The organism is Brachymonas denitrificans (assembly GCF_907163135.1).
GTDB lineage: Bacteria > Pseudomonadota > Gammaproteobacteria > Burkholderiales > Burkholderiaceae_C > Brachymonas > Brachymonas denitrificans_A.
The window spans coordinates 1-43,296 of sequence record NZ_CAJQUA010000002.1 but is presented as its reverse complement, the minus strand read 5'-3'; the positions used below and the strand labels follow the sequence as shown (position 1 = coordinate 43,296).

The following is a 43,296-nucleotide window of genomic DNA, read 5'->3' as shown; positions in this document are numbered from 1 at the left end:
GGAGATCGAGCGCATCAAGCCCATGAAGTCGCGGGCGACTACGCACGAGTCCCAGCGCGACACCTTGCGTCAGGAACGGCGCAACCTGTTGGCCGAGCTGTCTGATTTGCGTGCGCAACGCATACAGGCGTTGCAGAAGGCCGCGAAGAAGCTGAACAGGCGACTTGAGGGCAAGCTCAAGGTGGAGATCGTGCCGGAGGCTGACCGCACGCCCTTGATGACCTTCCTGCTGGGTTGCAAGCTGGACGGCGTTGGCGAAAAGCGGCTTGCGTTCATTGAGGAAGCTGAGACGATCAGCCCACTGTCGCTGGCCCAGTCGATTCAGAAAGGGTCTGCCGACGTACAACTCGATTGGGGCGTCACGCAGATGGTGGCCGACGCACTCACCAAGCTCCAGTCGTCTCAGCTCATGGAGTTGGAGGCCTTGGAGCTGGAGCATCGCGTGGACATCTTCTTGAATGTCGCGCACGGCCAAGCCGATGCGGTATTCCGGCCGCTCAACAAGCTCTCTACGGGCCAGCAGTGCACGGCAATCCTGCACATGCTGCTGCTTGAGAACGTTGATCCCCTTCTGATGGATCAGCCGGAGGACAACCTTGACAACGCCTTCATCGCAGATCGGATCGTCGCCGAATTGAGGGAGGCAAAGACCAGTCGGCAGTTCTTGTTCGCGACACACAACGCGAACATCCCGGTGTTCGGTGATGCCGAGTGGATTGGCGTGTTCACGGCCGCTGAGAACCAAGGGTGTCTCGGGCTGGAAGCACAAGGCTCGATTGACGTTCCCGTGATTCGGGATCAGGTGGCCAGCATTCTGGAAGGCGGGCGCGATGCCTTTATCCAGCGCAAAGAGAAGTACGAGTTCTGATGCCCTGCCCTACGCGCTGATAATCAAGGAGACTGCCTTGTAGCGGCGTTTTCCTCCCTGACAGCCCGCAGTCTTTCACCGCCTCGCCATGCGAGGCGGCTTTCTTGGTGCCTACGCTCCGTGACCGATGCGCTCCCACGCTTCCTTGAACGTCTCGTGCTCGTAGTCGGTCGGCTGTAGCCAGTAGGACACCCTGCCCTCTTTCTCGCCACGGTGTGCGCGCTCTGTCACCTCGGACGGCAGCATGATGTAGGCCGAGGGCGCGGTGGCCACCTTGTTCACGATGATCCAGAAGTCGCCCATCACCTTGTCGAGCGACGTGCCCAGCGGCACCGGGTTGCGCTTGCTCAGGGCCTTCACCTGCACACCCACGAACCGGGAGGCATCCCGGCTGTAGGCAATGATGTCTACCCCTCGCGCGTTGCGCGCCGTGGGCATGACGTTCCAGCCCATCAGCGAGAGCCGGTAGCAGCAGTAGTACAGACCGACGTTGCCGGTCAGTTGAGGGTCGAGGGTTGGATGCAGGCTCACGAGAACAGCTCGGAATGCGTCCCGCTGCGCACGAAAACGACCAAGCCGCTCTTGCCCGAGTCGTCGAGCGTGTAGATCAGGAGGAAGTCGCCGCCGACGTGGCACTCACGATGGCCTGCCCAGTCGCCCGTCAGGGCGTGATCGAGCCATTCAGGCGGCAGCGGCCCGTCGTTGGCGATCAGCAGCGTCATGGCCTCTTTCAGCCGGTTCATGTCGTACCGGCCGGAATGAGACAGGCGCTGCCAGTCCTTGAGGAAGTCCTTGGTGTAGTCCGACGCTCGGGGCAGGTTTGCCCGCTTACTTGCGGCTGGCTTCTTCGAGGTCATTCAGCAAGGCGTCGGCAGTTGCGAAGCGAGCGCGACGGCTCTTGATGATCTCGTTGGCCTCGGCGATGGCGACGCGGCTGGTGGCGTTCGGTGCCTTGAGCGCGAACGGCAGTTCCTTGTCGGCGACAACACGGGTCAGGAACACGCGGATCGCATCGGAGACGGTCAGGCCCATCGAGGCCAGCGTTTCCGCAGCCTGCGCCTTGACGTTTTCGTCCACGCGAACGTGAACCATAGTGGTGGTAGCAGCCATGACGGCCTCCTATTGCGACTGATTGAGATACATTGTATCGCACGCCGCCCACAATCGCAAGGTGACACCCCCCCCGGCGTCCCGTCTCTATGTATGTATATAGGTATATACATACCTATATAGACCGCGGCAGCAGCTTGGCGATGTTGCGCGCGTCGTCAAGGCCTCGGTGGTGCGCGCCATCGAGCGGCAGGCCCACCATCTGCAAGGCGCGGGCCATTCCCACTTCCTTGATCTTTCGGGCTTTTGCGAATCGGCGCTTGAGGTTGATATGCTCGAACGCTGCGAGCGGGCTGTCGATGCCGTGTCGCTCGCAGTCACGCGCAAGCTGCTTGGCGTCGAACTGGCCCCAACTGCCCCAAGTTGCGCCCGGAGCCTGATGGCGTTGCGCGAAGCTGGCCAGCCGTGCCGCGACCACTGGGAACAACTCGGCACCGTCCACGTCGGCTTGCTGGATGTTGGTGAGCTGCCGACAAAACGGAGTGAGCTGAGGGCGTACCACGGGGCGCACCAGCGCCTGAAACGTGTCGAGCACGGTGCCCTCAGCCGTGGCCCACACCGCGCCGATCTCGATGATCTCCATGTCAATTGCAGGGAGGCCATCGCCTTCGTCGCAGGTGGCCTCAAGGTCGATGACCAACACGGGCACGTTGGCCAGCAGCTCGGCGGCCGTCATGGCTGACCTCGCAGCAGCTCGGCCAAGCGCGACATCGCGGCCGGGTCAGAAAGGCCGCTGTCGGCCCGCGTGTGAACCAAGCGCGTGCGGTCAGCATCGTCCCAGCCGTCCGCGTCGTCGTCGATAGCTGCCCAGCGGCGCAGCCGGTGCAGCGTGACCCAGCGGCGCACCTGTTGGTAGCGGGTTGCGTCCTGCCAATACGAATACGGGAGTCCGTGCGAGAAAACGGGATCGGTCTGGATGCTGTGCCACGTCGAACCCACGACACGGCGGCGCAGCGACACAGGCAGAAAGTCGCGCACCTGCTCAAAGGGCAGGTGACGCGCCCAGCTCGTAGAAAGCACGATCTGGACGTGCGGGCGCTCGGCCAGCAGCTCGGCCAGTGGTTCGGCCCACATGAAGAGCGAACCGTCCCCGGCCAGCTCCGGGCCATGCTGTCCCATAACGGCCCGCGCCGGGTGCAACACGCCGTCGAAGTCCACGAAGAGAATCACGGCTTCACCTCGATCCCCAGCGAGTGCATGAAGGCCCGTTCGCTCGCCGACACGGCTTGCCAGTCAATCCGGGGCAGTGCCGCCTCGTAGATGTACCGGCAAGCTCTGCCGTCCAGCTTGCTTGCCTTGGTGCCACCTTGAGCCAACGAGGCCAGCACGGGGTAATCGGCCAGCCGGTAGAGGGTGTGCATAGTGGCGGGGTCGTTCATGGTTGCAAGCCCTCAGCGCGGCCGTCGCGGTGCCAACTCCCCATGACCCACTGTTGCCAGTCCCATGCCCACGCACACGGGCCTACATCGGGCATGGCCGGGGCGGCGCTACCACGTAGCGCCTGCTCGAACTGGTCGCGCCACGGCGCAGGGATGTCGGCTAGGGCAACAAAGGGGCCATCGGCCGCACTGCGGCGAACAGGAACGGCTGCAATCAGCTCGTCGCGGGTCATGGTGTGCCCCCGTGCATTCGCTTCAAGACCGGGGCGTAGATGTAGAGCGCCCGGTTGATGATGTCGCGATTGCTTGGCGTCAGCGCCCGGCGCTCACCAAGAACAATGTCCAACTCGCGCTCAAGCGCAGTGACGCGCTCAGGGTTCGGCCCCACCTTTTCCTGCTCGGCGTCGATCTCACAGTTCAAGTACCCGATGTACTCAGCCAGCGTTTCTGTGGCGGCTTCAAGGCGTGCCGTTTCGGCGACGGGAGACAAGGTGCTCATGGTGCGATCCCCGGCACTTTTCGCTGGGCAATGAATGCCTCCAGCGTGATCGCACCCGCTGGTGCGTGCTCCGCGCACCGGGTCATGTGCCAGAACTCATGCACCAGCGTCTGACCCGGCTTGCCGCACTGGTCACAGATGCGGGCAGACATGGCCTCTGCCATGTAGATCATTCCCCGCTGCGTTGGGTTAGCTTCACGCGGATAGAAGCACAGCGTGCCGAATTTCTCCTTGACTTGTTGGGCGACCACCTGCGGCGCTTTGTTGCGATCCGTCCAGAATTGCAGACGCTCGCAGAGGGTGTCGATCAGGTCAAACCAGCCATCACCACAAGCGATCCCCCAGCACATGCAGGTTTGCATCTGCGAAAGATGGCGCTCGGCAAAGATCAGCGGGTAGCGCTGGCACAGCAGCTCATCGAGTTCTTTTCTCATAACACTCCCTTGAGGGCATCGACTAGCGACTGCCCTCCCCTGCGATCCAGCCAGCGTGCCTGCATCCCGAAGGCCTGCGGCCCATCGAAGTCGCACCGCTTGCTGTCCCCCACGAAAACCGTCTCGGCCGGTGCGCAGCCCAACTCGGCGCACGCAAGGCGGTACATCGTCGGGTGCGGCTTGGCCACGCCCACCTCGTAGGACAGGACGTAGGCGTCCAGCTCGGGCACGAGGCCGCGCACGGCCGGGCCGTACTCGTAGGCGAGGTTCGAGCAGACGGCCAGTCGCAGGCCTGCGGCCCGCGCCTTGGTGAGCACTTCCGGCACCTCGGGAAACAGACGCAGACCGGACAGCTCTTCGGCTAAGTCGGGCAGGAGCACATCGAGCTTGTCCCCCGCGCCAATCTCGGTGGCGAGGGTCGCCAGCGGCACATTGCGGGTCAGGCAGGCGAGCCGATCCACCGGCCGCCCGTCCGCATCCACGAGGCCGCCATAGGGGGCCGTGCGCGTTGTGTAGCGGATCAGTGTGCCGAAGGCGTCGAAGATGATGGCTTTGGTTGTTCTCATATATGTATATACCTACCTATATACCTACTCGAACAACTCGCGCTCGAACTCGACGCCCGCCACCACCAGCGGCTCACCGCTGGGCCAGCGCTTGGGCGGCTGGTGATCGCTGATGACCTGCACGTCGGTGTCGTCGTTGACCACGGCCACGTCGGCGGCGTGCAAAGCGGCTTGCTTGCTCGCGCGCTCGAAGCGGCAGGTGTTGGGGTCGAATGTCCAATAGCGCATGTCAGCCTCCGTCGTTGGTCTGTGCTTTCTTTCTCTCGTGCTCGTCGAGCAGCCGTTGGTAGGACTCATAGGCGGGCGTGCCGGGTGGTGCGAAGTTCGGGAGCAAGGTGATCTCGCTTTCCTCTTCGATGACCGGCCGCCCTCTCACCGGCTCCGGCATCAGGCCCAGCTCGCTGGCAACCCGTATCAGCGCCCGGATTTCCTTGCGGATGGCGGCGACGTTTTCGGTGGTGGTGGTGGCGTAGCCCTTGGCCAGCCCAACCCGAGCCACCCGCGTGCTTTCGGCCAGCGTGTCCAGCTCGAACTGCGCCGCTGCCTTCAATTCCTCTTCGTCTTGACGGACACGCCACTCCCGCCACTCTTCGACTTCGGCCGGGGTGAGGATGGCCAGCGCATCGGCAGGCAGCTCGCGCGCTTCCCGGTCGAACTTCGCCACCACGCGCTGCACGTTCTTCCCCTCGGGAAAATCCGGCGTTACTTCGCGCACCCGGCGCAGGCACTGGACTCTGTGCCCCTCTCGGTAAGTGCCGTCCTTGTCGCGGTGCCGGATGATCTTGAACTGCATGGGTGCGTTCTCTTCTGCTTGTTGTTGCGTACAACTAAAACTATACGCGATGGCGCAAAAGTCTGCTACTATTCGCTTGTGGTCGGTAGGTATATACATACCTACTAGCCGGATGAAGGGCAGACCTTCGCGGGCGATGGCGAGCAGCTATGCTGCTGTAATCGGTAGGTATATACATAGATAGGAGCACCCATGATCTTCGCTTGTGTGAACACCAAGGGCGGCGTCGGCAAGACCACGACCGCCGTGCATCTGGCAGTGATGCTGGCCCGTCAGGGCAAGACGCTGCTCATCGACGGCGACCCGCAGGCCTCGGCCGCGAGTTGGGCCGCATGGCGTCGTGAGACGCAATACGACCCGTCGCCTACCACCACCTGCCTCGCTGGCAAGGCGATCCTCGCCGAAGGCAAGCAACTGGCCACCGGCTTTGAGCACGTTGTCGTCGATGCAGGCGGCCGTGATTCCGTGGGCCTGCGCTCCGCGCTGCTGCTGGCCCAGCGTGCCGTGATCCCGGTCGGTGCGTCCAATCTGGACGCAGCGGCCATGACTGACCTGCTCGAAGTCGTCGAGCTAGCCCGTGACTACAACCCTGACTTGGATGTGCGCGTGCTGCTGACCCGTGTCGATCCGCGCACCAAGGATGCGGCCGAGATGCTGGAATTCTTGGCCGAGCAGAAGCTGACTGTGCTGCCCACCAAGGTCTGCGAGCGCGTGGCCTTCCGTCGCGCCATCGGCGAGGGCGCGACCGTTCAGGAGCTGGGCCGCGATCAAGCCGCGATCAGCGAGATGGAAGCGTTCTTCCGTGAGGTGATGGCATGAAGGCAAAACCGGACATCGGCTTTGCCCAGCGCAAAGACCTGAACGAGTTTTTGGAGAGTGGCGCGGCTGACCGCGCTGAAAAGCCAGCGGCACCCGCCGCGCCTGCACCGGCAGCAACGCCGCCCGTGGTCGAGGAAGGCCCGCGCTACGGGCGTGCTCGGGTGCAAAAAATCTTCAACTTCCCAGAAGAGCTGGCTGATCGGCTGCGCGAAGAAGCCAGTGCGCGCTCCAAGCAGACCGGCCGCCGTGTCACCGAGAAGGACATCGTGGTCGAGGCGCTGGAAGCCTTCCTCAAGCGCTGATAGGTATGTATATACCTATCTATGTATATACATAACGATTTCGAGTATGGACTATAGTCCATACAAGTGACGACACCAACACCATGCAGCGACAAGCGCAACGAATTCTGATATTGTTGCGATTGGGCGCGGAATAGGGTATAAACGATGCTGACGACAACTGCTAGTGTGGTCGCGCCGAAGGTTTTGAAGGAACTCATCGCCGCTGGGTCGGTTTCCGCCGCCCGCGTGGAACCCGGTGACAAGGGCCTTCTGATTGTGGTGCGGGCCGGAATGAATGAGCGAGTGCTGGGTGCTGCCCGTGGCGGCCTCCGGTACTTCCAGAGTCTCGATGGCGCTGCAAGCGTTTTGCAGGGCTACGGGATCATGAAGTTTGATGTGAACACGGAGCACTGGGTGCCCAAGACGATGGTGCGCGGCTACAAGAGCGCGCCTGCGTCGGTGGATGCCGACGAGTGATCCGTGGTGACTACGAAGGAGAGAGCTGACCAGACAGCAAGAAACTGGACGATCAGAAACGACAAAGCCCGCTTTGGCGAGCGGGCTTTGACAGAGAAACCGGGCAGGGTGCCCAGACAAGTACAGAGGCCATCTTGGCGGGTGGTCTCCGTATCCTCGCAATGAAGCGACACAGAATGCTTCCATTGTACGTGTCTTAGCCCCTGCGCGCAAGCGTGCGCTCGTCCATACGGACGAGTGAAAAGGGGTTATGGGACAGACAGCAACAGCATCACACGATGACGACCGTGAAAGCGCAGTCCGCGAAAACACACTGAAATCGCGGTTTGATGAGCCTGCGTCGCCCATGAAGCGGGTGATGGAACAGGCTCCATACATTCCGCGCTGCTCGGACGACAAGACTGCGACCAAAAAGCGTCCGACCGTCTATGCGGTTCGCTGGCCCTACATGCAGGTCAACCGACCAGGCATGGTGTCATGGCTCGTTTTTGACTGTGACCATGCGGATGTTTTCCGCTGGGAAGCAGCCGGGCTGCCCCCTCCCAATCTCATCGTCACCAACCGGGAAGGCCGGGGCGACGGATTCCACCTGTTCTACGCGATCACGCCGGTCTGCACGACCGAGGCTGCGCGCTCGCGCCCACAGGACTACATGCGCGCCATCCGTGATCGGATGGTCGAGCTGCTGGGTGCTGACCCCAACTATCACGGCAGTGGCGTCACCAAGACGCCCGGCCATCCGTGGTGGCACACCATCGAGCTGCACGCACACGAGTATTCGCTGGGTGAGCTGAACGAGTATTTCGAGCTGCCCAAGAGGGAACGCCGCTTCGGCAAGGTGCCAGACCTGTCGCTGCACCATCACGCCCGGCACGCGACCATGTTCCACGAGCTGCGCTACTTTGCCTATTCCATCGTCGGCGGGATGCGGGAACAGAGCACCTACGACGCATTTTTCAACCGCCTGATGGCCGAGGCCCAGCGCCTCAACAACTATGGCAGCAAGCGCGGTTTCTTCGACTTCAAGCGCATGGTGCCGCACACCGATCTGCGCAGCTCACAGGTGCGCGCCACGGTGCGCAGCATCGCTAGGTGGACTTGGGATCGGTACACGGGCGACGGCCGCTGCCACCGGGGCGTCATGGCCCTCGACAAGTCGCTGCCGCTGCCTGATCGCCAGCGCCTCGCGGCCGAGCGCACCCACTCAGAACGCACCAAAAAGACCGGCGAGCGCGTCCTGATCGCTTGCCGCGTGCTGCGCCAGAAGGGCGAGCAGCTCACGCAGGTGGCCATCGCGGCGCTGACGCGCCTCTCACGCCAGACCGTGGCCAAGTACCAGCAACTGATCGACGAATTCGACTGGCTCGCACCAGAGGCCCCCGCGCCGAAGGAGGAGGCCGCTCGCCAGCCGGTGGTTGTTAAGTTTGCTGCATATCAGATGCCCGCCCCCCCGGCCGCCGCAGGCGAGTCCGGCATGGCTGGGGTTGACCGGCCTGTTCGGGGTGCTCGGTTGAGGCTTGTGGTCGGTCGTGCGCCGCCTGATCTCGATTCGAGCTGAGGTTTTGGTTTTGAGTAGCCCCAGCGATTTATTAATCGCGAGTAGCCGCAAGCCCCTCGTGGGCAACTCGTCAGAGTTGTCCATCAGGGGTGCGCAGGGCGAAGCCCGGAGGGTGTTCCGCCGCGCGTCAGCGCGGCCCCCCCGTCACTTTTCGGAGTGGCGGCCGTGTCGGTTGAATGGAGTTCGGAGGATGTAGCGTATGGCTCGAAGGTCTTTTGACGATGAAACGCTCGCATGGGTGCGAGAGATGCCGCTGTCGCAGGTGCTCGACAAGCTGCGCGACGATGGTCAGTTGTTCTGGCGTCGCGATCCTGACTTCGTGCCGGAGAAGGACAAGCGGACGGTGCGGCTGTTTTTGTCGTCGCCCTCGGGCTTCGCTTGGGAAATTCTGGTGACGGGCCTCAAGTGGTTTGACGTGCGCGCAGGGAAGGGTGGAGGTGGCGGCATCGACCTCGTGATGCACCTGCTGGGCATCGACTTCGTGAAGGCCGTCAAGCTGCTTTCGTCCGGTGCCGGTGTGGCTGGCCAGCGTCGTCCAGTTCGGCCGCAGTGAAATTCGGGCGGCTCGCTGCTGCGCATCGACCGGGCTCTCGTGCTTCGCATCGAGCCTCGTGCCGAGTCTCGACCCCTGCGGGCTTCGATCTTCCCTCCCTGTCGGTCGGCCTGCCGCTTTCGCCGTCCCGGCGACCAGAAACCTTGCCGGTTTCTGGACTTCCCGCGTCCGTACTTGCCGGACTGGCCGCAGGGGCAGGCCGGGGGGAAAGACAACCCCCACCTGCTCCCTGCTTGGAGGCTGGCGAAATCTGTCCTCGCCACAAGGGGCCGCTTCGCTTTCCGGCCCTCCCGTGTCCTCGCCTGCGGCTGCGGGCCGCGCCAGTCGGGCCTCCAACCCCTTGCAGCGATGCCAGCTTCCGCAAACAGCCAACAGCCGAACACCGGCCGGGTCGATGCCCGGCTAATGCCTTGTTGGTAGGTATATAGGTATATACATAGATACGCCGCAAGCAGCTTGTTGTGGTGCTCGGTGAGTCGTGACGCAAGGATGGTGGCTTGTTCAACGACCGGAGATCGACTCCATGCAGACCATCAACAAGACCCAGTACCACTGCGCCGAGCTGCGGCGCTCTGTGCCCTTGATCCAGCGCGTCGAGTGGGTGAGCGGGATTGGCCAAGACGATGCCGAGCCGGTTGTGCTCGCCGAGGCCTGCGCGCTGGCCAGCCGCTGCCCGAAGGTCGCGCACTGTCCGCTGACGGCCGAGGGGTAGGGCGGCTCGATGGCCGCCCCGGAAGCCCCAGCGATGAGCTGGGGCGACTGGCTTACTGCTTTAACAACAGGACGATGTGGTGCGTGATGCCCGTGGCGAGCAGCACGGCGTTCTCGTTGTTCCTGAACGGGTAGCCGTTGTGTTTGATGACGATGACCATCTGAACTTCCTCCTTTCTGGGGTCGATGAATGACCTCCACGTTTATTTATGCGTTTTCGCTGGCAAGCGATGAAAAAACGCCTCAGCGCGCCACCGACCGGGCCGTGGTCGAGCAGGCTGGCCAGCCGTCGCACACCTCAAAAAATCCTCTTTTATTTGTTAATTAGTTTGTTTGTTTCTTTGTTTGTTGTGCTATAATGCTGGCATGGCTGGTGAGGGGATTGGCCCCGAGCGCCACAGTGGAGATCGAAGACATGGACTTTTCCAAGATGACGCTGGCGGTGCAGATCGCCGAGGTGCTGAACTACGACGACCGAACCCCACCGAACTGGCATGGCCACATTGGTCATGCGGAGGTCGGCGCAAGCGGCTTGCTTATTACTCGAAGCTACGCCTCGCCGCGCGAGGGTGCTAACGAGGAGCGTTTGGTCATCTCGTTGGACGAGGGGAAGGTGCGTCTCAAAGGCTTTGATGAAGCCGGTCGGAAGGTGGACATCCAGTGCCCGCTGTCGATTGAGCAAGTCTTGGAGCGTGTGCTTGGTGCTGCCGTCAACGGTGTGCGCTCGGTGACAGGCTTTGTGACGGCTGTTCGTACCGGCAACCTCTTGCGCCAAGAAGAGGGCAGCGAACTGGTCTACGAGTTCTGACTAAGGGGGAGACACCATGCGTCCAGCCGAATTTCCAGCAGAAGCCATCATCGAAGCCGGTCAAGCCCTCCAAGCGGCGGGGCGGAACGTCACCGGGTTCGCGCTCCGGCAGAAGGTCGGCGGCGGCAACCCGACGCGGCTCAAGCAAGTTTGGGATGACCACTTGGCCAAGGTTCAGCCGGTCGTTGAGCTGCCGGTAGAGATTGCTGACGCGCTGGCTCAAGTCACCAAATCGTTGACAGAGCAGCTTGCGACGCTTGGCGCGGGGTTGTATGCCCGCGTCGATGAGGACGCTCAGCGCAAGATTGCAGTAGCCCAACGAGCCGCCGCCATCGAGGTGGATGCAGCCACTGACGAAGCTGATAGCTTCAAGGCTGAGCGTGATGACGCGCTGGCTGAGGTCGAGGCCTTGAAGGCGAAGCTCGCCGAGTCGCAGGCTCAAGCGCAGACGCAGGCGGTCGAGCTGGCCCAGTTGCGTGAGCGTTTGTCAGCATCTGGCACGGAACTGACCCACGCCCGTGAGGAACTCTCACAGGCCCGCGATCAGGCGGCAGAGGCCCGCGAAGAAGCTGCCCGCTTGCGCGGTCAGGTCGAGGCCATTGAGGGGCAGCGCGCCGAGCTGGTCAAGGTCTTGGCCGAGCGGCCGGGGGAGATGGGCGCAGGGAAGGGCACCAAGTGAGCACGCCGCGCAGGATCGCGGCGCTGATCGACGACCTGCGGCTGACCGCATCGAGCTTGCAGCAGGTCATCGACGGTTGCCAGATCGCCGGGCCGGGGGCCGAGCTGATCCAGCATTACCCCAAGATGCTGTGCGAGCTGGCCACGCGCTGGGAGAGCGAAGCCGAGCGGGTGGAGTGGCCCGAGGACTTGCCGCGTGAAGAAGTTTTCACACCGGCCGAGGTCGCTGCCATCGACGCCACCGAGGCCTTGCTGGGCAAGCTGCGCGGCGACGACTCAACCGGCGTGCGGCGGTAGGTCGAGAGGCTGCGGGCGAGACGGCGGGCAGTCTCCACGCTGAACGGCTCACCGATGACCACCACCCGCTTCTCGCCGAACTGCTCGCGGGCCGGTGCGCCCCATGCCGGTGGCACCAGACACACCACCGCCTCGCACTGGGCCAGCGTGCCGTTGTGCCGCAGTGCTGCAAACACACATCCCGCCTCGTAGCTGATCCAAAAGCGAAGATCACGGTCGCGCGGCGTGTCAGGCGTCAGCATCAGGCGCTCGCGCAGCTCGGACGGGTAGGCCTCGTAGACCTCAGCGGCCGACAGCTTCGCCGAGTGGAACACCGCCACGTTGATGTTCGGCCGGTTGGCGACGAAGGCCGCCAAGCTGTGGCGGGCTTCGGGCGTGGACAGAATGGAATCGTGCTCGATCAAGATCAGCATTGAAGGGCCTCCCCCAGTGAGTGACGGAGCGGGCGGCGCACACCACTGACCAGCTCCTCATTGCGAACAACACGCGCCAAAGCAGCTTGCAACCGTTGCGCGGCCTCATCGTCAAAACCATTCCGGCACAGGATCAGCGGCGCACCCGAGCGGTTCGCCTGCACGATGTAGCCCTGTGCATCCCAGTTCGGCACCACGGCCGCCCAGTAGAGCTGCCGCGTCCGGCGAAGCGTGCCGGTGATCTCGCGCTCCGGCTTCTCATCCGAGCGCACCGGCCGGTGCGCCACGTCGTTGATGCGGTCGCCCAGTTCGGGCACGAGGCCGCGCACGTCATCGACGGATCGCATCGACCCGATCCGCCACCGCGTCAGGACGAGATCCACTTGCGGGTAGGGCATTAGCACCTTGGCGAGCCGGGCAGCAGGCCCGATGTCGCCGATGGTCTGCCCATGCAGCAGCCGCTCGAAGTCGAAGAAGAGGATCATGGTCGCGTCCTCGGATGTCACTGAATCGAGCGCTGAACGTCTGCGCGCTGCGCGCGGTCGCGGGCAGCGTCCACTTGCTGCCGCTTCACAGCGAGCTTCTGGCTCGTGTAGAGCGCCAAAAGGGCTTCCATGCGCTCTTTCTTCTGCCGGATGGCTGCGTTGAGCTGAGCTGAAACACCCTGAGCGCGCAGGTAGTCCACCCACAGGGCGCGGCTGCTCACCTGCGTGATGGACTTGTTCCACTCGGAATCGGCGAAGCGGCGCATGGCTTCCGTGCTCATCATCTCGGCGGGCGACATGGTTTCAAAGTCACCAATGGGTGGGGAGGGCAGTGAGCCGTAGCCGTCTGCGTCGTTGAGCACGCTGGCAATCGAGGTCGCGCCCTTGGCTGTGGCCTGCAAGGCGTCCCCGTTGGCTGCGGCCACCTGCACCGGGTCGAACTGGGTGGTCGGTGGCACGCCCATCGGCGGGGCCGCGCCAAACAACTTGTTGTACTGCGCCATCGTGTCGCTGCCCAGCACGGGGTACAGGCCGTCGTTCTGGATGGGGAATGTCTTGCAGAAGTAGGGCGACGGGTCAGTGGCGTAATTGAACGCGCTGTTCTGTTTGGTGATGGCGTTGGGGAGCTGTGCCGGGTTGAACGTCGGGTTCTTGTTGGCGTCGGCCGAGAAGGTCTTGGCGCGGGCATCGTCCGAGTTCGGCACGCCATAAATGAAGTGCAAGTGGACTGCGCCCCCCGGTTTCATGCCGGTACTTCCAGCGCGGCCGATCTCTTGTCCGGCCTGCACCTTGTCGCCTTCCTTCACGCTGATGTAGGACAGGTGGTAGTACACGGCCGTCTGCCCGTTGTCGCGCTTGATGACCACGGTGTTGCCCGCGCTGCCGCGCAGCTTGGCCCACGTCACAGTGCCCGCCGAGGTGGCATAGAGCGGGGCGGTTTGTCCGCTGGTCGAGAAGTCGAGGCCATCGTGCATGTGCGGCTTGGCGTTGCCCGAGCCGAAGTTGGCGGCACCGCCTTCACGGAACTTGCCGAAGCGGCCGGAGACTTGCTCCTTCGAGGTGGGCGACACCATGCAGGTGTCAGCGAATGCGCTGCCGCTGATCGCCAGCGCAAGGGTCAGAACGAGCGGCTTGCGCATCTCTCTTCCTCAGTTGAAAAGACCAGCCGCCCAGCTCGTGAAGCTCTGGGGTTCGGTCGGTGTGGGTTGAGCCTGCTGGCTGGCCTGCGGCTGTGCCGAGGTCGCGGGCGCGGCTTGTGCGCCTTGCTGCGTGCCGCCGCTGCTGAACACGGTCTGGTTCGCGCCGAAGGTGTTGGCGTTGACGCTGTAGCTGGTCGCGGCCGAGGCGGGCTTGTAGCTGCTGCCGAGCTGGGGATCGAGCGTGCTCATCGAGCCGCCCACGGCGCTGTTGGCCATGCCGTTGATGTCGGTGAACTGCTGGCCCAAGGTGTTCCACTGCCCGATGGCTTGATTGATGGGCGACGTGACCATGCCGGACACCTTGCCCACGGTGCTGCACACCTTCTTCTGCGCGTATTTCAGAACCGCGTCCTGCGCCGAGGACAGGATCGAACCGAGCGAGGGAATCGAGAACGACAGGTCGATGATCTGGCTTACCGATGCGAAACACTGGTCGTTCACATCGAAGAGGCTTTCCACGTTGGGCGTGGCCGAGGCCATCTCGGTATGCACACCGATGGCGGTTTTGATGTTCGCGCCGATGCCCACATCGTCACAATTCTTGAGGTCATCGGCCAGCTTCTGGTTCATGGCGGCATCCACGGCCGCCAACGAGGCCGACACACCCGAGCTGGCACTACCGCTGCCGCCCGTTGAGAACATGGACGAGAACCAGTTGCCCCCGGTCTGGGACGCACCAGCGCTGGCGGCCAGCGCGAGAGACGCGCCCACCAGCACGCCGATGGCGGGCTTGGTGAGGGCTTTATTCATGGCCACCGCCCCGGATGCAAGCAAGCTGGACGGTGCCGGGTTGCGGCTCGCTGGCTTCGACGATGCCGCCCTTGACCTTGCGCACAAATCGCGGCCCGTCTTTCTTGAGGACTGCGGCTTTCGCCACTTCGGCCAGCTTCGCGCCGACCGGCTGGACGGTGTACGAGCTGCCTTCCTCTTCGTCGCCGTGGAAGATCGAGATGGCCGACACCTTGAGCGAGCCGAACACGGTCAGCACCTCGGGCAGCTTGTGGTCGCCATCGAGCTGCCGGTTTGTCAGGCCGAAGGTGCCCAGCACCGACGCCACGGGGGGCAGCGGTTCGCGACACTCGATGGCGGCGCGCAGGATTGCCGAGGCCTTGGCCCAGTCCCCCGCTGCGGGGGCGTTCGCATCGCGCAGGGCGGCGGGCATTTGCGCGCTGGCCAGCGAGGCGGCCAGCAGCAGGGCGGAAGCGATCAGGGTGCGGGTGGATTTCATGGTGCGCGGGCCTTTCAAGCAGCTTGATAAGACAGGGGTACGCGGTCGCGGCCGAGGACGACAGAGGCGAACTCGCGCAGGCCCGGCAGATCGCCGAAGGTGCTGGCGATCCCGCCCGGAGAGGTTAGAACCCAGCGGTCGGTGCTGCCTGCGAGCGTGGCGTGCAGCTCGAAGCCGTCATCGGTCGCCACGATTCGGGCAGTGCGGACAGCGGAGGGGGTGACGCGGCGCACCCGGCTGTTGAGCTGGGTGGCACGCAGGAAGGTGATCGAGGGACGGCGCATGGGTGACTCCTTACGGGGTAGGGGTGGACTCAGTGGCTTGCAGGCAGGCCCGGCGCGACTCATCGACGAGACGCATGACCACGGACAGACCGGCGAGCTGGGGGTTGTTGTGTGGCGCAGTGCGGATCAGGCCTTTGGCCATCGCCTTGTCGAGCCGGTCGGCGTACTTCACGGCGAAACTGACCTTGGCCGCGTCGTCGGCTTGCAGGAGTGCATCCGCAGCGGCGGCCAGAATCTGGGCCATGCCTTGCACCATCTCGTTCGCGGCAGCGAGTTGCGGCTGCACCTCGTTGAGTGCAGCCTGACGGCCTTCTGCGACACCCTGCTGGTAGCCTTCAGAACGACCTTGCCGCAACCCTTGATGGCGTCCTTGGGTATGGCCCTCGTCGTATCCGATGCTGCGCTCGGCCAAGGTGGCGGCTTGCGAACTCCAATAGTCTTCCGGCATGGTTCAGTCCTCCTTGTTTGGGCGCTGTTCACCAGCGCTGATAGGTTGATCGGCTGATTGCGCAGCCTCGTCACTCGGAGAGGGCGAGGTGTCTTTGAGCGCCGCAATTCGGGCGTCAGCACCCTCCCGGAAGGCTGCGACACCCTCCCGTCCAACCATCGGAGCGGTGCGGGCTAGGGCTTCGGCTGCACCTGCTGCTGCTGCAATCGAACCGGCAACGAGGCCACCAACCGGGCCGCTGCCGTTGCGCATGGCTTCACCACCGCGCTGACCACCAGACTTGGCGGCATCTACTGCACCCAGCACAGCGTGACCAGCCGCTACCCCTACCCCGTCCGAAATCTTGTCCATGAGTCGGCGTCTTGGGGCTTCACTCTCTTGAGTGGGTGGCGAGCTTCCTGCATTGAGCGGTGCAGCATTCGACGGCCCAGAACTTGGCTGTGCGGTAGGAGTGAGGCTGCGGCTGGAAATGCCCTGACTCCCATTGGCTCCAACACTCTCGGCAGCATCGAGGGGCGGTGCAACGCCTTGTGCTCCAGCGTTGACAGGTGTTGAGCCACCACCACGAGGACGACCACCGCTTGGCCCGCCACTCGGGCCGTCGCCGGGCAGTTGCCCACGCGAGCCACCGCGACCACCACGCGATTGGCTTTCAGCCAACCGCTCAAGCGCAGCTTTACCAGATGCGTGGCCCTGACGGCTGACAGCGGCACGCATTTCGTTGGTCGCGCTGGTTGCCCCCAAGTCATGCACGCCGACGTTGAGCCATGCGAGGACTTTGTCCGGCAGCATCTGGGGCAGGCCGAAGACCATGGTGAGTACGGCACCCAGCAGGAAGCCAAAGGTCGCGTACCACGCGAAGAACTGCCAAAACTGAGCGAGTACACCGGGCCATCCGGTAGATGCAGCGACGTCACCCCTCATCGCGAAGAATGCCTTGGCGGTGTAATCAACGAGGGGGTCTGCGACGAGGAAGGCTGCAAACAACCCAATCACAGCCAATGCCGGGCGAACAAAGAGCGCCATGAGCAGCAAGTAGCCTTGCGCCTCCGAGCCAACGAAGGTCTGGCTCGGGCGCATGTGCATGATTGCCCACAAGGGCGCTGCAATCACGGTCTGAACCACACCCAGCACCCAGCCCACGACCGTAATCATGAAGATGGTGTACGGGAGGCTCGGAATCGCGACACCAAAGTAGTACGCGAGATAGCCGACGTATTGGGCCATCTTGGCAATGATCGGCACGGGGACTTGGAGCGCCCAGTCCCAAATGTCCGACACGATGCCGTGCATATCGACACCGGCCAGCTTGGTTACGCCAAGCCCATTGCTGACTACACGAACCCCAGTGATTGAAGTTTTGATCGTGAACTCGGTCGCCCAAAGCATTGCTTGATACGAGTACAGCAAGTCACCCGTCATCTTCATCCGCGAGACGGCATCGACCCCCGATCCACTGCCAATGGTGAAGTCTGTGGCCTTCTGCATCATGCCGTTGATGAGCAGCGTTGCCTTTGTGCTCATGTCGGCATCGAGCGCGCCGACATTGATGTCCGCATTGCCATCCGTTGGCAACATGCTGGCGATGTCTTGGGGCTTGACTGCGGTTGACCCGTCGTAGCCCTTCCCAGCTTCTTCGGACTTCTTGGAGATGGTTTCAGCGACGGTGGTGACGCTGTACTTCAACAGCTTGGAGCGCGCATCGTCTGGCAGGCCAGCGAGGGATGGTGTGGTAGCAGCACCGACAGACTCCCCCGTGATCGCGCTCACTTTGGAGCGCAGCAAACCCACCCTCTGATACCAGCCACCGGCCATCGCCCATCCCCCCTTCGTCATCTCATCGACGAAGGCGGTTACACCCACATTCACTGAGCCTTCGCTGGTCGTTACGCTGTTTGCGATGGCTGCTGCGACCTGATCCTCACGGTTCTTCACGATGGTGTTGAACTGCGCAGACTGCACGTTCTCCCAGCCGGGCTGATTGATGTCGCTGGGCATCGTGTTCACCCAGTTGTCGATGTCTAGCATCAGCCCGGTAGCGGCTTGGAGCTTCTGGGCCATCAACGCTGCGCGCATGTTGTCCAGCGCTGCCTGCGTGCCCGAGGTGTCGCTGTAGCTGCCAGATGGCGCGTAGGCCGTCAGCGTCACCGTGCCGCAGATCGGCTCGCCGCCGCCCAGATTGGTGGCGGCATTTCTGTCTTTGATGAAGAAGGTGTAGTCGGTACGGGTTCCGGTGACGACTTGCTTGTCGGCTGAGGCTGAATTCGCCATCACTGAGGGATTGCCCGCCGCGTCGGCGTAGATGGTGTTGGCCGCGCGGGCGCAGTAAGACGCAGCGAGGTACTGCTTGGCGAAGTCACGCAGGCCGAAGTAGGTGCCCGTCTGGTAGGAGGTGGAAACGATGCCATCGGGCTTAAACACTCCCATCGTCATGCCCAGCTTATTGATGCCGCTGGCGAAGCCGATGCTCCACAGCGAGATCATCAGAACGAGCATCTGGATGAACGAGTAGCCGCTGGTAGACGGCAGGAGTACCGCTCCACCAGCCACGATCCGCACGGGCGTCCAGACCGTGCTCCACGCCTTGCCCATCGCCTCGCCGTCATTGGCCGTGTTGACTGCGCCCATCACGGCCACGTAGGACACGATGATCGATCCAACAACAAGGACGCCGCTGTTGAAGAAGCTGAAAAGAGTCCCCAGCAAGCTGCTTGCTGCCGAGACAGTGTTTGGGTCTGCCCCCGTCACCAGCACGTCGATGATGGGGCCAAAGATGTGACCAAGGATGCCGACCGTCACGTCGTCCTGCGGTGGTGAAAAAGGCATCTGGGCCATGTGTCCGACTCCGATCAGTTCTTTTGCGCTTGGGAGAATTTTAGGCGATACTGCATACAAGTGCAACTATATGCAGTGGCGCCAAAAAAGCTATGCTCTTTGCGCGACACACAATGATTCACACACTGTTAGCACAGTGTTTGACACATTGAGACGGCGTATCGGTTGCGCCTGAAAAATGGTCTTTTTTAAGGAGTCGGAAATGCAGATCGAGTCTGTTTTTTTGGGCGTGCGAGCGCCAGATGTGAAGCTCGCGGTTCGGGAGGCGCTCGACCGCGTGAAAGCGGTTGGCGCGATGGCGCTGCGGCCAGTCAAGGCGCTTGGTTCGCGCTTGAGTTCTATTGCTCGCCAGCCATGGTTTTTCCCAGTACAGGCCGCGGTGATCTTGGGGGTGCTCTGGTTGCAGCAGCATGGCTACTTGCAAGTCCCCATCACCGTGTGCGACTGGGCCAGCGTCGGCAAGTAGCTTGGTCGCCGTGAGGGCGCTGCTCCCGCAGTGCTCTCACGGCATCATCCATCCGTGCAAGCTGCCATCCGTATCCGGGTAGGGCAGACAAGCTCCGTTCTTCACCTTCCATCCCGCTGCTGTGCAGCGTGCCACCTGATCCAAGCTGCCAACCAGTGCGAGGCGGTAGGCCATTTGGCCCTGCGGCGTGTTGGCCCAGCTTGCCGCCGCAGCTTCATGTCGCGCCGCTTTGAATCCTGCGCCAAAGCCTGCTTCTTTCCCCTGAGAAAACGCGAGCCACCCCGTCACCAGAATCGTGATCGCGGCTACTCCTATGCCGATGGCCAGCGCCTTCCACTGCTGCTTCCGGGCGCTGTCTGATGCCACCTTGTTGACGGCCTCGCCTAGCTGCTCCACCAGATCGCCGTGCGCGAGTTGGGCCGCAGTGCTTGCTACCCGCTGGGCTGTCTCCTTTGCTTCCCCCACGGCTGTTCTGGCTGCTTCCTCGATGCGAGCGGGCATCGCGCTGTACAGCCCTTGGTAGTGTTCCAGCGCGACCATCAAGACCAAGATCGCATCGTTGTCGTTGACGCCCAGAACGGTTTGGACGCGGTGCAGCCGGTCTGCTTCTTCGGGCGTGGCCCTGCGCTGCCAAGCCGCCTCGAAGGCGTCAACGATTCCTAGGCGGCCGGGCGTGTTCATGGCATGACCTGCGCCAGTGTCTTGGTGGATTGATTTCTCCACCGGATCAGCTCTGCCTTGTGTCCCAGCGGCATGGCTTCGAGTGCCCCCTGAATCGTCAACCTATCTGTCGCCAGTTGATCCGCGACGCGATCCGCCAAGTCGGGGAAGTCCAGCGTTTTGCCGCCGCTCTCTTCGATCCGCTTTTTGATGTCGCTGCCGTTGTAGAGCTGGAACTTTTCAGCGGCCCCGAAGTACAGGTTGCGCAGCACATGCGCTTGGTGGTCGGCACCCACCGGCATTGCTTCCAAGAAATCCGCGAGTAGCTCCAAGCTATCCCGCTGCCTGTTGATGATCCAGAGCGTCACCAGCTTCCGGCCAAGTTCCCCCAGCGTGCTTTTGAGCGTTGCTCCGTACCGTGCCACCCCGCTGCCACTGCGAGCTGCGGTGTTCACGATGACCGGAACCCCGCGCGCTTGGTCAACGGTGTTGATGAGCTGAATCCACCCGTCCGCTTCGTCGAGGCTCAACGCGGCGCACTGGATGCGCTCACCATAGCTCTTGAACACGTCGGGGTTCGCCGTGTCCGTTTCGACCAGTAGCGGCTCGATGCCTCGTTGCAGGAATGCGTCGATGAGCGTTGCTGCCACCATGCTCTTGCCGGTTCCGCCCTTGTCCCCGGCACACAGGTACATCGTGTTCATGTCGTTCATGTCTTTGCTCCCTCTCAGATGCGTGGGCGATCAGGCCGGGTGATCGCGGCGACTGCGCTGGTGGTGTTTCCCGTCGATTGCGGTAGAGCGGCGGCGGCACGCTCCCCGATGGTCAGCGCGGGCGGCTGACTTTGCGCCGGGCTGGTCGCAGTCGGTGCTGCCGGTGTGCTGCTCTGGCTGGTGGCAGCAGATGCGGCTTTGCGCTTCGTCGAGCGCTGTTTGCTTCCGTGCTTGCTGGAGGACGCGGCACGCTGCAAGTAGCTTTTCAGTGTGGGTGCGCCAATCTGCAATTCGTCCTCGGTCAGCAGGGCGGCGATCTGTTCCAGCGTGTAGCCACGCTCACGCATTGCGGTGATCTCGGCAGTCAGCAGCTTGATGCTCTCCTGCTTGCTGATCTCCCGCTTCTTGTTTTCTACCGGTGGCATCGCCCGCAGCTTTGCGGCGATGGCTTCCACCTTTTCAATCGTTATGGCCATGCCTGCTCCTTGGTCTGAAAAATACGCTTTTATTCTGGCGTCCTTTTTCATGCCTCGCAAGCTGTAAAGCCTTTTACTGCTTTGACTTCTTCCCATAATAGAAATTATGGGAAGCGTTTAGGACTTGCAAACGCATACACAAAAACCCATACTATGTGCATCGCCGCGAGTAGCTTTTTTGCTTCCAACCGGAAAGGAAAGCTGCCCCCATCGAGATACGCACCGTGTCCAAAGCACGTAACAGGATGGCCCTTGTCGAACACATGCCGCTACCGCTCCATGTGCCCGCCAAGGGACGCCGTGTCCTCGACGCTTGCGCGTCTCGATCCGTGGCTCACCTCATCCTGCCCTGCCGGGGGCTGATGACAACGATGTAGACAAACAGACACACCCCGCCGCCCACGGGGCCAATTGAAGGAGCCAGCGAATGCCGTTTGAGGTCAAGGATGGGGAGCCGCTCACCGAGCGCATCGGTGTGCGGCTGACAGCCGCCGAGAAGGTGAGGCTGCGGGCTGATGCTGACGACGCAGGCCTGTCGGTGAGCGAGCTGGTCAGGCGCAGGTACTTCGGTCGCAAGATCGTGGCGCACGCCGACGAAAAAATGATCCGGCACCTGAACCGCATCGGCGGTCTGCTCAAGCACGTCCACACCGAGTCCGGTGGCATCTATAGCGCCGAGACGGCGCGTGCATTGCGACAGGTCTATGCGTACATCGACCAGCTCGCCAACAAGGGGGCTGACCAGTGATCCTCAAGTTGATCCCTCTCGATCTGGATAAGGCCGGTCGCAAGTCCAAGGCGACCAACATCGCTGACTTGACCGAGTACATCGCCGTGCCCGATGACGCGGCCCGCCTGACTCGCCTCGGGTATCACATCGACCAAGACGGCGTGATTCACGGCGGGGACGGTGAGCAGCCGGAGAAGGTGCTTTACCTGACGACGCGCGGGTTCAACACAAATACCTTCAAGGGGCAGCAGGCCGAGATGACCGCCCTCGCGATGGAGTGCAAGAAGTCCAAGTACCCGATCCAGCACTGGGTTGCATCGTGGCATGAGGATGAGCAGCCCACACCCGAGCAAATTGAGGAATTGCTGGATGTGTTTCTGGAACAGCTCAAGCTCCAGAAACATCAAGTCATTGCGGCGTTGCATAAGGACACCGACAACATCCACCTGCACATCTCGATCAACAAGGTCAGCCCGGAAACCTATCAGGTCGTGAAGCCTGCGAAGGGTTGGTGGAAAGAGGCGGCACAGCGCACGGTGGCCATCATTGAACATCGCCAAGGTTGGCGGCCGGAGCGACGGGCACGCTACACGGTGATGGACGATGGAACCGTTGCCCGTGTTGGCAAGTTGGATGGCGTTCCCACTGTCCCGACTCGTGCCGGTGACATGGAAAACCGGACGGGCCAAAAGAGCGCAGCGCGCATCGTCATCGAAGAAGCTGGTGAGCTGATCCGGTCGGCTGCAAGCTGGGCCGAGCTGCACCAAGGCCTCGCCGAGCGCGGAATGCGCTACGTCAAAGCCGGTGGCGGGGCGCACATCTACGTTGGCGATCAAGCCGTGAAGGCCAGTACGGCGGGCCACTGGTGCAGCTTGCCGAAGCTCACCAAGCGGCTTGGCGCTTTTGAACCTGCTGACCCTGCTGTCGTGCCTGTGGAGCGCAAGCCTGAGCCGTTGCGGCCGGACTTGCCCGGCTGGGATGACTACATCACAGCCGCGAAGCATCATCGCGCACACCTCGCGCAAAGGCTGCGCGAAGAGAAGGAGCGCTACGAGCGCGAGCTGGCCCAGTTCCGTGCCCAGAAGGCGGAGCGCAGCGCGGCCATTGCCGTCCAGAACTGGAAGGGTAAGGGCGAGCTGTTGAACGCCATGCGAAGCGTGGCAGCGGCCGAGGCCAAGCAGGTCGAGCTGGAAATCCGGGAGCGACATCGGCGCGAAGCCAAGGCGCTGCGGGATGCCCGAGAAGCATGGCCTGAATACAACGAGTGGCTGTCCAAGTGGTTCAGCCTAGAGGACGCTGGCGACTTCCGCTACCACCGGCACGAGCCGCTGCGTCTTGAAGGCGATGGCGACAACGATGCCTTGCCTCGCGATCTTCGCGCCTTCGCGGGCGAGATTGTTGGCAGCACGGTCGAGTACCGCCGCCAAGGGGCGGCGGGGGGTGTGTCTGAGGCTGTCTCATTCACTGACCACGGCCGTCGCATCGACGTTCAGGAGGCCCACGACGAGGCTGCGACCTTGGCCGCGTTGCAGCTTGGCGCTGCCAAGTGGGGGAAGGTCACAGTGTTCGGCTCGGATGAATACAAGTCAACCTGTGTTCGGCTCGCTGCGGAGCACGGCATCCGCATCGCGAACCCTGAGCTGCAAGCGCAGGTGGAAGCGGCCAAGGAAGCACGGAAGGCAGCACGGGAGGAAGCAATGCGCACGCCCCAGATGAAGCTCTTTGAGCAGTACCACGCAGCCATCGGTGCGGACAGGTACACCCTCACGTCGATCAAGATGGCTGCCGACCATCGAAAGGCCTTTGTGCTGGGTGGCAAGGACGGCGTGGAAGCAGCAGTGGTGGAGCGCCGGATGCGGGAGCTGTTGCGTTTCCACGCTCGCGGCGAGAACCTTTACTACACCCCGCGAAGCGAGCGGATGCACCATGTGCTGGTCGATGACCTGACCGATGCCAGCCTGCGCCAGATGCTCGCCGATGGCTACCGGCCTGCGGTGGTTCTGGAATCGAGTCCGGGCAAGTTGCAGGCAATCCTCAATGTGCCGAAGCTGGGCCGAACGGACGATCAGGACGTGGGCAATCGCCTCATCGTTGCCCTCAACAAGCAGTATGGCGACCCGAAGCTGCAAGCCTGCATCCACCCACATCGTGCGGCGGGGTTCGAGAACCGCAAATGGGAGCCGGGTGCGCCTGCGCCGAAGTACCAGCGGCCGGACGGAACCTTCCCGGTGGTGGAGCTGCGTCACGCCGTGGCCTGCACATGCGACAAGGCATACGCAATGAGCTGTGTCGTTGCTCGCCAGCTCGACGAGGAAGTCCGCGTGGCACAAGAGCGGAGGCCTGCCATGCCTGCTGCTGCGCGCACTGCGCCGCCTGCCAATGCCTACGAGGCGCACTACCGCGACATTGCTGCGCGACACAAGGGCGACGGGATCGACCTGTCGCGCGTGGACTCCATGATCGCCGTGCGGCTACGGGCCACCGGGCACGGTCAGGATGAGATCGCCACCGTCCTTGAGGCCTGCGCGCCGTCGATTCGCACCGCCGACGAGGGCCGGAACTGGCATGATTATGCCCAGCGGACAGCGCGCTACGCATTCGGCCCGGACGGCTCCCGGATGCTGGCCAAGATCGAGCGCTACCGGGAGGACTTCCTGCGGCTCGAAGGTCGCGATCCAGCCCTTGAAGGGCCAAGGATGGGAGCTTGATGCCGCGCGCAGAAACGCTCACACCTGCACTGCCACAAGGCTTTTCGGCCGACGAGCTTGCAGCCGCTGCCCGCTGGGTGACTGCGCGCATCCGACCTGCTGCAAGTACGCGCTGCATTGCCGCCACGCTCGAAGCCTTGCAGGCGGTCGCGCTTCGCGCTCGCCGGGGGCCTGTCTGCATTCCAGACCTGCTGCCCGGCTCCGGGCTTGAGGTGCTGCACATCCCAGCCGCCCGGTCGGGCATGGGTCAGATGGCCAGCCTGACCGGAGAGATCGACCAAGCGGCTTTGCGCGACATCGGCCGCGCGCTGCGCGCCGAGTTCATCGCCAGTGGCGCGGACATGCTTCGACTGGAAGCCGACGATGGCGCGGAGCTGATCGTTTACGCCATCGAGGTGCGAGCCATCGTGATGGCCGCCACCAACATTCAACTCATTGACGGAGACGCCTATGCCCAAGACTGACTACACCGCGTGCAGACCTGACCACCGCATGATGCGGGTCGAGATGACGCCCAAGATGCGGGAGATCGCCGAGCAGATCGCGGCCCTGCAAGCCCAGTACCGCAAGCTCGAAGAGGCCGAGCAGCGCCGCGCGCTGCACGCCTTCCTGCAAGGTGTGCGGCAGCGCGCCGAGACGCGATGCTTGAACGAGATCGCCGGTTGATGGATCGCATATAGGTATATATATACCTACACATTGCGTCCGGTGTGTCTGGGAAACTTCAAGAGCCGTTGGCTTTGCGCATCAATTTCAAGTCGTGAGCCACGGTTGGTTGCTTCACGCCTACGAGGTCGGCGATGTCGCTTTGTGTGTGGCCCTTCTCGTACAAGTCCAATTCCAAGCGACGACGCTCATCGACCGTCAACTGCGATGGATCGAAGTGGGTCATTTGGCGAAAGGCACCATTCGCGCGGACGTGGACGGAAAAAACTTCGCCGGAAGGCTTCTTGACGTGAGCTACCGCTACACCTGCCCCTCCCTTGATGATGTAGCTGTCCTTTTCAGGATCAATGTTCAGAGGAATTGCCAGCGGGGGCTGCACGACCAGATCGGTACTCTTGGGTTTCCCCATGTTCTTCTCCATTCATCGAATTAGTTGGATTGATTGAATTTAATCAATGCAACTCTATCAATGAATCAATGGGCGCGCAAGTGTCAGTTAAACGGTGGTTTGTTGGACAGTTGCCGCAAGGGGCGTTTTTGTCATTTTCAGAAGACGACTGCACCAGTTGATTGGGCGTAATGGCTGTTGTGCAGCCAGCTCCTGACAGTTCAATATCAGAAGTGATCTGCACCAATCTCGACGGCACTGTTGCAAAGTTAGCGATGAGGCAGCCTTTTGTCTTATTCAAAGGCCTTACATTTCAAAAACTCTGCTTACCAGGCGCATTTCGCCCAGGGGATCACCATAATAAAATGCTGAGGCCTGGCCTTTGCGTAGTGCACGCATCACCTCAATACCTTTGATGGTGGCGTAAGCCGTCTTCATGGATTTAAATCCCAGCGTGGCGCCGATTATCCGTTTCAGTTTGCCATGATCGCATTCAATCACGTTGTTCCGGTACTTAATCTGTCGGTGTTCAACGTCAGACGGGCACCGGCCTTCGCGTTTGAGCAGAGCAAGCGCGCGACCATAGGCGGGCGCTTTATCCGTGTTGATGAATCGCGGGATCTGCCACTTCTTCACGTTGTTGAGGATTTTACCCAGAAACCGGTATGCAGCTTTGCTGTTACGACGGGAGGAGAGATAAAAATCGACAGTGCGGCCCCGGCTGTCGACGGCCCGGTACAGATACGCCCAGCGGCCATTGACCTTCACGTAGGTTTCATCCATGTGCCACGGGCAAAGATCGGAAGGGTTACGCCAGTACCAGCGCAGCCGTTTTTCCATTTCAGGCGCATAACGCTGAACCCAGCGGTAAATCGTGGAGTGATCGACATTCACTCCGCGTTCAGCCAGCATCTCCTGCAGCTCACGGTAACTGATGCCGTATTTGCAGTACCAGCGTACGGCCCACAGAATGATGTCACGCTGAAAATGCCGGCCTTTGAATGGGTTCATGTGCAGCTCCATCAGCAAAAGGGGATGATAAGTTTATCACCACCGACTATTTGCAACAGTGCCCATAGGCTTCATCAGCGCCTGACTGGCGAGCACGATTCCGGCCCTAGCCGCAGGATCGCGCAGGACGACCTAGTTACGAACCAGGCCGAGTGTTCCTGACATCCATCGGCACCATAGTTCTGCTTATCCGGCACGCGCGCGTCAGGGGTGTGGTGAACTACAAAGCAGACCCGTTGAGGTTATCAGTTCGATGCACAATCAGCAGCGCATAAAATATGCACAAGAACAGGAGCACCCTTCGCATTAAGCTGTGGTGGTAACAAGTAGTGCCGGGCTACCATCAGCGAGCATGATGCGCTCCCACAGCATTCGCCTTGGCAGTATGGAAGTTCCTCGCTCCAGTTCGGGCCGGTATCCACCTCGAGTGACCCCAGCCGCCCCTCATGCCAACCGAGCCCATTAAGCGCAGAGTCGGCCGCAACTATCTCGGGGACGCATAAACACGCAGCGATTTACCAAGGAGTTCGGCTAGGTCAATCCGCAATTCCCTTTGCCTGGCCGGAGATGCCGCGAGCAAACAATGTGTCCGGTCGCTACCAGATGGACTTTGTGGGCGGAGGATTGCACCAGACGCTTCAGCGCAGCGTCGTACGATGAATCGGAAGGCCCGGTAAGCAATTGAAGAACCGCTGACCACCTCCCATCCGACAATGCAAGGGTGCCCCGCTCCCAGCGCGACACGGTTGCCTGATCCACACCCATTAATTCAGCTAGGTGACTTTGCTTCATATGACGAAGCAACCGCGCCCTCCGCACCTGCCGCCCCCTGTCATTCGTCAACATTCTTCAGCACCTCAATGTCGTTCGTAGTGAGCCTCATTTTTTCAAGACCGCCGATGATGAGAGCCAGGCCTCGCTCGAATGCCGCGTCCGGACCGCCTTCGTAGACGATTTTCATCGCGCTCTGTAGGCGCGCCGGCATCGTAGACGCTGAGGTGGTCAACTGATCTTCGCCCCGCTCCTCGGCGTCTGCCTCGCTAGCTTGCTGCTCAAGAACAGCGCCGACGGTGAAGTAGCTGATTGCCATCAACGCATAGGTCGCGTCACCTGCCGAAAAGCCAGCATCGCAAAGGAAGCGAAGCTGCGCGTCGGCTTTTTCCATCTGCGGCGCGGCTGGCCGCGTCCCGGCATGAATACGCGCGCCATCGCGATAAGCGAGCAACGCCCGTCGAAAACTGCATGCATTGCCCTTCAGGAACGAACGCCAGTCGTCGTCATCCCTTGGCGTCGAATGCGTGTGATTTATCGTCAGCATGGCTTCGGCAAGTGCGTCGAGCAACGCACGCTTGTTCTTGAAATGCCAGTAGAGCGCTGGCTGTTGCACCCCGAGGCGCTCAGCCAGTCGGCGCGTCGTTAGACCTTCCATGCCCACGTCGTTAAGCAGTTCGAGCGCGGTTCGGATCACGGCCTCGCGTTGGAGCTTGTTCATTCGCGAATTCTCATGTTTGACAGCTTATCATCGATAAGCTTTAATGCGGTAGTTTATCACAGTTAAATTGCTAACGCAGTCAGGCACCGTGTATGAAATCTAACAATGCGCTCATCGTCATCCTCGGCACCGTCACCCTGGATGCTGTAGGCATAGGCTTGGTTATGCCGGTACTGCCGGGCCTCTTGCGGGATATCGTCCATTCCGACAGCATCGCCAGTCACTATGGCGTGCTGCTAGCGCTATATGCGTTGATGCAATTTCTATGCGCACCCGTTCTCGGAGCACTGTCCGACCGCTTTGGCCGCCGCCCAGTCCTGCTCGCTTCGCTACTTGGAGCCACTATCGACTACGCGATCATGGCGACCACACCCGTCCTGTGGATCCTCTACGCCGGACGCATCGTGGCCGGCATCACCGGCGCCACAGGTGCGGTTGCTGGCGCCTATATCGCCGACATCACCGATGGGGAAGATCGGGCTCGCCACTTCGGGCTCATGAGCGCTTGTTTCGGCGTGGGTATGGTGGCAGGCCCCGTGGCCGGGGGACTGTTGGGCGCCATCTCCTTGCATGCACCATTCCTTGCGGCGGCGGTGCTCAACGGCCTCAACCTACTACTGGGCTGCTTCCTAATGCAGGAGTCGCATAAGGGAGAGCGTCGACCGATGCCCTTGAGAGCCTTCAACCCAGTCAGCTCCTTCCGGTGGGCGCGGGGCATGACTATCGTCGCCGCACTTATGACTGTCTTCTTTATCATGCAACTCGTAGGACAGGTGCCGGCAGCGCTCTGGGTCATTTTCGGCGAGGACCGCTTTCGCTGGAGCGCGACGATGATCGGCCTGTCGCTTGCGGTATTCGGAATCTTGCACGCCCTCGCTCAAGCCTTCGTCACTGGTCCCGCCACCAAACGTTTCGGCGAGAAGCAGGCCATTATCGCCGGCATGGCGGCCGACGCGCTGGGCTACGTCTTGCTGGCGTTCGCGACGCGAGGCTGGATGGCCTTCCCCATTATGATTCTTCTCGCTTCCGGCGGCATCGGGATGCCCGCGTTGCAGGCCATGCTGTCCAGGCAGGTAGATGACGACCATCAGGGACAGCTTCAAGGATCGCTCGCGGCTCTTACCAGCCTAACTTCGATCATTGGACCGCTGATCTTCACGGCGATTTATGCCGCCTCGGCGAGCACATGGAACGGGTTGGCATGGATTGTAGGCGCCGCCCTATACCTTGTCTGCCTCCCCGCGTTGCGTCGCGGTGCATGGAGCCGGGCCACCTCGACCTGAATGGAAGCCGGCGGCACCTCGCTAACGGATTCACCACTCCAAGAATTGGAGCCAATCAATTCTTGCGGAGAACTGTGAATGCGCAAACCAACCCTTGGCAGAACATATCCATCGCGTCCGCCATCTCCAGCAGCCGCACGCGGCGCATCTCGGGCAGCGTTGGGTCCTGGCCACGGGTGCGCATGATCGTGCTCCTGTCGTTGAGGACCCGGCTAGGCTGGCGGGGTTGCCTTACTGGTTAGCAGAATGAATCACCGATACGCGAGCGAACGTGAAGCGACTGCTGCTGCAAAACGTCTGCGACCTGAGCAACAACATGAATGGTCTTCGGTTTCCGTGTTTCGTAAAGTCTGGAAACGCGGAAGTCCCCTACGTGCTGCTGAAGTTGCCCGCAACAGAGAGTGGAACCAACCGGTGATACCACGATACTATGACTGAGAGTCAACGCCATGAGCGGCCTCATTTCTTATTCTGAGTTACAACAGTCCGCACCGCTGCCGGTAGCTATTGACTATCCGGCTGCACTAGCCCTGCGTCAGATGGCTCTGATCCAAGGCAAACTGCCAAAATATCTGCTGGCACCGGAAGTCAGCGCCCTGCACCATTATGTTCCGGATCTGCATCGCAGGATGCTGCTGGCTACCCTGTGGAACACCTACATCTGTATTAACGAAGCGCTGGCATTGACCCTGAGTGATTTTTCTCTGGTGCCGCCTTATCACTGTTGAAGGCCACCGCTCATCACGCGTTTGCTGACATTGAGCCCTGCCGGCCGATCGGCCTGAGACTCTCAGCACAGGAGACGGCGGGTGACGAGCGTATACTTTTTCGACGCTTGGTTGCGGTCGCGCTAGGCGTGCTCTTCGAGGAAAACATTACTATACATATAGCACCTTGAATGCATATTCAAGTGCGCTTATGTTAGGGATGGTTTCCCAGGATGATGGTATTGGATTAATGAGCGTTACTGAAACACTAGACAGCAAAATCAAAGCACAGGAAGAAAAGCTAAAGCAGTTAAAGGCTCAAAGACAGGCAGCACTGGCAAGAGAACGTGCTAAAGAGAAAGAACAAGCTCGAAAGGATGATACCAGACGCAAAATTTTAATTGGATCCTGTATGCTAAAGATCACTGAAGATGATGAACAAGCCAGAGCTAAATTAATTGCTCAGATGGATAAGTATTTAACAGATGAGCGTGACCGAAAGCTTTTTAATTTATAAATTTTGAGGGATAAGTAGTGGAAGATCCAACACTTAATAAGTTAATACGTAATACAGAATTATTCTTCGAACATCACTGGAATGTAGACCTATTAGGAAAGCCTCCTGAATGGTCACCAGTACATTTTAATTTTGGAAAAATTCCTAATTACGATAAACAAGGTGTATATGCGTTTGTCAAAGGGGATTTAGTGACTTATATCGGTGTTGGGACTTCTAGAGGTGCTGGCCGTTATCGTGGTAATGGCTTAAGCGCCAGGGTAATGAAATATTGCCGATGGAATGAAGATAAAACTGAATATATTGCGATAGATCCAAGACTGAAAGATGCTGGATCCATCATTACAATAGGCTTTGAGCGTGATACGGCTTATTTAGCAAATGCCCTAGAAGTTTTTCTTATCTCTAAAATCCAACCTGTCCACAATGTGGTTAAAGTTGGTATGTAATTTCGCATAAGAAATTTTATGTTAAATGATTGTTAGAAATGCCCCTTGATCGAGGCATTTTCTATAAAGAATACTAAAAACTAATTAAAGCCAACCAAGTTTCAAAACAAGGCAGTTCTCAGCAATCATATTTTTAAATTATATAACTCCCAACTGAGCTTTTGCTCCAACGATAAGGCTTTCATTTTGAGTTTCTAAGGCAAATAAACCATACATCAAAGGAGAGGCCGCTGCTCTTTCTAAAGTCTGTTCATATAGTTTATTCCAAACTTTACCCCCTAGTTTTTCATACTCGATGATTAGAGTTTTGAGGCTTTCTTCTCCAAACAAAGTTACATGCCCAGCAAAATCAATCGCTGGGTCATCTATATGGGCTGTTGACCAATCAATAACGCCTGAAACAGCTCCATCCTTTGAAGCTAGTACATGCCCAGCATATAAATCGCCATGTATAAATTGGGTGAAATCTGCCCATAGAACATCATTATCCAACCATTTTCTGTAGCGGGTTTCCAATTGCTCACTTATACCAATTTCAGATTTTACTAACTGCAAATTGTTTGCTATTTCAGGTCTTAAATCTGAAGGTTTCATAATTTTCAAATCATTTTCCCGAACTTCTTTTTCAGGAATACTATGGATTTCAAATAAGGTTTTTGCCAAAGATGTTATGTATTTCGGGCTATCTTTGTCCATATTCCAAATTATTTCATAGGTTTCAGCATCCAAATTTAAAACAGGATTATCTTTAAGTATGGGATAAGCCACTAATTCTGTAGATGAAATTCTCCAATCAGGAACCTCTACAGAAAGATGTTTTTTTACCAATTCTAAAATGCGTTTTTCTTTCTTGATTTGTTCCCTCATGCCATCACGACGAGGAATACGCAGCAACCATTGTTGCCCCTTTGTATCAAGAGCAAAAACGACCTTAAAATCAATGCCCATTTCATTGAAATTCATTTTGTCCGTAAGCAACAAGCCGTGTGCTTCAGCAAGTGATTGAATATCTTGAATTGTCATTTTTAATTTCCTTTAAAGAGTTCAATAATTAATGTTCGGATTAGATTGGCTATCATTAACAATCTCTCTCAAAAGTCTTGATGATTTTGTGGTCTTTGATCTCGTAGATAATGTCAGCAATATTATCGACCAATTGCTTGTCATGAGATACGAAGATAATAGTTCCTGCATAGGACTTCATCATTGTTTCTAATGCGGCAATACTTTTTAGGTCAAGATAGTTTCCTGGTTCATCCATAAGCAAAATATTATATTTTCCTAAAAGCATTTTGGATAAAAGCAGTTTGATGATTTCACCTCCCGATAAGTCGGATAAGTTTTTTTGAATATCATTCGCTCCGATCCCCATTGAAGCCAATACTGCACGAATTTCCGCAACTGTGTACTCGCACTCTTCCTGCATAAAGGAGAGCACAGATTTATGCGTGTTAAATTTATATCCTGTTTGTGTAAAGTAGCCAATTTCAGCTTTTGGAGATATGGTTAATCCATCAGCACGTTCTGATATCATTTTTAACAAGGACGTTTTCCCTGTTCCATTCGATCCAGTTATAGCGACTTTAGCGCCAAGCGGTATTATAAAGTTAGCGTCATCAAAGATAGTACGGCTACCAAATTTTAAGCTCAGACCATCTGCCGTAATCGGGAACTTATTGTGCAGTTCTAGGGCTGAACTTTGACGAAAACGAATAGAACGCAAATGCTCTGGTGCTTGAATATCTTCTAATGCAGCCAAACGCTTTTCCATACTCTTAGCTGCCTGATACAGTTTTCTTTGCTTGGTGCCAGTCATTTTTGCATGCCCAAGTCGTCCAGCACTTTCGGTAGAGTTTTTGGATTTTTCTCCTTTTTTCTTATTGTCTAATCGATTAGCTTGCTGGCGTTTTTCTTGCACAGCAGATTCTAATCGCTCCCGTTCCTTCATCATCAGCTCATATTCTACGGCTTGGTGTTGTCGCTCTTCTTCTTTTTGACGCAAGTAATCCGAGTAACCACCCCAATATTCCGTAATTTTACCGTCTTTTAACTCCCATATCTTGTCTACAACCATATCAAGAAAATATCGGTCATGACTGATAACAAGTAATGCTCCATCAAATGCTTTAAGTTGACCAATAAGTAGATCTATTCCATTGAGATCAAGGTGGCTGGTTGGTTCATCCGCTAGAATGCCATGTACTTGTTGGGAAAATGCGGCAGCAATTTTTGCACGAGTTTCCTCTCCGCCACTCATTGTGTCGTTTTGTACATTGGAAACACCAAGGCGAGATAACATTGCCCGGTCTTCGACCGTTTCTATTTCGATTCCGCCCAGTTGGCTGATATGTGCAAAATCACCAAAACGCTGTAATGTCGCTTCGGCTAAAACAATTTCGCCATTAAGTACTTTGAGTAAACTACTCTTTCCTGCTCCGTTATCACCCACAAGACCAATACGGTCATAAGAGTGAATTTCCAATTCATCAATATCCAAAACATCACGCCCAGCATAATCCAAGCGTATGTTTCTCGCTTTAATAATTAAACTCATTTTTATTTACTCCTGTTTAGCTCTTGAAATTTTTTATGCAGCAAACAGGATTTAGGTGAAAACAAAAGCTAGCATCACAGTGTCCTCCCAAAAAAAAAGCTATTCATCCACAGGGTGGACAAATAGCTAGTCAATTAAGTTATAACTGGAAACTATGCACTAAAAGCATACTTATAAATTAAGCATACTTTTACTTTATATATCCGCATATATTCTTAAAGACACAACAAAAGCCCACCATTATAAAATAGTGTCACTATGCAAATAGTTGTGTCTTAACGAATGCGGATAGAATGCATAAACTTACCTAAAAAATAAAATTCAGTTTTATGATAACTTTACTGTTAAAAGAAGTCTAGACAACCTTGTTTTATGCTTGGATATAAGGCTTATTTTAGGCACTGTTGCAAAGTTAGCGATGAGGCAGCCTTTTGTCTTATTCAAAGGCCTTACATTTCAAAAACTCTGCTTACCAGGCGCATTTCGCCCAGGGGATCACCATAATAAAATGCTGAGGCCTGGCCTTTGCGTAGTGCACGCATCACCTCAATACCTTTGATGGTGGCGTAAGCCGTCTTCATGGATTTAAATCCCAGCGTGGCGCCGATTATCCGTTTCAGTTTGCCATGATCGCATTCAATCACGTTGTTCCGGTACTTAATCTGTCGGTGTTCAACGTCAGACGGGCACCGGCCTTCGCGTTTGAGCAGAGCAAGCGCGCGACCATAGGCGGGCGCTTTATCCGTGTTGATGAATCGCGGGATCTGCCACTTCTTCACGTTGTTGAGGATTTTACCCAGAAACCGGTATGCAGCTTTGCTGTTACGACGGGAGGAGAGATAAAAATCGACAGTGCGGCCCCGGCTGTCGACGGCCCGGTACAGATACGCCCAGCGGCCATTGACCTTCACGTAGGTTTCATCCATGTGCCACGGGCAAAGATCGGAAGGGTTACGCCAGTACCAGCGCAGCCGTTTTTCCATTTCAGGCGCATAACGCTGAACCCAGCGGTAAATCGTGGAGTGATCGACATTCACTCCGCGTTCAGCCAGCATCTCCTGCAGCTCACGGTAACTGATGCCGTATTTGCAGTACCAGCGTACGGCCCACAGAATGATGTCACGCTGAAAATGCCGGCCTTTGAATGGGTTCATGTGCAGCTCCATCAGCAAAAGGGGATGATAAGTTTATCACCACCGACTATTTGCAACAGTGCCCCGTAGAACAAGCAGGCATCACGAAGCCCGCCACACCGCACACCCTCCGCCACTCGTTCGCGACGGCCTTGCTCCGCAGCGGTTACGACATTCGAACCGTGCAGGATCTGCTCGGCCATTCCGACGTCTCTACGACGATGATTTACACGCATGTGCTGAAAGTTGGCGGTGCCGGAGTGCGCTCACCGCTTGATGCGCTGCCGCCCCTCACTAGTGAGAGGTAGGGCAGCGCAAGTCAATCCTGGCGGATTCACTACCCCTGCGCGAAGGCCATCGGTGCCGCATCGAACGGCCGGTTGCGGAAAGTCCTCCCTGCGTCCGCTGATGGCCGGCAGCAGCCCGTCGTTGCCTGATGGATCCAACCCCTCCGCTGCTATAGTGCAGTCGGCTTCTGACGTTCAGTGCAGCCGTCTTCTGAAAACGACATTTGAACCGGGAACCTTCCCTTTTTGGCTAGGCGTGAAACAATGGTCATTTTCCCTATACCCAAAATGACCAGGAGGCCCGCATGAAAGTCGCACGCATCTACCTGCGCGTGAGCTGTCATTTTCAGAAGACGACTGCACGGAATATCAGGAGTCGGCTGCACTGGTGGATTGCAGCGCGGTGTACAGGGCCGTCTTGCTCACCTTGAGCCGTGTAGCGGCCTCTCGGACATTAAGCCCGTTGGCGATGTGCTCCCGCGCTCGCTGCAACTTGTCGGCGGTGACAACCGGCTTTCGCCCGCCCTTCCTCCCACGAGCGGCGGCGGCAGTCAACCCGGCCTTGGTGCGCTCGCGGATCAAGTCGCGCTCGAACTGGCCCAGCGCGCCGAACACGTGGAAGATGAGCCGCCCGCCTGGCGTGGTGGTGTCGATGGCTTCCGTCAGAGAACGGAAGCCGACGCCTCGCGCTTCCAGCGCGCCTATCGTTTCGATTAGGTGCGGCATAGAGCGCCCGAGCCGATCCAGCCGCCAGACGGCCAGCACGTCGCCGTCGCGCAGGTAGGCCAGCGCATCAGCCAAGCCGGGGCGGTCGGCCTTGGCCCCGGAAGCCGTGTCCTCGAAAACGCGCTCGCAGCCTGCCTTGCGTAGCGCATCCGTCTGCAAGGCGGTGTCCTGTTCCGCCGTCGATACCCGCGCATAGCCGATCAGTGCCATTTGCCGCCTCTCTTGTCCGTCATTCCGTCCGCCTATCTTAATGTCCGACAACCCGTTGTGCAATAACTTTGCTGGACAGTGTCCGGCATGGCCGACTAATGATCGTTTGACGGACATTGACGGTAAGGCATTTTTGCATTACTATGTGAAGCATCAACCTTGATTGCGAGGGCAAACCACCATGACCACATTGACCGTTACCGCACGGGGACAAGTGACGTTTCGGAAGGACGTACTGCAACACCTCGGCATCAGGCCAGGCGACAAGATCGAGCTGGACTTGTTGCCAGACGGTCGGGGCGTGCTCAAGGCGGCACGGCCCGCAGGGACGATAGCCAGCTTTGTCGGCCTGCTCGCGGGCAAGACGCAGAAGGTTGCCACCATCGAAGAAATCAACGAGGCGGCGGCGCAAGGCTGGGCAGGTAAGCAATGAAGGTCGCAGTCGATACCAACGTCCTTGTGCGTGCGGTTGTGCGTGACGATCCCGCACAAGCGGACGTTGCCGCCGCAGTCTTGACCGACGCCGAGTTGATCGCGGTCGCGCTGCCGTGCCTATGCGAATTTGTTTGGGTGCTGCTGCGTGTCTACGGCTTCCAGCAAGCCGACGCGGCCAGCGCGATCCGGGCACTACTGGCCGCCGCGAATGTGGAAGTGAACCGGCCTGCCGTGGAGGCTGGCTTGCTGGTGCTCGACGCGGGCGGAGACTTTGCCGATGGCGTCATTGCCTACGAAGGCAACTGGCTTGGCGGGGAAACCTTCGTTTCCTTCGATAAGAAGGCGGTGGCACTTCTCACGGCGCAAGGGCAATCAACGCGCCTTTTGTGACGGACATGAGCATGAACGAATTCCGCCGACTGGCCGCGAAGATCGACCAACACATGCAGCAGCTTGCCGCCCAGGGTGTCAGCGAGGCCCATGCCATCATCAATCGCATGATGGGGTACGGGCCTGACCTGCACAGGATTTGGGTCGGCACATCCGATCAGCAGCTCATGGCGCTGTCCCGCGAGTTCCCAGGGTTCTACCGCTACGCCCGCATCATGGAAGAGGCATCCGAAGCCGAGCGCCGCAAGGCTTCGCGGCCCTATGACGGCATGGCCGAGTTCTCCGAACAGCACAAGCAAATGGGCGCGCAACTGCTGACCACGGCGGCCACGCTTGAGCGTGGCTACCAGGCGTTTCGTGCGAGCGGCAGTCTCCAAGACTTCCGGCCTCAGCTCGACGAGCTGGGCCGCCTGCATCGGCAATGGCTGTCCGACCTGGAAGCCTTCAAAGACTCGCTGCGCACGCAGGGCGCAGAACCCAAGGTGCTGGAATACGTGAACGAGGCTTTCGGCCGCCTGGCCGAGCGCATCAAGCAGCTTGCCGGTTGATCGCCGGAATTTTCGGCGGTTCCGGCTTTGTCGCGCCGTGCACAAGAGTTCTGAGCAATTCCGATCTCTCGCGGCGCTTCGTGCATAGAACTTCTGACCGTTCCCGGTCAGAAGTTCTATGCACACACGGCGGCCAGCCCAGTGAACTGGTGCAGTCGCCTTCTGAAAACGACAGTTTTTGCCTGTCCAAAGTGCCGCCCGGCTGTTAAAATTGCCGTCAACTTATCAACGTCCAGCAAACACACCTTTGCTGGACATTTTTTGTGCCTTGAGGGCGGGGACGGCCAATGGAGCAGCGCATCGGATACGCGCGCGTTTCAACAAGCGATCAGAACCCGGACTTGCAGAGGGATGCTCTCAGGCAAGCTGGGTGCGACGACGTGTACGAGGAAACGGCCAGCGGCAAGAGCGCTGACCGGCCTCAGCTCGCCGAGTGCCTGCGGCGCTTGCGGCGTGGCGACACCTTGGTGGTCTGGAAGCTCGACCGGCTGGGACGGTCTCTCTCCGACCTTGTGCAGATCGCCGACAGGCTGCGTGCTGCCGGTGTGTACATCGAGCTGTTGCAGCCGCGAGTCGTGTTCGACGACTCGACGATGGGCAAGGCCATGTACGCCATGTTCGGCATGTTTGCCGAGATGGAGCGTGACCTGATCCGCGAGCGCACACGTGCAGGCCTTGCCGCAGCCCGAGCCAGAGGCCGCGCCGGCGGGAGGAAGCCAAAGCTCACCGAGGCCCAGATCAAAGAGATCAACGAGATGGTGGACGCGCAGAAGCTCCCCATCGGTCGAATCGCCGAGCTGTACGGTGTCTCGCGAACCACAATTTACAAGGTAGCTCCTATTGGGCGGCCCGAGCCGAAGCGGCAGAACTGAAAACAGAAGGACAACAATGGACACCAATACCAAGAAGGGCTACGACCTCATCAATCGCCGCCGCAAGCAGTGGGTCAACGAGGAAGAAGTACGCCACGCATGGATGAAGGGGCTTGAAGAGGCCTTGCAGATCGACTTGGACGCGGAGAGAGCCAAGCGCGACTCCAGCTACAACAACGTCGTCATCGAGTTCAAAGGCCCCGGCCTCTTCAAGGGGAGTGAGACAAGTCCGAAGTTCATCGAGGCGACCGATGGTCGTCTCTTGAAATACATCCCCCGCTTGGCTGCCGAGCAAGGGCTGGATGAGAAGGACTACATCGGTATTGCCATCGACGGCGATCATGTGGGCTTTGCTCAAGTCCAAGACGGCAAGATCGTTCACCAGCCACTGATGCCGTTCTCGACCATTGCCTTCCAGATGGTGGTCGATGCGCTGAGAGCAAATTTCCGGCGAGCCATCACATCAGAGAACCTAGCCGAGGACTTTGGGCATCTATCCGAGACAGGCCGCGAGTTTATGCAGGAACTGTCCAATGCTCTTGCTGACGCTCTTGGGCAGCCCGGCAACCGCAAAATCAAGATGCTCTTCGAGGAATGGGCAACCTTGTATGGGCAGGCTGCTGACCTCAGCATTCAACAGCGCAAGAAGATCAATGGGTCATTGGGATTTGACTTCGCAGGCCCGGCCGCCATTGACTTGCCCGCCAAGCTTTTCGTTACCCACACCTTTCATTCCCTGCTGATGAAGCTGATCGCGGCCGAGATCGTGGCTGCACATGGCATGGCGTCAAGCACTTCCCTGATCCATGAGCTACTGGCTCTCGGATCGGACGAAGCTCTGATTGAGGCCCTACGCTCGGATGTCGAGAACGGCGGGTTCTTCAACGCAGTCGGCTTGCATGGCTTCGTCGAAGAAGCCATCTTTAGTTGGTATCTGGATGCCACAACTAAGAAGGCGATCCGCACGTCGATGTGCTTGGCGATTCGCACCTTGCTAGCTCAGCTTTCGGTCTATCGCTTCGATACCATCAAGAAGACCGGGCGCTCGCGCGATGTTTTGCGTGACTTCTATCAGGACTTGGTGCCGGAGGAATTGCGCAAGAGCCTTGGCGAGTTCTACACGCCGGACTGGTTGGTCGAGCACTCTGTGGCCAAGCTCGGCTACAAGCGAGACAAGTGGCTTGCTGCTCGGCTACTTGACCCGACATGCGGGTCGGGTTCGTTCTTGCTGGAGGCTATTGAGCAGAAGCGCCGAGCAGCGCTGACGGCGGGATGGACTGCTGAGCAGACCGTGGACATGCTGACCACGACGGTCTGGGGCTTCGACCTCAACCCACTTGCTGTGCAATCCTCTCGCGTCAACTTCCTGATCGCTATCGCAGACCTGTTGCAGCAGTGCAAGGGTAAAGACGTTGAGATTCCCGTTCTCTTGGCTGATGCGGTGTACTCCCCTGCCCCCCACCCTGACGGCGATCAAAAGGTGGTTGAGTACAGCATTGGCAGTCAGCAAGCAAATCTGCAAGTTGTTCTACCTGCCGACTTGGCGCGTGATCGCGTGTTGCTCGACAAAGTATTCCAGCTCATGGGAGAAGAGGTTGAAAACGACACTGAATTCCCGCCCGTCTCTAAGGCGCTGGTGAAAGCCAAGATACTGAGCAAGGCGCAGGCCGATGAGTGGAATGACCACCTCAAGACGACCTATGACCAAGTGCTCGCACTGCATCGGCAGAACTGGAACGGCATTTGGTTCAGGATTGTGCGCAACTTCTTTTGGTCAGCTACTGCCGGACAGTTTGATGCCATTGTTGGTAATCCGCCTTGGGTACGATGGTCGAATCTCCCAGAGGCATACCGGAACCGAGCTAAGCCCACCTGCGAAAAGTACGCCATCTTCTCGGACACCAAGTTCCACGGTGGTAACGAATTAGACATTTCCGCCATCATCACCTACACGACGGCTGACAAGTGGCTGGTCGAAGATGGACGGTTGGTGTTTGTCATCACGCAGACGGTGTTCCAGTCGCCTTCGTCGCAAGGCTTCCGGCGCTTCCGCATCAATGCAACCGACCGCTTGGTGCCTATCTCCATCGATGACATGAAGGAGCTAAAGCCGTTTCCAGACGCGGCCAATAAAACGGCTGTCGCCATGTTCACGAAGAAGGTAGGGGGCACGACCCGCTATCCGTTGGACTACCGGGTCTGGCTTGGCAAGCCCAAGACCGACAACGCAGGCAATCCGAAGAAGGGACGCGGCGGTCAAGTGGCTCGCTTGAAGGCAATCGACCCACGTCTACATCGTGCAGAGGTGGCTGATCTTGTGGATGTGATCCAGATGGAAGCCAATCCCGTCTCGCAGACTATGGAGGGGGCTCCTTGGGCCATCATGAAGCCGGGGCACTTCGCCGCATGTCAGCCGATGTTTGGCCCCTCTACTTGGGTCAACGGCCGTAAGGGCATCACGACTGACCTGAATGGCGTCTATTTTGTGGATGTCATTGACTCGAACCCTGCAACAAAGACGGTCAAGGTGCGAACTCGGCCACATGAAGGCAAAACCGACTTGGGGCAGCCGCGCGAATTCTGGGTTGAGGCTGAGAGCTTGTTTCCCCTGGCAAAGGGCGCAGGCGACCTCCATCCATGCTATTTCCTGCCGGAGAACACGCTCTATGCGTTCGTGCCTAATAAGGGCATTGACCGGGCATCATTGGACAGCGCTGCGGCGCGCTACAGCAGTCACACGAATCCCAAGACATTCAAGTTTTTCAAAGCCTACAAGCCATTTTTGGAGTCGCGTTCCACCTTCAAGACGCGCATGAAGGGTGCTCCCTTCTTCGCAATCTACAACGTGGGCGACTACACCTTCGCACCCTACAAGGTCATTTGGGCCGAGATGACGGGCGATTTTTCTGCGGCCGTCGTGGCGTCTGGGTCTGTGCCGGGCTACGGGTCGCGTGTTTATGTCCCTGACCACAAGCTCTACTTTGCGGACTTCGATCAACCGGAGCCAGCCTTTTATTTGTGCGGATTGCTTCACTCGGAGATCGTCAAGGAGATGATCGAGGCGCACAACGTGGCAACCAATATGGGCGACATCTTCAAGCATGTGAGTCTGCCTGAGTATGACGCCAGTTTGGCCGAGCACAAGGCGCTTGCTGAGCTGGTGAAGCAGGCCCATCAAGAGCATGACTCTAAGAAGCGGGCCAATATCGTCGCCAAGGTCAGGGCTGCTGCTGCTGAGATCATTGAAGCTGAAATCGCACTTCGCCAGTAATGAGTTCGATGACGGAAAACCAATAGCAGGTGCAGCCGATAGTCCTGTAGCGCGTCGCCATGCATCGCAACTGTAGAAATCAGGGAGGAATATGAGCGATCAATACACCTACGCGAGATTTTGGCGCTGCGCGCTACAGGTCAATCCTGTCGGCTACAACGGCACCTACAGGGGCGCCGATCACGGGCTGGATGAAGACGGCTACAACCAAGCGCTGCTTCAAAAGTGCCTTGAGCTGGGCATCAAGGTTGTCGGTTTGGCTGACCACGGTAGCGTGGCCAGCGTCGATGCTCTGCGTCAGGTGCTACAGCCGCACGGGATCGTGGTGTTTCCCGGCTTCGAGATCGCCTCGAACGACAAGACGCATTACGTTTGTCTCTTCCCCGAGGACACCACGGTGCAGCAGCTTGATCGCTACCTTGGCAACCTCAAGCTGCACGACCCAGCGGATGGCATTCGGCCTTCTCGGCTGAGTTCGGAAGAGCTGATCGAAGAGGTCGATCTACTGGGCGGGTTCATCTACGCTGCACATTGCACGCAGGAAAGCGGGCTGCTGAAAAACCGCCTGAACCACGTCTGGAAGCATCCCAAGCTGCGCGCGGCCCAGATTCCGGGGTCGATAGACGACCTGACGAGCATCGAGGGGGACTTCTATCGCAAGGTGTTCTTGAACAAGGACGACGGCTACCGGCGTGAGCGTCCTGTGGCAGCGATCAATGCCAAGGATGTTGCCAAGCCTGATGACTTGGATCAGCCGAGCGCAACGTGCTTCATCAAGATGACACGGCCCACTTTCGCAGCGTTCAAGGTGGCCTTCCTTGATCCGGGATCGCGAGTCCGGCTCAACTCGCAGCAGGCCCAAAGCCCAATTGGTAAGGTGGTCCGCATGACGGTGGCCGGTGGCTACCTTGATGGCGTCCGGGTGGATTTTTCAGACCATCTCAACACGGTGATCGGCGGCCGTGGAACGGGTAAGTCAACCTTGCTCGAATGCCTGCGCTTCGCCTTGGACTTGCCACCCAAAGGCAAGCAGGCGCAGAAGCTCCACCAAGAGATCATCAAGGAAAACCTTGGTCGCTCGGCCGGTCGGGTTGAGCTGACAGTGGTGTCCTCTGCCCAGAACGGCAAGCAGTACACCATTTCGCGCCGTCATGGCGAGCCGCCGATGGTGCGTGACATGGATGGCAACGTCTCGACCCTGCTCCCGCGCGACTTGCTGCCGGGCATCGACATTTATGGGCAGAACGAGATTTACGAGCTGGCCCAAGATGAAACCAGCCGGGTGCAGTTGCTGGATCGCTTCCTTCCTCAAGACGGAGAGTACGAGTCCAAGAGCGCCGACGTGCATAGGCGCTTGAAAGACAACCAGCAGAAGCTCACGAAGTCCCTGACCGATCTCGACGAGCTGAATGCACAGGTTGAGCGTTTGCCCAAGCTGGAAGAGCAGCTTCGCGGTTTTGATGAGCTGGGGATCAAGGAGAAGCTGGCCAAGACCTCATTGCTCGCGCGCGAGCGAGAGATTGCCAAGACCGCGACCGAGGGCGTACAGAGCTTTCGCGACGCGCTTACAGACCTGCGTGACAGCTTGCCTGACCTTGACTTCATCAACGATGAGGCGCTTGAGGGCTTGCCTGATGCTGCCCAGTTGCTCGCCATGCGCACGACGCTGGATGGACTCAAGCAGGGGTTCACCGGCCATCTGACCGCGATGCAGACCTTGCTTGATGACAAGGCGGGACAGTTCACCACCCAGCATGACGCATGGCAGCAGGCGATTCAGGCGCACGATGTCGAGTTGGAGAAGGCGCTGCGCACGTTACCCGCCACTGCTGGAAAGAGCGGGCAGGAGGTCGGTGTTGCCTATCAGAAGTTGATGGG

General features: G+C 58.9%; 54 protein-coding genes and 2 pseudogenes. 25 read left to right on the top strand and 31 right to left on the bottom strand.

Annotated features, from left to right (window positions below):
* Positions 1–868: pseudogene (locus KKQ75_RS13005) on the top strand (ATPase); the annotation flags it as partial.
* 111 nt (positions 869–979) lie between these two features.
* On the opposite strand, the gene KKQ75_RS13000 reads toward KKQ75_RS13005, so the two are convergent.
* The 11 genes from KKQ75_RS13000 to KKQ75_RS12950 all read right to left on the bottom strand — a co-directional run bounded on the left by KKQ75_RS13000 (position 980) and on the right by KKQ75_RS12950 (position 5,649).
* A complete protein-coding gene (locus tag KKQ75_RS13000; protein ID WP_213362870.1) occupies positions 980–1,399 on the bottom strand; it encodes a hypothetical protein in 420 nt (139 codons plus the stop codon).
* On the bottom strand, positions 1,396–1,725 hold the full coding sequence (locus tag KKQ75_RS12995) for a type II toxin-antitoxin system YafQ family toxin (protein WP_013124610.1): 330 nt from the start codon (positions 1,723–1,725) through the stop codon (positions 1,396–1,398). The genes KKQ75_RS13000 and KKQ75_RS12995 overlap by 4 nt, the downstream gene beginning before the upstream one ends.
* Entirely contained in the window at positions 1,697–1,978 is a 282-nt protein-coding gene (locus KKQ75_RS12990; protein ID WP_013124611.1) for a type II toxin-antitoxin system RelB/DinJ family antitoxin, read from the bottom strand. Before KKQ75_RS12990 ends, KKQ75_RS12995 begins: the two co-directional genes overlap by 29 nt.
* A gap of 115 nt (positions 1,979–2,093) precedes the next feature.
* Positions 2,094–2,654 carry a 3'-5' exonuclease gene (locus KKQ75_RS12985; protein WP_213362869.1) on the bottom strand — a complete coding sequence of 187 codons (561 nt, stop codon included), beginning with the start codon at positions 2,652–2,654 and terminating at the stop codon, positions 2,094–2,096.
* Complete coding sequence (locus KKQ75_RS12980) at positions 2,651–3,148, bottom strand: HAD domain-containing protein (protein ID WP_213362868.1); 498 nt, start codon at positions 3,146–3,148, stop codon at positions 2,651–2,653. The genes KKQ75_RS12985 and KKQ75_RS12980 overlap by 4 nt, the downstream gene beginning before the upstream one ends.
* Positions 3,145–3,357, bottom strand: a complete 213-nt coding sequence (locus KKQ75_RS12975) for a hypothetical protein (RefSeq protein ID WP_213362867.1) — start codon at positions 3,355–3,357, stop codon at positions 3,145–3,147. The genes KKQ75_RS12980 and KKQ75_RS12975 overlap by 4 nt, the downstream gene beginning before the upstream one ends.
* A 229-nt stretch (positions 3,358–3,586) precedes the next feature.
* Positions 3,587–3,856, bottom strand: coding sequence for a hypothetical protein (locus KKQ75_RS12970; RefSeq protein WP_213362866.1), 270 nt, complete (start codon positions 3,854–3,856; stop codon positions 3,587–3,589).
* The gene (locus KKQ75_RS12965) at positions 3,853–4,290 is read right to left on the bottom strand and encodes a hypothetical protein (protein WP_213362865.1); all 438 of its coding nucleotides are present in this window, start codon (positions 4,288–4,290) and stop codon (positions 3,853–3,855) included. The genes KKQ75_RS12970 and KKQ75_RS12965 overlap by 4 nt, the downstream gene beginning before the upstream one ends.
* Entirely contained in the window at positions 4,287–4,856 is a 570-nt protein-coding gene (locus KKQ75_RS12960) for an HAD family hydrolase (protein WP_213362864.1), read from the bottom strand. The genes KKQ75_RS12965 and KKQ75_RS12960 overlap by 4 nt, the downstream gene beginning before the upstream one ends.
* A gap of 24 nt (positions 4,857–4,880) precedes the next feature.
* Positions 4,881–5,084: a hypothetical protein gene (locus KKQ75_RS12955; protein WP_136774625.1), complete on the bottom strand. Its 204-nt coding sequence runs from the start codon at positions 5,082–5,084 to the stop codon at positions 4,881–4,883.
* A 1-nt stretch (position 5,085) separates the two neighbouring features.
* Entirely contained in the window at positions 5,086–5,649 is a 564-nt protein-coding gene (locus tag KKQ75_RS12950; RefSeq protein ID WP_213362862.1) for a hypothetical protein, read from the bottom strand.
* Positions 5,650–5,841: 192 nt separating this feature from the next.
* On the opposite strand from KKQ75_RS12950, the gene KKQ75_RS12945 reads away from it, so the two are divergent.
* From KKQ75_RS12945 to KKQ75_RS12910, 8 genes are all read left to right on the top strand, one after another.
* The gene (locus KKQ75_RS12945; protein ID WP_213362860.1) at positions 5,842–6,468 is read left to right on the top strand and encodes a ParA family protein; all 627 of its coding nucleotides are present in this window, start codon (positions 5,842–5,844) and stop codon (positions 6,466–6,468) included.
* Complete coding sequence (locus KKQ75_RS12940; RefSeq protein ID WP_079437282.1) at positions 6,465–6,770, top strand: hypothetical protein; 306 nt, start codon at positions 6,465–6,467, stop codon at positions 6,768–6,770. The genes KKQ75_RS12945 and KKQ75_RS12940 overlap by 4 nt, the downstream gene beginning before the upstream one ends.
* A gap of 147 nt (positions 6,771–6,917) precedes the next feature.
* Positions 6,918–7,229: a ParC family partition-associated protein gene (gene parC, locus KKQ75_RS12935; RefSeq protein ID WP_079437284.1), complete on the top strand. Its 312-nt coding sequence runs from the start codon at positions 6,918–6,920 to the stop codon at positions 7,227–7,229.
* Between the two features lie 358 nt (positions 7,230–7,587).
* On the top strand, positions 7,588–8,787 hold the full coding sequence (locus KKQ75_RS12930; RefSeq protein ID WP_250131147.1) for a replication initiation protein: 1,200 nt from the start codon (positions 7,588–7,590) through the stop codon (positions 8,785–8,787).
* A 247-nt stretch (positions 8,788–9,034) separates the two neighbouring features.
* Positions 9,035–9,340: a hypothetical protein gene (locus tag KKQ75_RS12925; RefSeq protein WP_250131146.1), complete on the top strand. Its 306-nt coding sequence runs from the start codon at positions 9,035–9,037 to the stop codon at positions 9,338–9,340.
* 523 nt (positions 9,341–9,863) lie between these two features.
* Positions 9,864–10,052, top strand: coding sequence for a hypothetical protein (locus KKQ75_RS12920; RefSeq protein WP_213362856.1), 189 nt, complete (start codon positions 9,864–9,866; stop codon positions 10,050–10,052).
* 414 nt (positions 10,053–10,466) lie between these two features.
* Complete coding sequence (locus KKQ75_RS12915; RefSeq protein WP_213362855.1) at positions 10,467–10,859, top strand: hypothetical protein; 393 nt, start codon at positions 10,467–10,469, stop codon at positions 10,857–10,859.
* Positions 10,860–10,875: 16 nt separating this feature from the next.
* Entirely contained in the window at positions 10,876–11,538 is a 663-nt protein-coding gene (locus KKQ75_RS12910; protein ID WP_213362854.1) for a DNA-binding protein, read from the top strand.
* 115 nt (positions 11,539–11,653) lie between these two features.
* Here KKQ75_RS12910 and KKQ75_RS12905 read toward each other — a convergent pair whose 3' ends face one another.
* Genes KKQ75_RS12905 through KKQ75_RS12870 form a run of 8 tightly spaced genes read right to left on the bottom strand, consistent with a single transcriptional unit; the run spans position 11,654 to position 18,726 of the window.
* Positions 11,654–12,247, bottom strand: coding sequence for a hypothetical protein (locus KKQ75_RS12905; RefSeq protein WP_213362853.1), 594 nt, complete (start codon positions 12,245–12,247; stop codon positions 11,654–11,656).
* Positions 12,241–12,732, bottom strand: a complete 492-nt coding sequence (locus tag KKQ75_RS12900) for a hypothetical protein (protein ID WP_213362852.1) — start codon at positions 12,730–12,732, stop codon at positions 12,241–12,243. Before KKQ75_RS12900 ends, KKQ75_RS12905 begins: the two co-directional genes overlap by 7 nt.
* Positions 12,733–12,749: 17 nt before the next feature.
* Positions 12,750–13,871: a M23 family metallopeptidase gene (locus KKQ75_RS12895; RefSeq protein ID WP_213362851.1), complete on the bottom strand. Its 1,122-nt coding sequence runs from the start codon at positions 13,869–13,871 to the stop codon at positions 12,750–12,752.
* A gap of 9 nt (positions 13,872–13,880) precedes the next feature.
* Positions 13,881–14,681: a hypothetical protein gene (locus KKQ75_RS12890; protein WP_213362849.1), complete on the bottom strand. Its 801-nt coding sequence runs from the start codon at positions 14,679–14,681 to the stop codon at positions 13,881–13,883.
* Positions 14,674–15,159 carry a hypothetical protein gene (locus tag KKQ75_RS12885; protein WP_213362848.1) on the bottom strand — a complete coding sequence of 162 codons (486 nt, stop codon included), beginning with the start codon at positions 15,157–15,159 and terminating at the stop codon, positions 14,674–14,676. The genes KKQ75_RS12890 and KKQ75_RS12885 overlap by 8 nt, the downstream gene beginning before the upstream one ends.
* A gap of 14 nt (positions 15,160–15,173) precedes the next feature.
* Entirely contained in the window at positions 15,174–15,443 is a 270-nt protein-coding gene (locus tag KKQ75_RS12880) for a hypothetical protein (protein WP_055311973.1), read from the bottom strand.
* A gap of 10 nt (positions 15,444–15,453) precedes the next feature.
* A complete protein-coding gene (locus KKQ75_RS12875; protein ID WP_213362847.1) occupies positions 15,454–15,891 on the bottom strand; it encodes a hypothetical protein in 438 nt (145 codons plus the stop codon).
* Positions 15,892–15,894: 3 nt separating this feature from the next.
* Positions 15,895–18,726: a DotA/TraY family protein gene (locus KKQ75_RS12870; RefSeq protein WP_213362846.1), complete on the bottom strand. Its 2,832-nt coding sequence runs from the start codon at positions 18,724–18,726 to the stop codon at positions 15,895–15,897.
* A gap of 202 nt (positions 18,727–18,928) precedes the next feature.
* On the opposite strand from KKQ75_RS12870, the gene KKQ75_RS12865 reads away from it, so the two are divergent.
* Positions 18,929–19,192 (top strand): hypothetical protein, encoded by a 264-nt coding sequence (locus KKQ75_RS12865; RefSeq protein WP_213362845.1) that lies wholly within the window; start codon positions 18,929–18,931, stop codon positions 19,190–19,192.
* Positions 19,193–19,228: 36 nt separating this feature from the next.
* Here KKQ75_RS12865 and KKQ75_RS12860 read toward each other — a convergent pair whose 3' ends face one another.
* Genes KKQ75_RS12860 through KKQ75_RS12850 form a run of 3 tightly spaced genes read right to left on the bottom strand, consistent with a single transcriptional unit; the run spans position 19,229 to position 21,092 of the window.
* Positions 19,229–19,873, bottom strand: a complete 645-nt coding sequence (locus KKQ75_RS12860; protein ID WP_250131145.1) for a hypothetical protein — start codon at positions 19,871–19,873, stop codon at positions 19,229–19,231.
* Positions 19,870–20,565, bottom strand: a complete 696-nt coding sequence (locus KKQ75_RS12855) for a protein mobD (RefSeq protein WP_213362844.1) — start codon at positions 20,563–20,565, stop codon at positions 19,870–19,872. Before KKQ75_RS12855 ends, KKQ75_RS12860 begins: the two co-directional genes overlap by 4 nt.
* Positions 20,566–20,579: 14 nt before the next feature.
* On the bottom strand, positions 20,580–21,092 hold the full coding sequence (locus KKQ75_RS12850) for a hypothetical protein (RefSeq protein ID WP_250131144.1): 513 nt from the start codon (positions 21,090–21,092) through the stop codon (positions 20,580–20,582).
* A 376-nt stretch (positions 21,093–21,468) separates the two neighbouring features.
* On the opposite strand from KKQ75_RS12850, the gene KKQ75_RS12845 reads away from it, so the two are divergent.
* From KKQ75_RS12845 to KKQ75_RS12830, 4 genes are read left to right on the top strand one after another with little or no spacing between them, the layout of a single operon-like run.
* Positions 21,469–21,789, top strand: coding sequence for a plasmid mobilization protein (locus tag KKQ75_RS12845; RefSeq protein ID WP_213362843.1), 321 nt, complete (start codon positions 21,469–21,471; stop codon positions 21,787–21,789).
* Positions 21,786–24,479: a TraI/MobA(P) family conjugative relaxase gene (gene traI / locus KKQ75_RS12840; protein ID WP_213362842.1), complete on the top strand. Its 2,694-nt coding sequence runs from the start codon at positions 21,786–21,788 to the stop codon at positions 24,477–24,479. The genes KKQ75_RS12845 and traI overlap by 4 nt, the downstream gene beginning before the upstream one ends.
* Positions 24,479–24,943: a hypothetical protein gene (locus tag KKQ75_RS12835; RefSeq protein WP_213362841.1), complete on the top strand. Its 465-nt coding sequence runs from the start codon at positions 24,479–24,481 to the stop codon at positions 24,941–24,943. Before traI ends, KKQ75_RS12835 begins: the two co-directional genes overlap by 1 nt.
* Entirely contained in the window at positions 24,930–25,145 is a 216-nt protein-coding gene (locus KKQ75_RS12830) for a hypothetical protein (protein WP_110612458.1), read from the top strand. The genes KKQ75_RS12835 and KKQ75_RS12830 overlap by 14 nt, the downstream gene beginning before the upstream one ends.
* Positions 25,146–25,203: 58 nt before the next feature.
* On the opposite strand, the gene KKQ75_RS12825 is transcribed toward KKQ75_RS12830, so the two are convergent.
* The 4 genes from KKQ75_RS12825 to tetR(C) all read right to left on the bottom strand — a co-directional run bounded on the left by KKQ75_RS12825 (position 25,204) and on the right by tetR(C) (position 28,036).
* Positions 25,204–25,554, bottom strand: coding sequence for a helix-turn-helix domain-containing protein (locus tag KKQ75_RS12825; RefSeq protein WP_089418479.1), 351 nt, complete (start codon positions 25,552–25,554; stop codon positions 25,204–25,206).
* 285 nt (positions 25,555–25,839) lie between these two features.
* Entirely contained in the window at positions 25,840–26,544 is a 705-nt protein-coding gene (locus KKQ75_RS12815) for an IS6-like element IS26 family transposase (protein ID WP_001067855.1), read from the bottom strand.
* Between the two features lie 531 nt (positions 26,545–27,075).
* Positions 27,076–27,390: a helix-turn-helix domain-containing protein gene (locus KKQ75_RS13190; protein WP_061342203.1), complete on the bottom strand. Its 315-nt coding sequence runs from the start codon at positions 27,388–27,390 to the stop codon at positions 27,076–27,078.
* Positions 27,377–28,036, bottom strand: coding sequence for a tetracycline resistance transcriptional repressor TetR(C) (tetR(C), locus tag KKQ75_RS12805; RefSeq protein ID WP_001038045.1), 660 nt, complete (start codon positions 28,034–28,036; stop codon positions 27,377–27,379). Before tetR(C) ends, KKQ75_RS13190 begins: the two co-directional genes overlap by 14 nt.
* 92 nt (positions 28,037–28,128) lie before the next feature.
* Between tetR(C) and tet(C) the strand changes: the two genes are divergently transcribed.
* A complete protein-coding gene (gene tet(C), locus KKQ75_RS12800; protein WP_000841446.1) occupies positions 28,129–29,319 on the top strand; it encodes a tetracycline efflux MFS transporter Tet(C) in 1,191 nt (396 codons plus the stop codon).
* 55 nt (positions 29,320–29,374) lie between these two features.
* On the opposite strand, the gene KKQ75_RS13160 is transcribed toward tet(C), so the two are convergent.
* Positions 29,375–29,503 carry a type VI secretion protein gene (locus KKQ75_RS13160; protein ID WP_001260374.1) on the bottom strand — a complete coding sequence of 43 codons (129 nt, stop codon included), beginning with the start codon at positions 29,501–29,503 and terminating at the stop codon, positions 29,375–29,377.
* Between the two features lie 265 nt (positions 29,504–29,768).
* On the opposite strand from KKQ75_RS13160, the gene KKQ75_RS12785 reads away from it, so the two are divergent.
* The 3 genes from KKQ75_RS12785 (at position 29,769) to KKQ75_RS12775 (ending at position 30,992) form a co-directional block, all read left to right on the top strand.
* The gene (locus KKQ75_RS12785; protein WP_000015696.1) at positions 29,769–30,047 is read left to right on the top strand and encodes a tyrosine-type recombinase/integrase; all 279 of its coding nucleotides are present in this window, start codon (positions 29,769–29,771) and stop codon (positions 30,045–30,047) included.
* Positions 30,048–30,213: 166 nt separating this feature from the next.
* Entirely contained in the window at positions 30,214–30,543 is a 330-nt protein-coding gene (locus KKQ75_RS12780) for a mobilization protein (RefSeq protein ID WP_250131143.1), read from the top strand.
* Between the two features lie 17 nt (positions 30,544–30,560).
* A complete protein-coding gene (locus tag KKQ75_RS12775) occupies positions 30,561–30,992 on the top strand; it encodes a hypothetical protein (protein ID WP_039090891.1) in 432 nt (143 codons plus the stop codon).
* Positions 30,993–31,130: 138 nt separating this feature from the next.
* On the opposite strand, the gene KKQ75_RS12770 is transcribed toward KKQ75_RS12775, so the two are convergent.
* The 3 genes from KKQ75_RS12770 to KKQ75_RS12760 all read right to left on the bottom strand — a co-directional run bounded on the left by KKQ75_RS12770 (position 31,131) and on the right by KKQ75_RS12760 (position 34,700).
* The gene (locus tag KKQ75_RS12770) at positions 31,131–32,015 is read right to left on the bottom strand and encodes an Mph(E) family macrolide 2'-phosphotransferase (protein ID WP_000155092.1); all 885 of its coding nucleotides are present in this window, start codon (positions 32,013–32,015) and stop codon (positions 31,131–31,133) included.
* Between the two features lie 55 nt (positions 32,016–32,070).
* Complete coding sequence (gene msr(E) / locus KKQ75_RS12765) at positions 32,071–33,546, bottom strand: ABC-F type ribosomal protection protein Msr(E) (RefSeq protein WP_000052512.1); 1,476 nt, start codon at positions 33,544–33,546, stop codon at positions 32,071–32,073.
* Between the two features lie 449 nt (positions 33,547–33,995).
* On the bottom strand, positions 33,996–34,700 hold the full coding sequence (locus KKQ75_RS12760) for an IS6-like element IS26 family transposase (RefSeq protein WP_001067855.1): 705 nt from the start codon (positions 34,698–34,700) through the stop codon (positions 33,996–33,998).
* Positions 34,701–34,765: 65 nt separating this feature from the next.
* Between KKQ75_RS12760 and KKQ75_RS12755 the strand changes: the two are divergent.
* A pseudogene (locus KKQ75_RS12755) lies at positions 34,766–34,987 on the top strand (tyrosine-type recombinase/integrase); the annotation flags it as partial.
* 348 nt (positions 34,988–35,335) lie between these two features.
* Here KKQ75_RS12755 and KKQ75_RS12750 read toward each other — a convergent pair.
* Positions 35,336–35,902 (bottom strand): recombinase family protein, encoded by a 567-nt coding sequence (locus tag KKQ75_RS12750; RefSeq protein WP_003159185.1) that lies wholly within the window; start codon positions 35,900–35,902, stop codon positions 35,336–35,338.
* Between the two features lie 181 nt (positions 35,903–36,083).
* On the opposite strand from KKQ75_RS12750, the gene KKQ75_RS12745 reads away from it, so the two are divergent.
* The 6 genes from KKQ75_RS12745 to KKQ75_RS12720 all read left to right on the top strand — a co-directional run.
* Complete coding sequence (locus KKQ75_RS12745; RefSeq protein WP_003108276.1) at positions 36,084–36,335, top strand: AbrB/MazE/SpoVT family DNA-binding domain-containing protein; 252 nt, start codon at positions 36,084–36,086, stop codon at positions 36,333–36,335.
* Positions 36,332–36,727 (top strand): type II toxin-antitoxin system VapC family toxin, encoded by a 396-nt coding sequence (locus tag KKQ75_RS12740; protein WP_003159186.1) that lies wholly within the window; start codon positions 36,332–36,334, stop codon positions 36,725–36,727. The genes KKQ75_RS12745 and KKQ75_RS12740 overlap by 4 nt, the downstream gene beginning before the upstream one ends.
* An 11-nt stretch (positions 36,728–36,738) precedes the next feature.
* Complete coding sequence (locus KKQ75_RS12735; RefSeq protein ID WP_003159187.1) at positions 36,739–37,275, top strand: hypothetical protein; 537 nt, start codon at positions 36,739–36,741, stop codon at positions 37,273–37,275.
* Positions 37,276–37,562: 287 nt separating this feature from the next.
* The gene (locus KKQ75_RS12730; protein WP_110612457.1) at positions 37,563–38,147 is read left to right on the top strand and encodes a recombinase family protein; all 585 of its coding nucleotides are present in this window, start codon (positions 37,563–37,565) and stop codon (positions 38,145–38,147) included.
* A 16-nt stretch (positions 38,148–38,163) separates the two neighbouring features.
* Positions 38,164–41,418, top strand: a complete 3,255-nt coding sequence (locus tag KKQ75_RS12725; RefSeq protein ID WP_213362840.1) for an Eco57I restriction-modification methylase domain-containing protein — start codon at positions 38,164–38,166, stop codon at positions 41,416–41,418.
* A gap of 91 nt (positions 41,419–41,509) precedes the next feature.
* Positions 41,510–43,296 (top strand): AAA family ATPase (locus KKQ75_RS12720; protein ID WP_213362839.1); only part of this gene is annotated, 1,787 nt, incomplete at its 3' end.

Bases quoted from the DNA above. Each gene is read 5' to 3' on its own strand.
- KKQ75_RS12990 (WP_013124611.1), bottom strand. From the start codon at position 1,978: ATGGCTGCTACCACCACTATGGTTCACGTTCGCGTGGACGAAAACGTC.
- KKQ75_RS12875 (WP_213362847.1), bottom strand. From the start codon at position 15,891: ATGCCGGAAGACTATTGGAGTTCGCAAGCCGCCACCTTGGCCGAGCGC.
- KKQ75_RS12835 (WP_213362841.1), top strand. From the start codon at position 24,479: ATGCCGCGCGCAGAAACGCTCACACCTGCACTGCCACAAGGCTTTTCG.
- KKQ75_RS12760 (WP_001067855.1), bottom strand. From the start codon at position 34,700: ATGAACCCATTCAAAGGCCGGCATTTTCAGCGTGACATCATTCTGTGG.
- KKQ75_RS12930 (WP_250131147.1), top strand. From the start codon at position 7,588: ATGGAACAGGCTCCATACATTCCGCGCTGCTCGGACGACAAGACTGCG.
- KKQ75_RS12995 (WP_013124610.1), bottom strand. From the start codon at position 1,725: ATGACCTCGAAGAAGCCAGCCGCAAGTAAGCGGGCAAACCTGCCCCGA.
- KKQ75_RS12965 (WP_213362865.1), bottom strand. From the start codon at position 4,290: ATGAGAAAAGAACTCGATGAGCTGCTGTGCCAGCGCTACCCGCTGATC.
- KKQ75_RS12850 (WP_250131144.1), bottom strand. From the start codon at position 21,092: ATGAAAAAGGACGCCAGAATAAAAGCGTATTTTTCAGACCAAGGAGCA.
- KKQ75_RS12730 (WP_110612457.1), top strand. From the start codon at position 37,563: ATGGAGCAGCGCATCGGATACGCGCGCGTTTCAACAAGCGATCAGAAC.
- KKQ75_RS12770 (WP_000155092.1), bottom strand. From the start codon at position 32,015: ATGACAATTCAAGATATTCAATCACTTGCTGAAGCACACGGCTTGTTG.
- KKQ75_RS12860 (WP_250131145.1), bottom strand. From the start codon at position 19,873: ATGAACACGCCCGGCCGCCTAGGAATCGTTGACGCCTTCGAGGCGGCT.
- KKQ75_RS12915 (WP_213362855.1), top strand. From the start codon at position 10,467: ATGGACTTTTCCAAGATGACGCTGGCGGTGCAGATCGCCGAGGTGCTG.
- KKQ75_RS12825 (WP_089418479.1), bottom strand. From the start codon at position 25,554: ATGGGGAAACCCAAGAGTACCGATCTGGTCGTGCAGCCCCCGCTGGCA.
- parC (WP_079437284.1), top strand. From the start codon at position 6,918: ATGCTGACGACAACTGCTAGTGTGGTCGCGCCGAAGGTTTTGAAGGAA.
- KKQ75_RS12865 (WP_213362845.1), top strand. From the start codon at position 18,929: ATGCAGATCGAGTCTGTTTTTTTGGGCGTGCGAGCGCCAGATGTGAAG.
- KKQ75_RS12845 (WP_213362843.1), top strand. From the start codon at position 21,469: ATGCCGTTTGAGGTCAAGGATGGGGAGCCGCTCACCGAGCGCATCGGT.
- KKQ75_RS12950 (WP_213362862.1), bottom strand. From the start codon at position 5,649: ATGCAGTTCAAGATCATCCGGCACCGCGACAAGGACGGCACTTACCGA.
- KKQ75_RS12920 (WP_213362856.1), top strand. From the start codon at position 9,864: ATGCAGACCATCAACAAGACCCAGTACCACTGCGCCGAGCTGCGGCGC.
- KKQ75_RS12885 (WP_213362848.1), bottom strand. From the start codon at position 15,159: ATGAAATCCACCCGCACCCTGATCGCTTCCGCCCTGCTGCTGGCCGCC.
- KKQ75_RS12895 (WP_213362851.1), bottom strand. From the start codon at position 13,871: ATGCGCAAGCCGCTCGTTCTGACCCTTGCGCTGGCGATCAGCGGCAGC.
- KKQ75_RS12900 (WP_213362852.1), bottom strand. From the start codon at position 12,732: ATGATCCTCTTCTTCGACTTCGAGCGGCTGCTGCATGGGCAGACCATC.
- KKQ75_RS12910 (WP_213362854.1), top strand. From the start codon at position 10,876: ATGCGTCCAGCCGAATTTCCAGCAGAAGCCATCATCGAAGCCGGTCAA.
- KKQ75_RS12985 (WP_213362869.1), bottom strand. From the start codon at position 2,654: ATGACGGCCGCCGAGCTGCTGGCCAACGTGCCCGTGTTGGTCATCGAC.
- KKQ75_RS12870 (WP_213362846.1), bottom strand. From the start codon at position 18,726: ATGGCCCAGATGCCTTTTTCACCACCGCAGGACGACGTGACGGTCGGC.
- KKQ75_RS12745 (WP_003108276.1), top strand. From the start codon at position 36,084: ATGACCACATTGACCGTTACCGCACGGGGACAAGTGACGTTTCGGAAG.
- KKQ75_RS12830 (WP_110612458.1), top strand. From the start codon at position 24,930: ATGCCCAAGACTGACTACACCGCGTGCAGACCTGACCACCGCATGATG.
- KKQ75_RS12975 (WP_213362867.1), bottom strand. From the start codon at position 3,357: ATGAACGACCCCGCCACTATGCACACCCTCTACCGGCTGGCCGATTAC.
- KKQ75_RS12905 (WP_213362853.1), bottom strand. From the start codon at position 12,247: ATGCTGATCTTGATCGAGCACGATTCCATTCTGTCCACGCCCGAAGCC.
- KKQ75_RS12725 (WP_213362840.1), top strand. From the start codon at position 38,164: ATGGACACCAATACCAAGAAGGGCTACGACCTCATCAATCGCCGCCGC.
- KKQ75_RS12940 (WP_079437282.1), top strand. From the start codon at position 6,465: ATGAAGGCAAAACCGGACATCGGCTTTGCCCAGCGCAAAGACCTGAAC.
- KKQ75_RS12970 (WP_213362866.1), bottom strand. From the start codon at position 3,856: ATGAGCACCTTGTCTCCCGTCGCCGAAACGGCACGCCTTGAAGCCGCC.
- KKQ75_RS13160 (WP_001260374.1), bottom strand. From the start codon at position 29,503: ATGCGCACCCGTGGCCAGGACCCAACGCTGCCCGAGATGCGCCGCGTG.
- KKQ75_RS12945 (WP_213362860.1), top strand. From the start codon at position 5,842: ATGATCTTCGCTTGTGTGAACACCAAGGGCGGCGTCGGCAAGACCACG.
- KKQ75_RS12890 (WP_213362849.1), bottom strand. From the start codon at position 14,681: ATGAATAAAGCCCTCACCAAGCCCGCCATCGGCGTGCTGGTGGGCGCG.
- KKQ75_RS12955 (WP_136774625.1), bottom strand. From the start codon at position 5,084: ATGCGCTATTGGACATTCGACCCCAACACCTGCCGCTTCGAGCGCGCG.
- KKQ75_RS12750 (WP_003159185.1), bottom strand. From the start codon at position 35,902: ATGGCACTGATCGGCTATGCGCGGGTATCGACGGCGGAACAGGACACC.
- KKQ75_RS12960 (WP_213362864.1), bottom strand. From the start codon at position 4,856: ATGAGAACAACCAAAGCCATCATCTTCGACGCCTTCGGCACACTGATC.
- KKQ75_RS12735 (WP_003159187.1), top strand. From the start codon at position 36,739: ATGAACGAATTCCGCCGACTGGCCGCGAAGATCGACCAACACATGCAG.
- KKQ75_RS13190 (WP_061342203.1), bottom strand. From the start codon at position 27,390: ATGTTGACGAATGACAGGGGGCGGCAGGTGCGGAGGGCGCGGTTGCTT.
- KKQ75_RS12880 (WP_055311973.1), bottom strand. From the start codon at position 15,443: ATGCGCCGTCCCTCGATCACCTTCCTGCGTGCCACCCAGCTCAACAGC.
- KKQ75_RS12925 (WP_250131146.1), top strand. From the start codon at position 9,035: ATGCCGCTGTCGCAGGTGCTCGACAAGCTGCGCGACGATGGTCAGTTG.
- KKQ75_RS12740 (WP_003159186.1), top strand. From the start codon at position 36,332: ATGAAGGTCGCAGTCGATACCAACGTCCTTGTGCGTGCGGTTGTGCGT.
- KKQ75_RS12815 (WP_001067855.1), bottom strand. From the start codon at position 26,544: ATGAACCCATTCAAAGGCCGGCATTTTCAGCGTGACATCATTCTGTGG.
- KKQ75_RS12785 (WP_000015696.1), top strand. From the start codon at position 29,769: ATGAGCGGCCTCATTTCTTATTCTGAGTTACAACAGTCCGCACCGCTG.
- KKQ75_RS12855 (WP_213362844.1), bottom strand. From the start codon at position 20,565: ATGAACGACATGAACACGATGTACCTGTGTGCCGGGGACAAGGGCGGA.